The sequence below is a fragment of the bacterium genome (genome assembly GCA_018812485.1).
Lineage (GTDB): Bacteria > JAHJDO01 > JAHJDO01 > JAHJDO01 > JAHJDO01 > JAHJDO01.
Genome location: JAHJDO010000029.1, coordinates 1 through 43046 on the forward strand (window position 1 = coordinate 1; position 43046 = coordinate 43046).

The 43046-nt window shown below is 38.0% G+C and carries 43 protein-coding genes and 1 tRNA gene; 16 read left to right on the forward strand and 28 right to left on the reverse strand.

From position 1 onward, the window contains the following. The coding region (locus tag KKC91_01940) for a DNA gyrase subunit A (GenBank protein MBU0477312.1) at positions 1 to 921 on the reverse strand (921 nt) is incomplete at its 3' end. A 172-nt stretch (positions 922 to 1093) separates the two neighbouring features. Between KKC91_01940 and KKC91_01945 the strand changes: the two genes are divergently transcribed. The 4 genes from KKC91_01945 (at position 1094) to rsmD (ending at position 5635) form a co-directional block, all read left to right on the forward strand. Further along, positions 1094 to 2389, forward strand: a complete 1296-nt coding sequence (locus KKC91_01945; GenBank protein MBU0477313.1) for a sulfatase-like hydrolase/transferase — start codon at positions 1094 to 1096, stop codon at positions 2387 to 2389. Between the two features lie 17 nt (positions 2390 to 2406). Next, complete coding sequence (locus tag KKC91_01950; GenBank protein ID MBU0477314.1) at positions 2407 to 2778, forward strand: DUF1844 domain-containing protein; 372 nt, start codon at positions 2407 to 2409, stop codon at positions 2776 to 2778. 10 nt (positions 2779 to 2788) lie between these two features. Beyond that, on the forward strand, positions 2789 to 4876 hold the full coding sequence (recG, locus tag KKC91_01955) for an ATP-dependent DNA helicase RecG (protein MBU0477315.1): 2088 nt from the start codon (positions 2789 to 2791) through the stop codon (positions 4874 to 4876). A 147-nt stretch (positions 4877 to 5023) separates the two neighbouring features. Further along, positions 5024 to 5635 carry a 16S rRNA (guanine(966)-N(2))-methyltransferase RsmD gene (gene rsmD, locus KKC91_01960; GenBank protein MBU0477316.1) on the forward strand — a complete coding sequence of 204 codons (612 nt, stop codon included), beginning with the start codon at positions 5024 to 5026 and terminating at the stop codon, positions 5633 to 5635. On the opposite strand, the gene KKC91_01965 is transcribed toward rsmD, so the two are convergent. The 24 genes from KKC91_01965 to KKC91_02080 form a co-directional block, all read right to left on the reverse strand. Next, on the reverse strand, positions 5605 to 7038 hold the full coding sequence (locus KKC91_01965) for a hypothetical protein (GenBank protein ID MBU0477317.1): 1434 nt from the start codon (positions 7036 to 7038) through the stop codon (positions 5605 to 5607). The two genes, rsmD and KKC91_01965, sit on opposite strands and share 31 nt — an antisense overlap. Continuing rightward, the gene (locus KKC91_01970) at positions 7035 to 7481 is read right to left on the reverse strand and encodes a hypothetical protein (GenBank protein MBU0477318.1); all 447 of its coding nucleotides are present in this window, start codon (positions 7479 to 7481) and stop codon (positions 7035 to 7037) included. Before KKC91_01970 ends, KKC91_01965 begins: the two co-directional genes overlap by 4 nt. Continuing rightward, a complete protein-coding gene (locus KKC91_01975) occupies positions 7471 to 8022 on the reverse strand; it encodes a sigma-70 family RNA polymerase sigma factor (protein ID MBU0477319.1) in 552 nt (183 codons plus the stop codon). Before KKC91_01975 ends, KKC91_01970 begins: the two co-directional genes overlap by 11 nt. A 58-nt stretch (positions 8023 to 8080) precedes the next feature. Further along, positions 8081 to 8698, reverse strand: a complete 618-nt coding sequence (locus tag KKC91_01980; protein ID MBU0477320.1) for a hypothetical protein — start codon at positions 8696 to 8698, stop codon at positions 8081 to 8083. After that, positions 8695 to 9741, reverse strand: coding sequence for a type IV pilus twitching motility protein PilT (locus KKC91_01985; GenBank protein ID MBU0477321.1), 1047 nt, complete (start codon positions 9739 to 9741; stop codon positions 8695 to 8697). Before KKC91_01985 ends, KKC91_01980 begins: the two co-directional genes overlap by 4 nt. Positions 9742 to 9917: 176 nt before the next feature. Beyond that, the gene (locus KKC91_01990) at positions 9918 to 11009 is read right to left on the reverse strand and encodes a PilT/PilU family type 4a pilus ATPase (GenBank protein MBU0477322.1); all 1092 of its coding nucleotides are present in this window, start codon (positions 11007 to 11009) and stop codon (positions 9918 to 9920) included. Positions 11010 to 11018: 9 nt separating this feature from the next. Next, positions 11019 to 12383 (reverse strand): sigma-54 dependent transcriptional regulator, encoded by a 1365-nt coding sequence (locus tag KKC91_01995; GenBank protein MBU0477323.1) that lies wholly within the window; start codon positions 12381 to 12383, stop codon positions 11019 to 11021. Next, the gene (locus KKC91_02000) at positions 12376 to 13974 is read right to left on the reverse strand and encodes a PAS domain S-box protein (protein ID MBU0477324.1); all 1599 of its coding nucleotides are present in this window, start codon (positions 13972 to 13974) and stop codon (positions 12376 to 12378) included. Before KKC91_02000 ends, KKC91_01995 begins: the two co-directional genes overlap by 8 nt. A 4-nt stretch (positions 13975 to 13978) precedes the next feature. After that, positions 13979 to 15190, reverse strand: a complete 1212-nt coding sequence (locus tag KKC91_02005; GenBank protein MBU0477325.1) for a type II secretion system F family protein — start codon at positions 15188 to 15190, stop codon at positions 13979 to 13981. Positions 15191 to 15194: 4 nt separating this feature from the next. Beyond that, positions 15195 to 16895, reverse strand: coding sequence for a type IV-A pilus assembly ATPase PilB (pilB, locus tag KKC91_02010; GenBank protein ID MBU0477326.1), 1701 nt, complete (start codon positions 16893 to 16895; stop codon positions 15195 to 15197). Positions 16896 to 16897: 2 nt separating this feature from the next. Beyond that, positions 16898 to 17431 carry a hypothetical protein gene (locus KKC91_02015; protein MBU0477327.1) on the reverse strand — a complete coding sequence of 178 codons (534 nt, stop codon included), beginning with the start codon at positions 17429 to 17431 and terminating at the stop codon, positions 16898 to 16900. Positions 17432 to 17460: 29 nt separating this feature from the next. After that, a complete protein-coding gene (locus tag KKC91_02020; protein ID MBU0477328.1) occupies positions 17461 to 18381 on the reverse strand; it encodes a diguanylate cyclase in 921 nt (306 codons plus the stop codon). A gap of 25 nt (positions 18382 to 18406) precedes the next feature. Then, the gene (locus tag KKC91_02025; GenBank protein MBU0477329.1) at positions 18407 to 19324 is read right to left on the reverse strand and encodes a diguanylate cyclase; all 918 of its coding nucleotides are present in this window, start codon (positions 19322 to 19324) and stop codon (positions 18407 to 18409) included. A gap of 15 nt (positions 19325 to 19339) precedes the next feature. Beyond that, positions 19340 to 20758 (reverse strand): type IV pilus secretin PilQ, encoded by a 1419-nt coding sequence (gene pilQ, locus KKC91_02030; GenBank protein MBU0477330.1) that lies wholly within the window; start codon positions 20756 to 20758, stop codon positions 19340 to 19342. Beyond that, positions 20755 to 21120 carry a pilus assembly protein PilP gene (locus tag KKC91_02035; protein MBU0477331.1) on the reverse strand — a complete coding sequence of 122 codons (366 nt, stop codon included), beginning with the start codon at positions 21118 to 21120 and terminating at the stop codon, positions 20755 to 20757. Before KKC91_02035 ends, pilQ begins: the two co-directional genes overlap by 4 nt. 86 nt (positions 21121 to 21206) lie before the next feature. Further along, positions 21207 to 21755, reverse strand: a complete 549-nt coding sequence (locus tag KKC91_02040; GenBank protein MBU0477332.1) for a type 4a pilus biogenesis protein PilO — start codon at positions 21753 to 21755, stop codon at positions 21207 to 21209. Beyond that, entirely contained in the window at positions 21752 to 22438 is a 687-nt protein-coding gene (locus KKC91_02045) for a hypothetical protein (protein MBU0477333.1), read from the reverse strand. The genes KKC91_02040 and KKC91_02045 overlap by 4 nt, the downstream gene beginning before the upstream one ends. Continuing rightward, positions 22438 to 23529 carry a pilus assembly protein PilM gene (locus KKC91_02050; GenBank protein ID MBU0477334.1) on the reverse strand — a complete coding sequence of 364 codons (1092 nt, stop codon included), beginning with the start codon at positions 23527 to 23529 and terminating at the stop codon, positions 22438 to 22440. The genes KKC91_02045 and KKC91_02050 overlap by 1 nt, the downstream gene beginning before the upstream one ends. A 2-nt stretch (positions 23530 to 23531) precedes the next feature. Further along, positions 23532 to 24539 carry a hypothetical protein gene (locus KKC91_02055; GenBank protein ID MBU0477335.1) on the reverse strand — a complete coding sequence of 336 codons (1008 nt, stop codon included), beginning with the start codon at positions 24537 to 24539 and terminating at the stop codon, positions 23532 to 23534. Further along, complete coding sequence (locus tag KKC91_02060; protein ID MBU0477336.1) at positions 24539 to 25699, reverse strand: hypothetical protein; 1161 nt, start codon at positions 25697 to 25699, stop codon at positions 24539 to 24541. The genes KKC91_02055 and KKC91_02060 overlap by 1 nt, the downstream gene beginning before the upstream one ends. A gap of 15 nt (positions 25700 to 25714) precedes the next feature. Continuing rightward, positions 25715 to 26269 (reverse strand): hypothetical protein, encoded by a 555-nt coding sequence (locus tag KKC91_02065; GenBank protein ID MBU0477337.1) that lies wholly within the window; start codon positions 26267 to 26269, stop codon positions 25715 to 25717. 1 nt (position 26270) lies between these two features. Further along, entirely contained in the window at positions 26271 to 26711 is a 441-nt protein-coding gene (locus tag KKC91_02070) for a prepilin-type N-terminal cleavage/methylation domain-containing protein (GenBank protein ID MBU0477338.1), read from the reverse strand. Between the two features lie 24 nt (positions 26712 to 26735). Continuing rightward, a complete protein-coding gene (locus KKC91_02075) occupies positions 26736 to 27185 on the reverse strand; it encodes a prepilin-type N-terminal cleavage/methylation domain-containing protein (protein ID MBU0477339.1) in 450 nt (149 codons plus the stop codon). An 85-nt stretch (positions 27186 to 27270) separates the two neighbouring features. Then, positions 27271 to 27696, reverse strand: a complete 426-nt coding sequence (locus tag KKC91_02080) for a type II secretion system GspH family protein (GenBank protein ID MBU0477340.1) — start codon at positions 27694 to 27696, stop codon at positions 27271 to 27273. A 301-nt stretch (positions 27697 to 27997) separates the two neighbouring features. Here KKC91_02080 and KKC91_02085 point away from each other — a divergent pair, with 301 nt between their 5' ends. After that, the gene (locus tag KKC91_02085; protein ID MBU0477341.1) at positions 27998 to 29575 is read left to right on the forward strand and encodes an FHA domain-containing protein; all 1578 of its coding nucleotides are present in this window, start codon (positions 27998 to 28000) and stop codon (positions 29573 to 29575) included. Between the two features lie 15 nt (positions 29576 to 29590). Here the strand turns inward: KKC91_02085 and KKC91_02090 are convergent, their stop codons facing one another. Further along, a complete protein-coding gene (locus tag KKC91_02090) occupies positions 29591 to 29974 on the reverse strand; it encodes a response regulator (protein ID MBU0477342.1) in 384 nt (127 codons plus the stop codon). 84 nt (positions 29975 to 30058) lie between these two features. Beyond that, complete coding sequence (locus KKC91_02095) at positions 30059 to 31972, reverse strand: protein kinase (GenBank protein MBU0477343.1); 1914 nt, start codon at positions 31970 to 31972, stop codon at positions 30059 to 30061. Positions 31973 to 32146: 174 nt separating this feature from the next. Here KKC91_02095 and KKC91_02100 point away from each other — a divergent pair, with 174 nt between their 5' ends. From KKC91_02100 to KKC91_02110, 3 genes are read left to right on the forward strand one after another with little or no spacing between them, the layout of a single operon-like run. Further along, positions 32147 to 32893: an ABC transporter ATP-binding protein gene (locus KKC91_02100; protein ID MBU0477344.1), complete on the forward strand. Its 747-nt coding sequence runs from the start codon at positions 32147 to 32149 to the stop codon at positions 32891 to 32893. Then, positions 32890 to 33657, forward strand: a complete 768-nt coding sequence (locus KKC91_02105) for an ABC transporter permease (GenBank protein ID MBU0477345.1) — start codon at positions 32890 to 32892, stop codon at positions 33655 to 33657. The genes KKC91_02100 and KKC91_02105 overlap by 4 nt, the downstream gene beginning before the upstream one ends. Continuing rightward, positions 33654 to 34508, forward strand: coding sequence for a tetratricopeptide repeat protein (locus KKC91_02110; GenBank protein MBU0477346.1), 855 nt, complete (start codon positions 33654 to 33656; stop codon positions 34506 to 34508). Before KKC91_02105 ends, KKC91_02110 begins: the two co-directional genes overlap by 4 nt. Positions 34509 to 34524: 16 nt before the next feature. Here the strand turns inward: KKC91_02110 and KKC91_02115 are convergent. Continuing rightward, positions 34525 to 34615, reverse strand: a tRNA-Ser gene (locus KKC91_02115). A 150-nt stretch (positions 34616 to 34765) separates the two neighbouring features. Here KKC91_02115 and KKC91_02120 point away from each other — a divergent pair. From KKC91_02120 to KKC91_02155, 8 genes are all read left to right on the forward strand, one after another. Then, positions 34766 to 35182 carry a low molecular weight protein arginine phosphatase gene (locus tag KKC91_02120; protein ID MBU0477347.1) on the forward strand — a complete coding sequence of 139 codons (417 nt, stop codon included), beginning with the start codon at positions 34766 to 34768 and terminating at the stop codon, positions 35180 to 35182. Continuing rightward, complete coding sequence (rpiB, locus tag KKC91_02125) at positions 35175 to 35657, forward strand: ribose 5-phosphate isomerase B (GenBank protein MBU0477348.1); 483 nt, start codon at positions 35175 to 35177, stop codon at positions 35655 to 35657. Before KKC91_02120 ends, rpiB begins: the two co-directional genes overlap by 8 nt. Next, entirely contained in the window at positions 35654 to 36898 is a 1245-nt protein-coding gene (locus KKC91_02130) for a serine hydroxymethyltransferase (GenBank protein MBU0477349.1), read from the forward strand. The genes rpiB and KKC91_02130 overlap by 4 nt, the downstream gene beginning before the upstream one ends. 49 nt (positions 36899 to 36947) lie before the next feature. Next, complete coding sequence (locus KKC91_02135) at positions 36948 to 38396, forward strand: hypothetical protein (protein ID MBU0477350.1); 1449 nt, start codon at positions 36948 to 36950, stop codon at positions 38394 to 38396. 46 nt (positions 38397 to 38442) lie between these two features. Next, positions 38443 to 39354 (forward strand): AraC family transcriptional regulator, encoded by a 912-nt coding sequence (locus KKC91_02140; protein MBU0477351.1) that lies wholly within the window; start codon positions 38443 to 38445, stop codon positions 39352 to 39354. A 77-nt stretch (positions 39355 to 39431) separates the two neighbouring features. Continuing rightward, a complete protein-coding gene (locus KKC91_02145; protein ID MBU0477352.1) occupies positions 39432 to 40325 on the forward strand; it encodes an amidohydrolase family protein in 894 nt (297 codons plus the stop codon). Between the two features lies 1 nt (position 40326). Continuing rightward, positions 40327 to 41544 (forward strand): DegT/DnrJ/EryC1/StrS family aminotransferase, encoded by a 1218-nt coding sequence (locus KKC91_02150; protein MBU0477353.1) that lies wholly within the window; start codon positions 40327 to 40329, stop codon positions 41542 to 41544. Between the two features lie 12 nt (positions 41545 to 41556). Continuing rightward, complete coding sequence (locus KKC91_02155; protein ID MBU0477354.1) at positions 41557 to 42879, forward strand: DegT/DnrJ/EryC1/StrS family aminotransferase; 1323 nt, start codon at positions 41557 to 41559, stop codon at positions 42877 to 42879. Positions 42880 to 43046 lie beyond the last annotated feature (167 nt).

Sequence of the window (43046 nt, forward strand, 5' to 3'; positions counted from 1 at the left end):
TAATTCAACAACAACCCTTAATCCATCTTTATCGGATTCATCTCTCAGGTCGGATATTCCTTCTATCTTATGATCTCTCACAAGATTCGCTATTGTTGTAATTAGATTTGCTTTATTCACCTGATATGGAATTTCTGTTATGACTATTTGTTCCCTATCAGTTCCTTTTATATTCTCAATTTCTACTTTTGCCCGAACCTGAATTAGTCCTCTTCCTGTATGATAGGCATCTCTAATAGCTTTCCTTCCATATATAGTGGCACCTGTTGGAAAATCAGGACCTTTAATGATAAGCATAAGTTCATCAATTGTGACGTCTGGATTATCAATTACGTTTACAACCCCATCTATAATCTCTCCAAGGTTATGTGGAGGAATATCTGTGGCCATACCAACAGCAATGCCTTGTGAGCCATTTACCAGCAAATTTGGCACATTAGCAGGAAGTACTACAGGTTCCTGAAGGGATTCATCGAAATTCGGCACAAAATCCACCGTTTCTTTTTCAATATCCGTAAGAAGCTCCTCGCTTATTCGGGACATTCTTACTTCTGTATATCTCATAGCAGCCGCTGAATCACCATCTATGGAGCCGAAATTACCCTGTCCATCTATTAATGGTTCTCTGGATGAGAAAACCTGCGCCATTCTGGTTATTGTGTCATACACAGCTGTATCACCGTGCGGATGGTATTTTCCTAGAACTTCACCAACAATTCTGGCAGACTTTTTATAGGATTTATTACTTGAAATACCCAGATCATGCATTGCGTATAGAATTCTTCTATGAACAGGTTTTAGTCCATCCCTGATATCAGGTAAAGCGCGTCCGATAATGACACTCATAGCGTAGTCTATATAAGACCTTTGCATTTCATCTTCTATATGTACTAAGTCTATCTTCCCTTCTGTTGTATCCATTGCTTCTCCTCTAGTTCAATATTCAGACTCGGAGTATAACATGTTTAGTCGCCTTACTCCAAATAATTTTTTTTGCCAAAGTGGAACTTGACAAGACTAAAGAAAAGTATAATAATTTATACGGTAAAATTAAATTCTTTTGCATGTACATAGTTAAATCATAGGACGAAAGATGAATGTATTAATGATAATACCCGACGCTTTGAAGGCTGATAATTTGCATTGTTATGGCTATCCGAAGGAAACAAGTCCTTTTCTTGACAAGCTGGCCAGCGAAGGAGTGCTTTTCAAAAACACAATAAGCACTTCCTCTCATACTCTACCTGGTATAGCTTCTATTCTTACAGGATTGACTCCTTTTACTCATGGGCTTGATGGACCACCAACCTGGGAGAGATGGAGAGAGCTGTGGAAACCGTGGAAGACGCCTTTTAATATTCTTGGAGAAAAAGGATATAAAATAGCTGGATACGACGCATGGTTCTATAATAGATTAGGATATACTGAAGAAGTAAAAGATTTAAATAAAGCCATTGAAGACCACAAGGATGATGAGAAGTTCTTTCTGTGGTATATACCTTACAAGACTCATCTTCCATACAATCCAAAGATACCTTACGATACTATGTTTATGCCGGGTGATTACCAGATAAGTGAATCCACAAAACAAAAACTTAAAGTTGTCAAGTCAACAATGATTATACATAAACCTGGCCTTTTAAGCAGGCATGAACGGGAACAATCAGTTTCAGGAAAGGACAAGGCAACTCATGGGAGGAGTGCAGGGGTGTTGACTCTCTCAGAAGAGGATATCCCTGCTATTATAGCTTTATATGATGGAGAAATAAGATCTCAGGATGAGGAAATAGAGGGTTATGTGAAGAAACTGGAGGATTTGAATCTTCTGGATGATACAATAGTTGTTGTAACCTCGGATCATGGAGAAGAAATAGGTGAGAGAGGCTCCGTAGGACATGCATCCTGTTCGCTTACTGGTACTCTATATGATGAAGTTGTAAGAGTTCCTCTAATAATAAGATATCCTAAAGCACTTCCAAAAGGGAAGGTGATTGACAGCCAGGTTTCTTTGATTGATGTCATGCCGACACTGTTTGATATTATGGGACTTGAGATGCCCAAAGAGACAGAAGGACATTCACTTATGCCTTTTATAAAAGGCGAACAGGTGGATTTTAAGGAAGAGGCATATCTGGAAACACGGCCATGTGGCTGGCAGATCCTGAAAGGTGATGAAAGAAAGGTATACGCTATAAGAACGCCTGAGTGGAAATTTATATATAATTATGATCCAAACAATAAAGATAAATGCTGCTATGAATTGTATAATTTGAAGGATGATCCTGGCGAAAAGCATAACCTGGTCAGCGAAGCAAAAGATACAACAGACCAGTTTAAGAAAAAACTGCATAACCTGATGGACAAGCCATCGTTTCTTTTAAATAAATAATATAATTGGAGGATGCTATGGGCAAAGAAAAGAAAAAGAAAGATATAAAATTCAATATCAAAAAGGAAGATAAAGATTGGAAGGAAAAGGTAGTAGAGGATAAAAAGAAAGAAGAATTTAAGATGCCTCCATTAGAGGTAAATTTTATGATGTTTATAACCAGTCTCAGCATGCAGGCAATGATGAGTCTGGGGCTCTATCCAAATCCCATTACAAAGAAAGAAGAAAAGAATTTAGATGCAGCTAAGTACACAATAGATACTATAACAATGATCCAAGAAAAGACAAAAGGCAATCTTACCAGTGAGGAATCCAGATTAATAGACAATATTCTATACGACTTACGAATGAAGTATGTAGAATCAAATAAAGAATCCGCCAAAACATGATTGTATCTTAATGCTTAAACTGGATACTTCTATCCAATATATGAAAGGCGTTGGTCCGAAAAGAGTTGCGCTTTTTGAACGTCTTGGTATCCAAACAGTCAAAGACCTTCTTTATTATATCCCTCGGAGATATGAAGATAGGCGTAATTTTTCTCCTATTGCAAAGCTCGGTATTGGAGCGCAACACACAGTTAGTGGAAAAGTTCTGACAAGCGGAGTTCAGAAATTAAAGAAAAATCTAAGCATACTCAAGGTAGCTATTGATGATGGCACAGGCATAATATACGCTGCATGGTTTAATCAGCCATTTTTAGAAGAACAGTTCAAGATCGGTACAAAGGTTGTTGTAAGCGGTAAGGTTCAGCTATACGGCAGAGAATTACAAATATCCAGCCAGTCTTATGAAATTTTACGTTCCGAAGACAAAGAAAGCGAAACAGAAGAACTAATTCATACAGGAATAGTTGTCCCTTTTTATCCGTTGACCCAAAACATATCCCAGCGCAGAATAAGAAGAATGATTAAAAATGCTCTGGATAACTGCCTTGATCAGATAAATGACATGCTTCCGCAGGACGTTAAAGCTAGACACAAGCTGATAAATACTAGGCATGCTCTTTTAAATATCCATTTTCCTAAGATGTGGAAGGATAAGGACTTGGCTTATAGAAGAATTGTTTTTGATGAATTTCTGTTATTGCAATTAGGAATTCTTTTAAAAAGGGCCTCCATTTCAGAGCCTCAGCTTGGTATAAAACATCAAAATAAAGGAAGACTGCTGGAGCAATTTCTCAAGACCTTGCCATTCAAGCTGACTGATGCGCAGCATAGAGTTATAGATGAAATAAATCGGGATATGACATCTGAAAAACAGATGAACAGATTAATCCAGGGCGAAGTTGGATCAGGAAAAACTATTGTTGCAATTGCTGCGTTGCTGATTAGTATTGAAAATGGTTATCAAGGAGCCATAATGGTGCCGACAGAAATACTGGCAGAACAACATTACATTTATATGGCAGAGGCGTTGGCTCCAATCGGTATAAAAATTAATTTACTGATTGGCAGCACCACTCAGAAATCACGTACGGAGATTACAGAAAATATACGCAATGGAATTAATGATATTATTATTGGAACACATACATTAGTTCAAGAGAACATTGAATTCAAAAGGCTTGGACTTGTGGTAATTGATGAACAACATCGTTTTGGCGTGCTGCAACGTAACATATTGAGAAAGAAGGGACTTAATCCTGATGTTCTGGTGATGACTGCTACGCCTATACCCAGAACTCTTGCACTTACTGTATATGGAGATTTGGATATTTCTACGATCAGGGAACTTCCCCCTGGGAGAGGCACTGTATCAACATACTGGGTATCAAAGTCACAGCTTCAGGGAGTGCATGAGTTTATTGAGGAAGAGATAAAAAGAGGGCGGCAGGCATATGTTGTCTCTCCACTAATCGAGGAGTCGCATATAATAGAGGCTGTTGCGGCTACTCAGCTTTTTGAACATTTTAAGAAGGAAGTATTTTCGAATCTAAGAATAGGGCTTTTGCATGGGCAAATGAAAAGCGAAGATAAAGAAAAGGTAATGCAGGAGTTTCGCGAAAACAAGATTAATATACTGGTGTCTACAACGGTTATTGAAGTTGGTATAGATATTCCTAATTCAACTATAATGTTGATAGAGAATGCTGAGCGGTTTGGTCTGTCACAGCTTCATCAGCTTAGGGGCAGAATTGGCAGGGGCAAAGACCAATCATATTGCATATTGTATGGCATACCAAAAACTCCTGAAGCGCTGAAGCGCTTGACAGTTATGACACAAACACAGGATGGTTTTAGGATTGCGCAGGAGGATCTGGAACTTAGAGGTCCTGGAGAATTTTTTGGAACAAAACAACATGGTCTGCCTGAATTAAAAATCGGCAATATAATTTTAGATCTAGATATAATGGAGATTGCTAGAAAAGAGGCAGTAAATATAATTAAGTCTGATCCTGAACTCTCAGCCAAAGAGAATTATCTTATTAAGAGAAATTTTCTGCAGAGCTTCAAACACAGGATTGATCTGGCAAAAGTAGGATAATGGTTAAATTCGAAGCACGAAGCACTAAATACGAAACAATATCAAATGACCAAAATACAAATGATCAAAACAATGTTTAGAATTTTGAAAATTAGGATTTTGGATTTGTTTAGGATTTCGATATTCGGATTTCGGATTTAGAAAAAGATGCGTATAATTGCAGGAAATAATAAGGGGTCCATATTAAAAACAATACCTGACAGAAAAACACGTCCTACGTTAGGCAGAGTCAGAGAAGCTTTGTTTAGTATACTGGGTGATCAGGTTATTGATGCAGAAGTACTTGATCTTTTTGCTGGCTCAGGCAGTCTTGGAATAGAGGCGCTCAGCAGAGGAGCAAAGAACGTTGTGTTTATAGATAACAATCCAGAATGTGTACGCGTTATCCGTAAAAATTTGAATAAGTTTGGGTTGAACGTCAAAGGTTCTGCGTATGTGAGAGATGCATGCAAAACTATAAACTTTCTTGCCAATAAGAATAAGAAATTTGACATTGTTTTAATGGATCCTCCATATAACACAGAAGAGATTGAGAAGATTATGAACAATACGCATCTTAAAGATATACTGAATAGCGAAGCTGTCTTAGTTATTGAACATTCCAAAAGAAACACACCGCCTTGCCCGAACATTAAAGAATTATGCCATGTTAAATCAAGAAGATACGGCGATACAGTTTTGGCTATTTACAAATTCAAACAAACAGATTCCTGGAAGATACTCCTGCATTACTTCTCACATTTCCAGACAATATCATAGTTCTTTTCTGTTATTCTTTCAGCGTCAGTTTTTGCCTTGCCTCTGAATCTTGGTGTTCCTCCATCATCTTTCATATTAGGTCCGAGGCTGTAAAGTATAAATCCATCTTCTAATTTTCGATAAACAAGCTTTTTCTCTGTAAATGGATCTTTGGGGATTTCTTTTAGAATATCAGGAGCGAGTTTAGATAATGACTCTGGATATGTCCCATATTTCGCTTTATAAATCTTGAGGCCAAGCCCTATTCTGCATACCTGAATTTCTGCTTCGTGAAGTGACATCCATTCTCTGACTTCAGTTAATGCTGGAACAAGCATTCTTGTCAGCGCGCAGTATTTAAGGATACCTGTTCTTAGCTTAATTTCTAGATTTCTGCCTGTAATTAGACTTTCAGAATATGACATGTCATATAATAGCTCTTTCATCTCAGAGAGCAAAGTCATATAGCAGGCAAAATCTTTTTTGAGAAGCGGTTTAAAGGGAGGTGCTGCTTCTAGATAAGCTAATTTGAGGGGAAATTCATCGCTGCCAAAAAGAACTTTCAATTCTTTTATAGAATGTTTTCCGTTAAGCAGCTTATTAAATTCTACTCCTCCTAAGCAGACTCTTTCTCCATCCATGCCCTTCTTAAATGGCTCTGATCCAATATGATTTTCTAGCTCAATAATGAGATTTCTCATTTTTTCTTGAGAGACACTATATTCCTCTGATAACGACTCTATACAGTTTATCATAATCATATCACATGCTATTCTTACGAGCTGAGAGACTAAAACAGGTTCATCTTTCAGATGATTAGATATTCTTAATCCCGTGAGAATTGTTTCAAAAGCTTTGTCTGCTTTTCCTGCGTCGGCTTCAATTAACGCCTTTATACATAACAATCTTGCCCCATCTCTCATTCTTGATAGATGGGGAAGAAGTGTGCTAGCTCCATCTTCATACCTCAAATTAAAATTGCATTCAGGCCTTTTTGAAGCTTGTTCAACAAGAGCGTAGATGTATTGCATATCAGAAGAATTAACCAGTTTAGGGATTTCCTGCCTTTGTTTCTCTGTCCATTTGGAAATGTCTGAAAAAGATTTGACATCTTCAATAACTGCAATTGTTTTGTTAAGTTTGCCGCCTTCTTTATTTGGGATATAAGGAATCCCCCCTTCTCCAGACGTCATAAGCATAAACACTTTATTATAGAGCACAGCTGCATTCTCTTTATCAGGCACTGGAGCAGGTCTGATCTCTGCAATGGTTATTGGCTCACCCTTTGCCTTTAGCTCTGCGAATTTGGCGCGAAGCTCTCGCCCCCACACAATGTTTAGAACAGTATTAACAATAATACTCAGTATTAATAATCCGCCTATGACAATTCCTGCCCATTTCAGTATTTTCTTCAGTATTCTCATGACAATCCTCCATTTGTTAAGTTTAATTCTTTCATTATCTGTTTTTTCTGTTCAAAAATATTTGTTTGTATTTCATAATCCTGTTCTTTAGGGATTAATTTTGCCAGTAATATGTAGTGTTTGCAGTCAATTCCTAACTCTGCGTATAGCTTTTCCATATCCTTATTATTTACTTCAACATGTTTTGCGACTGTGATCCTGCCGTTAAGCAGATTATCAGTTAAAGAACTGTCAATTTTTGCGCTGATGATACTTACAATTAAAACCAATATGAGAGCATAAGCATAGCCCTTAGCAAACAGGCTTAAGCTGAATCCGAAAGAAAATTCTTTCTTCTTTGCACATGCTGATTTTGATTGAAGGAGAACTTTATCTCTTAGCTCCCTTTTAGGCTCCTTAATTTTGAAGTTTGAAAGGTATTTTTCTATATCGTCATATTTCATTTTTAAATACCCTGAGCTTATTTTTTAGCTTTTCTATCCCATAGCGGTAGCGGCTTGCTGCCGTATTCTGAGAAATTTTCAAAGCTCTTGAAATTTCTTCAAATGTCATCTCCTGAAAAATTTTCATGCTTATTACTTCTCTTTGCCTCTGAGGCATAGTTCCCAATGATTTGGATATCTCCTTTATTTCTTCTTCATCAACTCTATTTTTATGTTCTTCTTTTAAGCAGAGAATATTTTCGTATCTGGATATGTTCTCATGACGCTTGGGCTGTCTTCTAAAATAATCCATAGCTTCATTTCGCGCTATTTTGAAGATATATCCCGTTATGTTATTTGCGTTTGCAATTCTATCCCTCTTTTCTGCAATCTTTACAAATACGTTCTGCATCACATCCTCTGCCTTTTCTTCCGAACACAATATAGTGAGTAGATATCCATAAAGCTTTCTCCCCAGATAGTCGTAGATAATTTCAAGCGCTTTTGGATTATCATCTCTTAGTAGTTCCTTTATCTCTTTCTCAACACGGCCAGATGTCATGCTCTTTTTTGTCCTTCATATATAGAGACGGAATCCTTCGGAAATTTGTCTAAAAAAATTACAGGTTTTTTATTCTATCACTTGCTTGCTGGGCGTGTTTGGTATCATGGAGTTTTGTAATTATATCATTTAATACAATAGCAGCTTTATCTTTACTATTCAGATTATTGATATAGATATCAGCTAACCTGTTTTTTACAAATACCCATGTATTGCTATCCGTAATGAAATCCAATGCTTTATTATAGTATTCAACAGCTAAATCGAAACTTTTAAGATTTTCGTGATATATCTGAGCAATCTCAAGCATCAGGTTGTGATTCATAGGGTCATTATCAAGCTCTTTCTTATATTCCTCTACTGCTCTGTCATAATATCCCTGAGCAGTTAACGCTTTTATACGGCTGTATTCCTTTAATACCTTACCTTTATTTTTGGGGAAAATGAGTTCAAAGAATTTGTCAGCCAGCCAGCCGGAGAAATCAGGAGCCAATAGAAATCCAAGACACAGAGCCCAAAAAACCATTATGAGCAGATTGCCAATTGCGCCGCCAACATCTCCTGATTGCTTTGCAATACTTAATAATTTAAGACTTTTCTGCCCAAACCATAAAACAACAAGTACGGCGAGAATATGGATGGATTTTTTTAAGACGTCCTGATACTTTTCTCTCACAGCTTCTTGAATTCGGACTGATTCTTGACTTTTGCAATAGCTGATTCGTAAGAAATAGCACCTCGTTGATACAATTCCTTAATGGATTTATCCATGGTATGCATACCGAATTTGCCGCCAGTTTGAAGTATTGTAGAAATCTGTTCTGTCTTTTGTTCTCTTATTACATTTCTCACAGCAGGAGTTGCAACAAGAATTTCTGTTGCGACTATTCTTCCGGTTCTATCTGTCCTGGGAAAAAGCTGCTGAGAAACTATTCCCTGAATACTTCCCGCAAGCTGGATTCTGACCTGTTGCTGCTGATGAGGAGGAAAAACATCTATAATCCTATCTACTGTTTGCTCAACATCCGGCGTGTGCAAGGTTGTTAAAACCAAATGACCTGTCTCTGCGGCTGTTAGAGCTGTAGATATGGTTTCTAAATCACGCATCTCACCTACACATATTATATCCGGATCCTGGCGCAAAACATGTCTCAATGCATTTGCAAAAGACTTGGTGTCAGAATGCACTTCACGTTGTTTTACTATGCTTTTTTTATGCTTATGAAGATACTCAATAGGATCCTCAACTGTAATAATCAAAGAAGCCCTCTCGCTATTTATCAAATCAATCATTGCTGCAAGCGTTGTGGTTTTTCCAACGCCAGTCGGCCCAGTAATCAAAACCAGCCCGTTTGGTTTGCGTGAAAGCTCTGTAACAACATAAGGCATCTCAAGGTCTTTGAGTGTTCTAATATTTAATGATATACTTCTAAAGGCTGCCTCAACATTCCCTTTTTCAAGATGAACATTTACCCTGAAACGGCCTAAGTCAGGTATGGCAAAAGAAAAATCAAGTTCCCAGTTTTCCTCAAATTCAACCTTCTGCTCATCTGTTAGTATATTATATATCATGTTCTTAGTGTCATCCCCGCTCAAAGGACTGTAGTCCGTAAAAACAAGTTTGCCGTCTGTACGCAAGATAGGAGGAGCGCCTTCTGTTATGTGTAAATCTGATGCTCCTTTATCCATTGTCAATTTCAATAAATCTTGAATATCCATAGTAATCTCCTTTTAAGTATTAAAAAAATCCGAAATTCTAAATCCGAAACTCGAACCAAATTCTAAATTCAAATTTTTAAAATTCAAAACAATGTTTTGAACATTTGTATTTTTGTTATTTAATATTGTTTCGTATTTCGTGCTTCGTGCTTCGAATTTAATCTTCTCTGTCATTTTCATACATCTTTAAGCGTTCTACTAGTAGAAAATATGCCTTTTGTTCTTAATCTGAATTCTGCCTGGCTATCTGAGGCAGAAAGCGCATCTTCATATGATACTAACCTATCCTTGTAAAACTTTTCAACACACTGATTAAATGTCTGCATACCGAAATCCTTACTGTTTTTTATTGTGTCATAGATTTTTCCTGTTTGTCCTTCCAGCACGAGTTTTCTGATAGTAGGACTTGCAAGCATTATTTCCAGAGCTGGTATTCTTCCCTCTCCAGAAGCTAATGGCAAAAGCCGCATAGATATAACTCCTTTAAGTATAAATGAAAGCTGCATTCTAATCTGGCTGTGCTGGTGTGGAGGAAAGAAATTTATAATCCTTTCCACTGTCTGAATTGCATCAATAGTGTGAAGTGTGCTTAAAACAAGATGTCCTGTCTCAGCAGCCATTATTGCAGTCTCCACAGTTTCAGTGTCCCTCATCTCACCTATTAATATGACATCAGGACTCTGCCTGACAACGTATCTCAAGGCACTCTTAAACCCTTTTGTATCAATGCCTACTTCACGTTGTTCAATTATGCTCTTATTATCCTCATGAATAAACTCTATAGGATCTTCAATTGTTATAATATGGGCTCTTCTATTAGTATTCATATACTCAATCATTGCTGCAAGTGTGGTTGATTTCCCGCTACCGGCATTACCTGTAACAAGGATCAACCCACGTTTTTCCATTGATAATTTTTGCATGATGTCGACAGGTAAATTTAGCTCCTTAAAACCCAGAATCTCTGTCTTTAATGAACGAATCACGATACCAGTATATCCTCTCTGAGTGAAGATATTAACTCTAAATCTTCCTAATTCAGGCACAGTATAACTAGTATCTATCTCATCCTTCTCAGCAATGCCTGCCCTTTTTTGGCTTGCAAGAATGATATTGGCAGCTTCATCCATGTCTTTAGACGAAATAGACTCCTTTCCAGCAGGCTGGAGTTCTCCATTAACTCTTATATATGGAACATTCCCCACCTTAAAATAAAGGTCAGAAGCTTTCTTCTTCATCATAATCTTAAGAAACTTGTTAATATCCATAGCTTGATTCTACTCAATTATTCTATATTTTTTCAGCTTATATTGCAGGTTTTGTCTGGAGACTTTCAATTTTTTTGCTGTTTGATACTGATTTCCTGCACATTTTTGGAACGCTTTAAGTATTATATTCCTTTCTGTTTGTTCAACAGTGTTTTTTAATCCTTCTGCAATAAGACGATCTTCGTCTATTTCTATTTCCTGCTCTAGCAGTTTATCAGGAAGACTTTCTATAGAAATGGTATCTCTCTCTTCGAGAATAACAGCTCTTTCTATTACATTTTCCAGTTCCCTTATGTTTCCAGGCCAGTTATATTTCATTAAGATCTGCACAACTTCTGGTAATATCTTTTTGCTTTTACTACCAGCTTTCCGGGCATATTTTTTTAAGAAGTGGCTTACCAGCAAAGGAATATCGTCTCTTCTTTCACGTAGCGTAGGTAGTACTATTGGAATAACACTCAGCCTGTAAAACAAGTCTTCTCTAAATTTACCATCCTTTATCTGTTGTTCTAAATCTGTATTAGTAGCTGCTACTACCCTTACATCCACTTTAATACTTTTGTTTCCTCCAACCCGCTTTATTTCGTGTTCCTGCAAAACTCTCAGAAGCTTGGTCTGTATCTGTGGAGAAGCCACTCCAACTTCATCAAGAAAAATCGTTCCTCCGTCTGCCGCCTCAAATAATCCCTTTTTATGTTCTATAGCTCCTGTAAATGCTCCCTTTACATGCCCGAAGAGTTCAGACTCAAGTAATGTTTCAGTTAATGCTCCGCAATCAATTGATATAAAAGGGCTGCTTTTTCTAAGACTGTTATAATGTATTGCTCTGGCAAAAAGCTCTTTCCCAGCGCCAGTTTCTCCATAAAGAAGAACTGTTGCATCTGTGTGCGAGATTTTTTTCACCTTATCAAAAACATCTCTAATAGGAAGGCTGTTGCCTATTATATTTTTAAAATCATACTCAGATTTTAACTGTTTTTTTAGATTTATGTTTTCATCAAGCAATTCCCTCTGCTGAAGAGCTTTTCTAATAACAACCCTGATCCTTTCTATCTTAAATGGCTTTGCAATATAATCAAAAGCGCCTAGTTTCATCGCTTCAATCGCTGTATCTACTGAAGCATACGCAGTAATCATCAGAACAACAGCGCTAGTGTCATAACTTCTTATAGATTTCAATACATCTATACCGCTAACTTCCGGCATTTTTATATCAACGATTACAAGGTCAAAATGAGTTTTTTTAAACATGTTTATGCCTTCTTGCCCCTTGTCTGAAACAGCAACACTAAAACCGTCTTTTGTAAGCATTATTGAAAGAAACTCAAGCATGCTCTTCTCATCGTCAATTACAAGTATTTTATTCTTAGGCATTGTCCTTATTCTCAACTACAGGAAGTTTAACTATAAAACTACTCCCTTTCCCTTTTTTACTAATAACCTCTATTTGTCCGTTATGAGCGTCTATTATTTCTCTGACAATACTTAACCCCAGGCCTGTCCCCTTCTCACTTGTTGTTGAAAATGGGTCAAAAAGACTTTTCTTCTCATCAGCGGATAGTCCTTTGCCAGTATCAGTAAATCTAACCTCTATCATTTCATCTCTCGTATCTGCCTCTATTGCGAGAGTTCCACCTTCAGGCATTGCCTGGAGTGCATTAAGACATAGATTCAAAAACATCTGTTCTATTTGTTCTGCATCTACAAGAGAAAATAGCTTATTGCTATTTACATTATATTCTATATTGATTTCAGGATTAACATCACCCCGACTTCTTAGTAAAACCAAAACATTTTTAATTATTGCATGTATGTTGCATCTTTTTAACTTGGGTTTTGCTGGTTTTGACAGATTAAGAAAGCCTGTAACTCTTTCATTGATCTTATCAGATTCACGGATAATTAGTTCCAGTAACTTTCTGCTGCTATGACTAATTTTATCATCTTCCTTCAGCATCTCAGCAGAACCTCTCAAGGAAGCGAGAGGATTCCTGACTTCGTGCGCTATTTTTGCTGACATCTTTCCCATAAGGGCTAATCTGTCATTCTGGCTTAATTTGCGTTCTAGTTCTTTGATCACGCTTAAATCTCTAAAAATAAATATTGTCCCTTCAAGCTCTCCATCATCAGTTTTTAGTGGCGAAACGCTGAAACCGATTAACAACAGATCGCCATTTTTTCTCTGAATGTTGGCTCCAAACTGTAAGAAAGAATGTCTCTCTAAATCAAAATTCTTATTGATATAATTCTCTATCTTAATCCTGCCATCAGGAAACAGCTCTTTCCATGCAGTTCCCACGGCTTCTTCTCTTTGATATCCGAGGATGTCTGAGGCAGCTTGATTAAAATATGATATCATTCCATTGGAGTCAACAGTTATGAGCCCGCTAGCCATGTTTTGCAATATGTTATCTGTAAAGTTCTGTAATTCTCTCAGCTGTTTGGTCTTATGCTTAAGGGTTTTTGCAAGTGTCCCGCTTAATATTGATACAAGGTAAAATATTATTGCCCGAAAACAGGTAACGTATATAACCACGCTTTTAGGCAAAAATTCAGGATTATACTGCAGAATGATAATTGCAAAATAAGTTATCACTGCAAACGAAGTTAACACCAATCCCTCTCCAAGAGGGATTAACAGACTGCCTGCAATTATAGAAATAACATATAAAAATGTAAAGATACTGTCTATTCCGCCGGAGTAGTAGACCAATATACCAATCCATATCATATCCGCAATAATTTGAATACGTATTAGGGTATCTAGGTATGTTCTTTTTATTAAAAGAATGCTGTATGCTATGGTCAAAAGAAACATTACAGATATTAACCAGTAAAAGGGGATATTCTCTGCCCGAAACACAAAAGTTCCTATACCAAGCATAGCTGTTACTATGAGAAGTCTTGCGATCATTAATGCTTTAAGCCGGGAGACTTTTTCCTGGATGGATTCAGTGAGTTGCATCTTCTTAGAAACCCTCTGTTACCAGAGTACTCATCTTGAGTATTGGCAGGAACATGGCAATAACAATACCACCTATTATTATGCCCAAAAAACAGATTAAAACAGGTTCTATCACAGAGGTTAATCCGTCTACTGCAGCATCAACTTCGGATTCATAAAAATCAGCAATCTTTGTCAACATATCTTCCAGGGCGCCTGTTGCTTCACCAACCGATATCATCCTGACAACCATTGCTGGGAAAAATTTACTTTTACTAAGCGGCTCTGCAATGCTTTTCCCCTCTTTAACACCTATTCCAACACTGCTAAGAGTTTTCTCTAATACCTTATTCCCTGAAGTAGCTCCAACTATTTCAAGCGCCTTAAGAATAGGAACACTGCTCTTTATCAGTGTACACAGTGTTCTTGCAAACTTTGCCAGAGCTACCTTCTTCATGAGAGCGCCGAAAATAATTATACGAAGTTTCAATCCGTCAAACTGAAGTCTTCCTTTTTCAGTCCGCACATATTTACGTAATAAGAAGAAAGCAACAGCTAAGATTCCTGCTACAATCAGAAAATAATCTTTGAGAATTTCGCTCGTTCCTATAAGTACTCTTGTCGGAAGAGGAAGAGTTCCGCCAAAAGCATCAAAAATATTTTTAAACGTTGGAACTACTTTCAATATTAAAACCATAACTATAAGGATAGACATACCAGTAACCACTGCTGGATACACAAGAGCAGATTTTACCTTTCTGGCAAGTTTGGCGGAATTCTCAAGATATGTTGCAAGACGGTTAAGGATTTCATCCAATGTACCACTTTCTTCCCCTGCCCTTACCATGCTTACATAAAATTCCGAGAACACTTTTTGGTGTTTTAAGAGAGCCTGAGAAAAACTTTCTCCTCCCTCCACATCATCTTCCAGTTTTCTAATAAGTGTTTTTAAAGAAGGATTTTCTATTTGGTCAGCAAGTGTATCCAGCCCCTGAACCAGAGGCAGTCCTGCATTAACCATTGTAGCCAACTGTCTGCTAAAGAGAATTAAATCATAGGACTTTACTTTAGTACTTTTCTTAAATATAGATGCTCTTTTTTTTTGTTCAGTTATAGAGACTATTGTTAATTGGTTAGCTCTGAGAGTGCTAACGAGATTTTTTTCGCTTTCAGCAGAATGAAGAGCTTCTATTCTCTTTCCATCTTTATCAATCGCAATATACTTATATGTCGGCATGCTTTCATTCCGCTGTTACGCGCAAAACTTCTTCTATAGTAGTTGTGCCATTTTTAATCAGACTTATACCACCTTCCTGCAATGTTCTCATTCCGCCTTTTACAGCAGTTTCCTTAATCTCACCTGAAGTGGCCTTGTTCATAATTAGTTGCTTGATCTCATCATCTATCTTTAGTATTTCAACAACAGCAACTCTGCCTTTGTATCCAGTGTCATTACAAAGCTCGCAGCCCTTTCCTTTATATATTGTTAAATCTGATATTTTGGAAATTGGCTGTTGTAGAATATGGGCAAAATTCTCTTTTGCCTTTTCCTGCAGATCAATTTTTTCTTTGCAGTTTTCGCATATTTTTCGCATGAGTCTCTGCGCAGCAACCATTATTACAGAAGATGAGAGAAGAAACGGCTCAATCCCCATATCTATTAACCTTGTAATTGCTCCGGGAGCATCGTTGGTGTGCAAAGTGCTGAAGACCAAATGACCTGTCAGAGCGGATTTTATCGCAATATCAGCAGTTTCAAAATCCCTTATCTCTCCAACCATTATAATATCAGGATCCTGCCTTAATATAGATCGTAAGCCGCCGGCAAATGTCAGACCTATATCTGAGTGAGCTTGCACCTGATTGATTCCCTTTAGCTGATATTCTACAGGATCCTCAACTGTAATAATATTCTTAGTTGGTGTATTTATTTTGCTTAACGCAGAATAAAGCGTTGTGGTTTTACCACTACCTGTCGGTCCGGTTAGAAGGATCATTCCATGCGGTCTGGAAATAGATTCTGTAAATATTTCCAGCTCTTTTTTCCCAAATCCTAATTTCTCCAGATTCAGTGTTAAACTGCTCTTATCCAGAATACGCAATACCACCTTTTCCCCAAAAATTATTGGCAGAATTGATACGCGAAAGTCTATTTCCTTATTATTCAATACAATCCTCATACGGCCATCCTGCGGAAGCCTTCGTTCTGCTATATCCAGATTGGACATAATCTTTATTCTAGAGATTAGCGCAGCCTGAAGTTTTTTAGGTGGAGACAACCTCTCGTAAAGAACACCGTCAACGCGATAGCGGATGCGCAATGCCTTATCCTCCGGTTCAATATGAATATCGCTTGCTTTCTCCTTAATTGCTTGAGCGAGAATAAAATTAACCATTTTTACAACTGGAGCTTCCTCAGTTTCCCTTAAGAGTTTTTCTAAATCTAGTTCTTCCCTTTTCTCAGCAGGTTCCTTAATATCAATGTCCCTTAAAATCTCTTTCATATCAAAAGATACTTCATAATACTGGTCAATAGCATTGAGAATATCCTTTTCTGTGGCTATTACAGGATCTATCTCGTATCCAGTAGTGCTTTTTAAATCGTCTAGAGCAAACACATTAAGAGGATCCAGCATGGCAATCGTAAGGGTTTTTCCTATCTTAGAGATTGGAACAATGGAATACTTTTTGGCAATTGTCTTCGGTATTGTTTCTATAACCTCTTTTGAAATTTTAAATTTTGAAAGATTTATCGGAGGGATATTTAATTGCTCGCTTAAGCACGCCATAAGGGTCTTCTCATCAGCAAAGCCTTTTTTATAAATAATCCGGCTTAAACTGCCGCCTTTTTCCCTCTGATCATGGAGTGCCTCTTTTAACTGTTCCTCTGTAATTATTCCTCCATCAAGTAGAATTCTTGATAGGTTGTCCTTTAAAGACATAATCATAATTTTTCTTTATTTCCCTTCTCTCTTACCAACTGTTTAAAGTCAACATCTGTCATATATTCTTCTGTTGTTCTGGTGATTTTTTTACGTTTCCCCGGTCCAAAATAACGAGTAATAATATCTTCAATATCCTCTCCTCCACTGACAAAGATTCTCACATTGGAGTTAGTGGCAATCTTTACATCCTCAATTGCAGCATCGTTTAGCGGGTCAGCCATGGCTAATACTATGATATTATCCATTTTATCTATAGGAATTAGGTGATAATGCCTTATGATTGATTCCGGAATTAACTTGAGTATATCCTGATCAATCTCATAGTTTTTCAAAGGGAGATATGGGAATCCAAACTGAGAAGTAAGGGCGTTAACCACCTGTTCCTCAGTCGCAGATCCCAGACTAACTAAAATCTGACCCAGAAAACCACCCTTTAGTTCCTGAATTCTTAATGCTTCATCCAGTTGGTGTCCAGTAATAATGTTTCTCTCTATAAGTATTCTCCCAAGCTGTTTTCTAATAGTCCTTGGCATAAGATTTTTCCCGAATAGTGTTTTTAATATTAGCTCAGAAATATTGTTACTTTGTTTCTGCCATCTTTCTTAGCCTGTCCTATTGCGCGATATAATTTGTCATTTAATTCCTTTACAGTATCACCATCAATCGGGTTTGCAACTACTCCTCCGCTTACTGTGATTTTTGTGTCTTTTATTATACTTTTTGTATCTGGTATAGATTTACTGGCAATTGCTTTTCTTATTTTCTCAGCAAAGGTATAAGCGTCTTTCTTATTAACTTCAGGGAGAATAATACAGAATGCGGTATCCTTGCAACGTGCAACCTTATCAATTTCTCTGACATTTTCCTTTAAGATAGTCGCAATTTTTTTCAAAATTTTATTTTTAATATTCTCACCAAATTGCTTTAAATATATATCCAGATTGTCAACATCAAACCCAATTAATGAACAGGGATGTTCATACATAGCTGCTCGTCTAAGCTCTTCGGTCAGATATTCTTCATAATATTTTAAATTATATAAACCCGTCAGATTATCTGTGATGACCAAGGCTTTGGTTTTTTCGAGTAATCTACCAATTTCATAATTGAGATTACCTATTTTTGCCTCCATTTTATAAAAATCGAACATATCTCCTTTAAGCTTTCCTGTGATTTTATCTAATGAACTCGTTAATCCATTTAGGTCTCCCTCTTCTAAGTCCTTATCAGTTGCCATCTTGGTCTTTGCCATTAATCTCAATATATCAGCATTGATCTTTCTAATTAAAAACATCAAGGATATTATGATAACACACAGAATAACTACACTAATATTATTTAGAATCTTATCCCATGAGAATGCATATGTAGCTAAAAGACCTATAACTACTAAAATAGGAACCGTAGCCACAAGTAGAAAGACAATAGAAAATCTATAGCTAGCACGTTCCTCTATTGTTGATTTACCCGTATTTTTTTTCATGATAACATCTCCTTAGATACGCTTTTTATTCTGAGCGGGTTGGAAACATTGTCACTCTGTTTCCGCCCTCTTCCTTACTTTGCTTAATTGTGCGATATAATTTATTATTTAATTCTTCTGCAATATCGCCATCAACGGGGTTGGCAACTATCCCTGCGCTTACAGTAATCTTTGTATCTTTTATTATGCTTTTTGCATCTGGTATAGATTCATTGGCAACCGCTTTTCTTATTTTTTCAGCAAGAGCATAAGCTTCCTTTTTATTGATCTCAGGGAAAATAATGCAGAATATGGTATCCTTGCAACGAGCTATCTTGTCAATATCTCTTGCATTCTCCCTCAGGATACCTGCAATCTTCTTTAGAACCTTATTCTTAATATTTCCGCCAAGTTTTTTCAAATATACATCTAGATTGTCAACATCAAACCCAATTATAGAACATGGACGCTCATACATGGCTGCCCGTTTCAACTCTTCGTTCAAATATTCTTCATAATATTTCAAGTTATATAAGCCCGTTAATTTGTCTGTAATGGTTAAGGAATTGGTTTTTTCAAGCAATCTATTGATTTCATAGCTGAGACCGCTTATTTTTGCCTCAGTTTGATAAAGATCAGACATATCCCCTCTAAGCTTTTTTGTAATTTTATCCAATGAGACGCCCAATTCGTCTATTCCAATTTCTTTTAATTCCGGATCATCTGCCATTTTAGCTTTTGCCATCATCTTCACTACGTTCGTATTAATTTTTTTAATCAGAAACATTAAAAGTGCTATAACAACAAGCAGAATAGCTATGCTGACATAAAGCACAACCTGATCCCATGGTAACGCGTATGCGCCTAAAAAAACACACGCACCTATCAATATCAGCATAATAATTACAAGAGCGATGTTTATAAAAATATTACGACGAGCATGCAGCTTTGCACTTCTATTCATAATGGCAACTCCTTATTATCTTGATATTTTATCAATATTCAGATTTATATCAGTTCCTCTCCATATTTTTGTCGGTAGTTTTTTATCAGGATTTGTTTTCTCCCATGTTTCATCCATTTGCTTAACCCTTGTTTTTTCCTCTTCGGTCAATTCAGTCTTCTCTGTTACAATAGTGGGAGTTATAAGCACAATTAATTCCATCCTTGTTTTCTCAGTCGTATTCTTCTTAAAAAGATAACCAAGCAACGGAATATCTCCGAGTATTGGCACTTTGTACACGGTAATCGTGGTATAGTTTCGTCTGAGCCCACCAACTATGACCATGCGACCATCCTTGGTCAATAGACTCGTCTCTAATGAGCGCGCGTCTATTATAGGTTCAGAACTATATTCACCTACTGAAAAACTATGTTTTGGCTTAACAAGCATGGAGACAAACCCGTCATTTGTTATGTGGGGCTTTACGGTAAGATATGTTCCCACCTCTTTAAAGTCAATTGTTGTCATCTGTGTTCCATCGGGATTAACTGTAATTTTTGTATATGGGATACTCTCTGTTATTTCTATATTCGCCTCCTGATTATCAAGAACTAAGAGCCTGGGTCGGGCAAGTATTTCCACATCTGCGTTATATCTTAACCACTCAAGAGTTGCTCCGATATTCCACTGGTCAACACCGAAGCCAGTAATGACATGCTGCAATCCTGTAGTCAGCGACTGAGAAAAATTACCATCAGTTACCGATGTTCCGCTTTTCGTAGCGCTTGTCGCTGACACTCCCTTTGCAGTTTTTGTTGAGGTCCAATCAATGCCATATTTAGTCTGTCCTGTTATTTTTACATCTACAATAGCTGCTTCAATAAGAACTTGAGGAGTTCTAATATCCAATCTTTGCGCAATTTCTGCTATTTGGTCAATATTCTCCTGAATATCAGTGACTATCAGGGTATTTGTGCGTGAATCGCTCTCAATTTTCCCTCTTGATGAAAGCATTTTTGTAACTGATTTCTGGAGCTTTTCAACGTCTGCAAAATTTAGAGAGAAAATTCTTGTTACTAACTCTGCCTCTGCCTTTGTAGTCTCCTTAATGGCAAGCTGTTCCCCTTTTATTTTTTTCATCTTCTCTGCGGTCATAACCTTTATCAAATTTCCCTCTCGCTCGTAAGCATACCCGCTGACATCAAGAATTGTCTGTAACGCTTGTTCCCAACCTACATCTTGCAAAAGAAGCGAGACCGTTCCTTTTACCTCTTCCCCTGCAACTATATTGACATTTCCCTTATGGGAAAGCATTCTTATAACATTGCGTATATCAGCGTCTTTAAGGTCTAATGTGATCTTTTCGCCTTCTAGCTGATTACCCGCATATGAGACAGAACTAAAAACCAGACCAACACACATTGCAAGTACTAAAAAAACATGTAATCTCCTCATAATTTATCTCCACTCATTTTTACACTATATTCCTTATCCATATATCTGATCACTATTTCTTCTCTGGTTATTGATACAATTTTGCAGTTGCTGATATTATCTCCTGCCGCAACAATCTTATCGTTTATAATGGCAAGAGGTTTAGTATTATCAAATAGAACTCCTTCTATTTTCATCTCGGGCAATTTTGAACTTATAAAACTCCAGCCAGTCGGAGCCATGACGGTCTTATTCTCTGATATAAGGGGAATAAATGGGTCTCTTCTTCCATGAGTGTTATACACAAAAACAGGTTCTCTATTCTTAGGTTCTGAAATTTTTTCCGTTGAAACATTAACCTTCTTTTGTGTTGATAAACTCACATTATTCTGCTCGGGCTTTGAACAGCCGGAAGACAAGAGGAGGCACAAAGTGGCAAAACAAAGAAAAATTCGAAACATTGTTTTGGTCATTTGGATTTTGTCTCCTGAAAAATAAATATACTCAGATAGATATCAGCAGTATGTTTTAACTCATCCTTTTTATCTGAGGTAATATTTATATGATTTATCTTAACGAACCTCTCCAGATTCTCCAGTTTGTTCACGAATCTGGCTATTTGGTGATAGCCACCTTTAATACCGAGCGCCATCGGGTATTCAGTATATATACTGGCTTTACCTGATGTCTTTAACTTGCCTGGATCAATAGACATTAATTTAACTTTATATTCATTAGCAATATCTGTCAGCGAGGATAGAAAGTCAGGAATTTCATCCTCTCCAGGCATGCGTTTCTGGTATTCTTTTATTAGTTTTTGCACTGTCTGAAATTCACGTTCTAATTGAGGTTTTTTAGAAACCATAATCTTTGCTTTTTGTATTTCAGCTTTTTTCTGTGTTATGTTTTTTCTCAAGAGGGAAATCCGTGCAATCTGGGGTGTTAATAAATAATAATAACCTATAAGAATTCCCAAAGCTGCAATAACAAATAAGATAATTCGTTCATTCTTTTTCATTGCTTAAACCCCATTGGGGCAAACCTGCATCCTATTTTAAATGACATAATATCTACATCTGCCACACTAACCCGACAGGTAGATACAAGGCTGACACTGGAGAAGTCGCTTGAAAAAATACTATCCTCCCTGACTTTTTTAATTAAGTCTCCAATGCGTCTTGTCATATCTTCATTTTCTCTTGACAGAGCCATGCCCTCCAGAATAAAGACATTGTAGCTATTCTTAACCTGTTTACCTGCGTCAGGACTCGCTTTCGTTGAGATATCTGCCTTTCCATGACCATCAGGCGTTACAGAAACCATTTCGGTCATTTTTTCAACAGCCATCTTTGTGAGCCACGTTTGAGTAGGCAGTATATCGCTTAACTGGTTTAATCTCTTTGCCCATATAATTCGGGAATGAATAAGTCCTCCAAGAAGAGCAATTTTCTTATCAATAGATTTTTTTGCGCCTTCCAACTTCTCTGCTTCACGCATTATTGGTTCTAATTTAGAATATTCAGCTACCAGTTTGTTATGGGTCCATCCCATGAACTTTGCGCTTGAAAAGCTGATGAGATAAATAATAACCATTACAACACCCAATATTATGCCGCATGTTATGAATATTTCCATCCCGGGCAATTTTAGACTTCTTCTAGCTTTTCTTAACTCAGTGGGGAGCAGGTTTATCGTAATCATTATTTATTTAGCCTCCTCAGAGCAAGCCCAACAGCAACTGTTAGAAATGGATAAAGTCTTTTTATTCTCTCTGCACTGATTTCGTCTGATATTTTCAGGTTATTGGTTGTATTCCAAATGTGCGTTTCTACTCCAATTTTTTCATGCATGATATCGCCTATTATGGAAATCTGTGAACTGCCTCCGCTTAAGTATATATCTGCGATACTCTTATCAGGAACTTGGCTTTCATAGTAATCAAACGACATGTGTATCTCATTAACGAGATTACTCGTAATATGTTTTATCGTCTCTGTTACTTCCTTGGATCTGCTTTTTGCTTTTTTTGTCTCTTCAGCTTTTTTAATATTAATACCTAGATCCTCACTAATAGCCCTGCTATAATCTGCTCCCGCAATATTTACATCCCTTGTGAGCCTTGAAGTGCCATTATCAAGTATGCTTATATTCGTCATCTGAGCGCCAATATTTATAAGCGAAATTACATTATCATTTTTCTTAAAGACAGAGCTGAGCGCATGTTCAAAGGCATTTATAGTGGCAAAAGAATCAACATCAATAACAACCGGCTCCAGATCACAGGCTTTTAACAGCTCCAACCGTTGATTGATTAAGTCTTTCTTAACAGCGACAAGCATTACTTCTATCATGTTTGTCTCGCTTGCTACGTTATCCAAAACCTGGAAGTCAAATTCCACTTCATTCATATCAAAAGGAATGTGTTTTGCAGCTTCATACTTCAAAGAAGCGCTTAAGTCTTCTTCTGACATCTTTGGAACACGAATATATCTTACAATTACTGATTGTCCGGAAACTCCGACAGCAACTTTATGGGTTTCGATATGCGCTTCTGCGAAAGCCTTCTTAATGGCAGTAACTACACTGTCCTTATTATCTCCAATTATTTCAGCTACACCAACTTTACTCAAGCATAAAGTATCTCCATTTCCAGTAAGCTCAACAATCTTGACAGCGCTGCTTCCTATATCTAATCCTAAACTGGTTCTGGATTTAGGTTTTGTGCTGAAAAGTTTTGTAATTGATTTAGGTATCATAAGTCTGATTCTACTATTATGAAATGCTGCTGTCAAATTTAATACTCCTGCCAGGAACCGCTTACTATACGCCACGGCAGGTTGTTGGCAAAAGCATTTGCTACATTGACGGAATTATAGACCACTAATGGCCTTCCCGTAGATATTGTTGCAGATGTATCAGCTTGAGTCTGCACAAGGACTGATCCGGAAATCTCGGGGTTTCCGGTTATTGTTAGATTTCCAAGTACATATATTATACCCTCAAATGTGCCACCTGCTATATCAATATCTCCGTCTACTATAAGGATACCACTTCCATACCATCCTGTCGTTGTAATCTTAAACGATGAATTATCCTGAAATTTAACCCAGGTGATTCCATCTACGTCCGAGTTGTTCGGAGGGTCAGTATAGTTTCTGGTTGATATACCTTCCATTTCTTCTTTCGTCAGGCCAAATATATCTTCAATTGATGGAAAAGCAGCATTACTTACCGGCGGACTGCCTGTTATTTCCCCAGAGCCAGCTGTAGTGGCTGTAAAACCCGCCGGAATTGTTACGCCCGTACTGGTATCTCCGTCTATCAGTCCGTTTCCACTAACCAGAACATTACCTCCTGCCTGAAGCGCAGAATTAACAACTCCCGGATTTCCAATTCGTTCTGCATCAACTTTCACTGTCCTTTCTACCTTGTCTATATTTGTCATGTTCGGAGCATATCCGGTTGCTGAGATAGTTGCACTTGCTGATGTTAAGTTTGATACGCTTATTATATAATCGCCTATAACCTTTCCGCCCTGAGTCTGAAAGGAGAGAATAGTCTTTGTGTAAACTGCTCCTGAAGTGTCCCAGCCAACCCACGAACCCTGGCCAAATCCCAACTCCCATAACGCTGTTTGAATCCCTGATTCTGCAAGATTCCTTGCTGCAGATAGACGATAGGACCTGATTGTAAGCTTTTTTTGGAAAACGACCGTGGAAAGATATGCTCCTGCTATAATGGCAACAATAAGCATCACTATAGCTGAAATAACCAATACGCTTCCGCGTCTGTTTCTATACATCAATCATACCATTGAGTAACCGTAACAGTTCCTGAAAAGCCGCCAGGATTTACATTCGCCAGGGCTTCATCATAATGAATGTTACCATTTCCTGAGATTTTTACTGTATCCCCTACAAATGCGCCGAAGAGGTCTCCATTACCTGTAACCTTCAACTCAGCTTCTGGGGCGTATATCGCTCCTGCAAAATCCCCATTACCCGTAAATTTCACACTTGTGCAGGTATCTGTTCCATAAAGTAGACAATCAGATGGGGTGCCAGGATTTGAGATACCATTACCAGTTACATGACAAGTTCCCGAAACGTAAATAGTAACCTGTCCGCTAATTACTAATGTTGCATTTCCTGTAATCTGTATTGATGTAAACCAATATGTTCCGGATGTAAGGGTCTGGGTATTATTTCCTGATATTGATAAACCACCACTACTACTTACACCAGCTGGGACAGTGACTGACGGCATTGGAAACAGAGTGGATGCAGCTGTTTTTTGCCCATTCAATACAGCGTTTCCAGAGGTGGTTATTGCAGTATTTACATCCCCACCCGGACCAATCTGAGCATTTCCATTAACTATAGCATTTCCACTTAAAGCTACTGCTCCGGATGATGTTGCATTAGTTCCCACAGAACCGTTGCTGCCGGGTGACTGACTGGCATATGTTCCATTGTCAGAGTTATAGCTATCGGACGCACCGTTACCTGAAAGAGTCACGCCTTGATCTCCAAATATTCCTTGTGTAAATGGTGAACCACTTACCTGAAGATTAGCATTTATTAACTTGGAAAACCTGTTTATGTCAGTTACATTGGGAGCTGTTCCTGTAGCTGTAACTGTAGGAGTACCTGTAGCTGAGTTGGTAACTGTAACCGTAACACTTCCTATTGTTTTGCCGCCTGCGTCTGATAGAGTAATGGTTTGAGCAGGATCTCCGTTTGCATCAACTGCCCAGGTGGTAATATCGCCATATGCATACTCATAAATTGCTCTTTCTATGCCTGCTTCTGCAAGATTGACCGCAGCTGTATGCCGATATGATCTATTTGTCATTCTATTCTCAAAAACAATTCTCGAGAGGTAGGTGCCCGCTATGACAAACAAGGATACAGAAACCAAAGCAGCCAGGACCAGGATGCTACCTTTTCTGTTCAGTTTCAAATAACATTACCTCCATTATTTATTTCTTAATTTTACAGATGTATTTAAAGTTCTTGTGTGTGTTTTATTCATAACAGTTGCTGTGCTTGTAATTGATATTGTTATGCGAGTAGCGCCAGCAAGAGTTGGAAGATAGCCAAATACCAGGTTAGATATATTTGAACTTATATTTTGAGTCCCTGAGGTTCTTGTGCTTCCGACTGCTGCCCAGGTTGTTTTTTCTAAAGTGGTGCTATTTAATGTATACCTAAAATAATCATTGGATCCGGTTATGGGATTTCCACTGGCATCAATTGAAGATACCTCCAGGACCAACTGCTGGGACGTACTTGCGGGCACACTTCCTATTGCAGTATTCACTACATCTCCCGCACGCCTTGTGTCCTGACTTATATTGTCCAGAACTAATCTCGCATTTTTTTGTGTATCAAGATAACGAGAGTCAAAAACAAACATTTGATTGCCTCTTATGAATAAGAATAAAACAGCGCCCAAAACTGTTATTCCGATTGAAGCGGCAATAAGAACTTCCATGATCGTAAACCCGCCTGAAAGCCGCTTCTTTTTCATTCTAGATGCCCCCATTAGTCACAAGCGTAGTAATGCTTCTACTGAACGCTTGCCCCCGCGCCCCTATCCACTGAACTGTTATACTGACCTGTTTTATATTGCTGTCAATAAAATCAGAAATTGAAAGCAATACTACTCCGTTACTAAGATTTGCAAGTCCCTGTGTAACATTTCCTGTGATAGTAGTAAAATCCTGATTGCTGAATGTTCCCCAACCAGTTATTGTTGCAAATGAACTGTCGCGTACTATTTCCATTGCGTCCTGCGCTATCTTTGTAGCGGTAGAGATTTCAGCTGTTCTTCTAATCACTGCAGGTCCATTGGAAAACGCAGTAAAAAGGCCAATTAAACCAACACTCAGAATCAAAATGGCTATCATGGTTTCTATTAACGTAAACCCACGATTTAATTTAACTGTACGTACATCTTTATGCTTTTCCATTTGTCATCTCCAAAACTAGTCCTATCATAGTGAGAATGGCTGTGCTGCAACAAAAGCTGCCCCATGTCCTCTGCCAGCCGCTCCGTTCGGACACGTAATCTGGATTTTCCCAACTGATGTTGAACCTGCCATATATCCAGCACCGGCTCCTATTGGACAGGTGGGGACGGTCTTTAGGTATCCTGTGGCAGCCGCTAGTCCCCAGGTTCCTGTTGCAGGAACTGCATTCCACAAAATTGCCCCAGCTGCAAATCCAGCGCCACCATTAGTCGCATCAAGATTTTCCTCTATACACACCTGTTCAAGCCCGGATGCAATCTGTCTCATGTTGTTCGTACATACAACATCTCTGGATATCGTTCTATTCTTTAGAAAATTAGGTACAGCTATAGTCAATAAAAGCGCTATGATCGCAACAACAATCATAATCTCAACAAGCGTAAAACCTCTGCCCCTTCTCCGACTAACTACCATCCAATACCCCTTTCTAAATACAACAGCGGCGGGAGAAAACTCCCGCCACTATTATACATCTTTTCAAGCCTTTCAGCAAGTAGCTTTATTGCAGTGTATATGGATTATTAGTAGCCTGAAAATTTGGTCCATGGCTTGTCAGACTTGGACAAGTAATCTGAAATACCCCAACTGTTGATGAAGCCGCTGTATAAGCACCAGATGCTATAGGACACGTAGGAGCTGTCTTTAGGTATGCTGTACTGCCTACTATTCCCCATGTTCCTGTTGCAGGAGCTGCGTTCCATGTAATTGAAGCAATTCCAGCACCAGCACCAGTAGCATCAAGATCTTCCTCCATGCACACCTGTTCAAGGGCTGATGCGATCTGTTTCATGCCATTTACGCATACAGCATCTCTGGATCTACTTCTGGACTTGATGAAGTTAGGAATAGCTATAGCTGCTAAAAGCCCTATGATCGCAACAACGATCATAATCTCAACCAGCGTGAAACCCTTTTTGCTTTTCAGTAATTTAATCATTTTCTTATTCACCTCCTCTTCAATAAATTTTTTCTTCCACCTCATGTATAGAGCATTTTTCGTGCCAATATATGGATATTATATGCAACATCCATATTGCATTGCGGTTTTTACATGGACAGATTTTAAGTCTACACTTGTATACATCGCTTATTGGACAAAATATTTTGACGTATTTGGAAAATAAGCAAAAAAAATTGCCTATTTCACAATGGAATATAAAGCTTCTTGCAAATTCCCTGAAAAAGTTCTAACATCATTCATGATGGAGAATCAAAAGGAAACCAAAATGACCGTTTTGACAATTTTTGATGAAGAATGTGGAGCCCGGGAGTTTCCTTTGGAGAAAAAGCTTATTACTATTGGAAGGCTGAAAGGTAATGATATTATAATTTCGGACAAGAGCATATCAGGGAAACATCTCAAACTCACTTTTTTGCATAATGACTGGATACTGGAAGATCTGCATTCTACAAATGGCACCTCTGTGAATGGGAATTTCGTTGAAGAAAAGAAGTTGGACGACGGCGACGAGATAGTTATAGGCAAAACAAGAATTCTCTTCGGGGAAACATCTTCTTTCCCGCATCCAGAAGAGAGATCTTTTACTATTATAAAGGCTGTAATGCCCAGTGCCGTTATTCCCACCTCTTATGAAACTGCAAGTAACGAAGAGTTAAAGAGAACTCATAAAATATTAGCTACCCTTTATAAAGCCAGCGAACTTCTTAGTTCTGCGCTTAAATTAGAAGACGTCCTGAATAAAATTCTGGATTTGATTTTTCAACACATTAGTGCTGACCGAGTTCTTATTATACTCCATGAGGAATCAACAGGTAAACTTGTTCCTAAAGCAGTGAGGAAAAGAGACGAAAAAGATAGGGCAGAATTAACCGTAAGCCACAGCATTATGAGTAAGGTTTTAGATGAAGGTAAATCGGTAATCTGTTCAGATGCTTTAGAAGACAAAAGGTTTAAAGAACAAATGAGTATTATCCAGCATCAAATTCATTCAGCAATGTGTGTCCCTCTAAAAACAAAAGACAGAGCCTTGGGCGTAATTTATGCTGATACACTCATGATTAAAGGGGCTTTTAACACCGAAGATTTAAACTTGCTTACTGCATTAGGCAACGAAGCTGCGCTAGCTATAGATAATGTGCGTTTATATGAAAAAAATCTTGAGGCAGAACGATTAGCTGGTATAGGACAGGCCATAACCGGCATGGCACACTACGTCAAGAATATTCTTGTGGGGATGGATGGCGGTGGCATCTTAGTAGATATGGGAATAAAACAAAAAAACAGTACATTAATGAATAAAGGATGGAAGTTAGTTAAGGCCTCTATAAATAAAGTAAGGGATGTGGTTATGGATATGCTTACCTATTCTAAGGAAAGAAAGCCACAGCTGCAGCCATGCAATCTAAATGATGTTGTAGATGAAGTTATAGAGTTAATGAGCAAAAGAGCTGAAGATGTGGGTATTAAACTGCATGCTCATCTTGAGGAAAATATTGGACAGTTCTTATTAGATCCTCAAGTCATCCATCGTTCCCTGCTTAACTTGATAAATAATGCTTTTGATGCGATGGAGAAAGATGGAAAAATTACAATTGCTACAGAGTATATAGTTGAGGGGGATCAGCTTAAATTGTCTGTGTCTGATACAGGATCTGGAATACCTGAAGATATATTAACAACTCTTTTTACACCTTTTTATTCAAGCAAGGGATTGAAGGGGACAGGTCTCGGATTGGCAGTGACACATAAGATAATTAAAGAACATGGCGGAAAAATATATGTGAATTCCGAGGTCGGGAAAGGGACTACCTTTAATATATTTTTACCTGCAAGAAAAGAGTAATTTCACAGAATAGCTTTAATCTAAGAATTCTTTCAGAAGTTCTACGATTTTTGCAATACTTCCGGTTTGCTTACCAAACTCTTTGTGAACATAATGTGCGCCTTCAAGAATTTTATTATCAAACTGTTCCTTTGTAAGACCGGTATGAAAAATTATTGGTATTTGTTCATATTGAGGATTTTCCTTAAGATAGTCTCTTACAGTGCCACCATGCCCTACCATAACCATATCCAGTATGGCAGCATCAATATGTGGCTTCTTGGTGCTAAGCAGGTCTATGGCATTTTTACCATTGGGAGAGTCAAACACCTCATAACTACAGCCAGCTTCCAGTATTGTCTTTAATGCTTCCCTCAGCTCATTATCGTCCTCTACTATCAAAATAGTTTTCTTGCCCATCGTCTCGTCCCTCCTATCGCTCTTCTATCTCTTTCTCTTAATAAAATTCTACTACATTATCTTGCGTGCTGTCAAACTCGTGTCCTAAGGTCTTCTGCGGTAGTCCTCTCTGGGCCGGGGTGGACCACGTCTGTCAGAAGGCCTCATACACATCTCTTTAGCCAGGTGGGCGGCAAATTCCTGTGCTCCTAAACCCATCATTTTGCCAATTCTTTTCATATCGTTATAACGATTTTTCAGAAGATAATTCTCTAATAGTCTGCGATCGCCTTTCATAGCTAACCCCATTAGCTTCATATCCGCTTCCATTAATTTCTCTATTTCTCCTTTAATTCTTTTTCCGGCTTTAAACATTGGCCCTTCTTCAATTACATCAGGACGCCTTCCGTCTCTACTCGGAGGAGGTCCAAACTCATCCATCATTATTCTAGCGCATATACCAGTAAACTCCCTCGCTTCTAAACCTACGATTTTGCCAATTCTATTCATCTCTTCATAATGATTTTGCAGAAGATAGTTTTCCAAAAGCAGGGGGTCGCCAGTCATAGTCAGGCCCATCAACTTCATATCCTTCTCTATCAATTTCTCCAGTTCCTTTACAATCTTCTTCTCCGGACCGGTAAGAGGCTCCTCTCTTATTTCCCTTACCCCTTTCCCTGTCTTCTCAAACTCTTCAATCCTCTTGATAGCCTCCTTAGCCAGTTTTGCACATTTAGTATCAGGATACTTAATCACAATCTCCTGATAGCTTGATATGGCCTTTATTATTTCACCCTTGTTCTCCATGTCCTGCGCGCGGTTAAATAAGGTTTCTATTTTCTCTTCATCAATTTTCTTTTTAATATATGTAATCTTTGTCCTGGCATTATCTGCGGCAAGAGTTACAGGATAGTTATCGATAATCTTCTGATAATACATCATGGCCTGGCTGTATTGTTTCTCTTTAGCTGATCCATCACCCTTAGAGAAGAGCTGTTCAATTTCATCCTGTTCTTTGGCCTGATAGCTTGAGGCAGAAGAGGGAGGAATGGAAGGTTTTAATGTCTGCCTTGAAAACCTTTTGCCTAAGACAACACCAACTATAGCAATTATTATCACCGAAAATACAATGATAAGTAATTTACGTCTTCCTTTTTTCTGAGGCGACACTTCAGAGGAAGTACTAATAGGGCTGGGATGAAAAGCGCCCGCTCGATATTTGTTTATATCTTCAAGTATTTCAGTTGCTGTTTGATATCTGTAGCTTAGATCCTTTATCAGGCATTTTCTAACAATAAATTCTACTTCCCATTGGAGATCAGGATTTACCTCTGGGACAGGCTTAGCCTCTACATTTATATGCTGCTGCATAACTCCGTACGGGGTCTCCGCCTTAAAAGGAACTTCTCCTGTTAACATCTCGTAAAGAACTATGCCAAGAGAGTAAATATCGGAGCGGGAATCTGTTTTCTCTCCTTTAGCCTGCTCCGGAGACATATACTCCGGCGTACCCATAATGGTTCCTGTAAGTGTGATGCCCTCAGATTCCACAGCTTTGGCTATGCCAAAATCAGTTACTTTCACATGACCATTGTTATCTATCATTATATTCCCCGATTTTATATCGCGATGAACTATCCCCTCTTTGTGAGCACATTCCAAAGCCTCAGCAACCTGAAAAGTGATGCTTAAAGCATCCTCACAGGAAAGCGCTCCCCGCTGTTTTATAATCTCGGTCAAAGTCTGTCCCTTGATAAGTTCCATGGCAAAGTAATACATTCCCTCGTGCTCACCAATGTCGTAGATTTGAACAATCCGGGCATGATTTAATTTTGCTACTGCTTTAGCCTCGCGCCGGAACCTCTCCACAAGGTCTTTGTCTTTAGACAAATGAAATGGAAGAATTTTTATAGCTACATGCCTGTTGAGAGACTCTTGATAGGCTTCATAGACGGTACCCATCCCTCCGCTTCCTAATTCTCTAATTATCTTATATTGTCCGATCTTTTGCCCGATCATACTACCAGTCTCCCCGTCAAAAAGAATTCTTTACTTTTCCAAGCTGTCTACATTTCAATTCCTGAGATATAATAGATTGTCTCTCACTAAAAATCAAGTATTACGGACTCATACAGGATATTGACAATACTATAGGATGTTAGTATATTTATTTTGCATTAAAGGGCAAAAAATATGGAACCAGTAATAGAAATTAAAAATCTTCATGCAGAATATGGAAGAGGCAGGGAAAAAACTGTTGCTTTAGGAGGCATAAGTTTACGCGCTTATAAAGGGGAAATATTTGGATTCATAGGTCCTAATGGAGCAGGAAAAACAACAACTATCAATATCTTATTGGGTTTCATGCATCCTACTAATGGCGAGGCAGTTGTATTCGGGGAAAAATCTTCCTCATTAAAAAACAGGTTTAGAATTGGATATTTACCAGAGATAGCTTATTATTATCCATTTCTTACGCCTTTCAAGATTCTTACAATGTACGGGGAATTATTCCGTATAGACAAAACCGTTTTAAACAACAGAATGGATTCTGTTCTGGCAACTGTTGGATTAACAGAGAAAAAGAATACTCCTATCCGAAATCTGTCAAAAGGCATGAACCAGCGTCTTGGACTTGCACAGGCTATTATAAATGATCCTGAAGTTCTGATACTGGATGAACCTAATTCGGGTCTCGATCCAATTGGTAAAAGAGAAATACGCAATATTATCTTAGAACTCAAGAATAGAGGTAAAACCATATTTTTTAGTTCACATCAGCTTTCAGAAGTAGAACTGATTTGTGACAGAGTAGGAATAATTGACAGAGGACAAATTCTAAAGACTGAGAAGCTAGATCAAATTGTTGGTAAAATTGATACAAAGCAAACTGTATTGGAAGATATTTTCATCCGGATGATAAAGGATAAAAGAGCATGAGAGCTGCCTGGATTATTGCGAAAAACGTAATTGAGGAATCCATTAGAAAGAAAGAAATATATGTTTTATTTATTCTATCTGTTGCAATGATGTCCGTAGTTGCAATGGCAAGTTTTTTCTCTCTAACAGGGTTAGTAAAGTATTTTATAGAATTATCCTTTCTTATCGTTATTTATATAACTGTAATTATTGCTGTTGTTGTTGGAGCAAGACAGCTACCCACTGAGCTAAATAGCCGGACAATTTATCCGTTGATGGCAAAACCTCTGAGAAGATCTGAATTTATTATAGGAAAATGGCTTGGAACCTCTATTATTTCTGTATTTTGTTTTTTGGTTTTTGAGGGAATATTTATTATTCTCCTGTTTTCTAAAGGGAGTAGTGTTTCGGGTATTTTAATGCAGGGGATATTCCTGCATATTCTTCAGTTAATGCTTATATCCTCTATTGTTATATGTCTTTCAGCTTTTATGACAAATGCCGCAAATGTTACAGTTTCTATCCTTTATTTTATTCTGGGACATTGGATTGGCAAAGCTATCTCAGATGTGCTTGATAAGTGCGGAGCATTCCTTGCATGGATTCTCAAGTCTATTAATTACATCCTGCCTCATCTCGATTATTTTGACCTATCAAAAAAGATAGTTCACCAATGGCCACCAATACCAGCATGGGTAATAATAACAGTGACGATATACGCTCTTGTTTATATATCTATCTTTCTACTAATAGGCACATTGAAGTTTCAGAAAAGACAGTTGTGAGAAATACCCAAATTTGTTTCGGATTTCGGATTTCTGATTTACTCAAACTCTTTACTTTACTTCTTATCGCTATCCTTCTTCAAATTCCTCTTCAGACCTATCATTATGCTGTGATTAGCAGTGTTTCTGTTATTCCTGGCGGAGAAATTGTAAGTAAAATTTTAGGTGGCGTCTTTACTGGTTCTGCAGATTTGTTATGGCTGAAAGCAGACGAATATCTTCATAAGGGAGTGACTGAACATGGACATTGCCATATTTTAGAAGAGGCAGATATGGGAGAACATACACAACACAAGCATGAACATAATCACAAAGAAATTGAGCACAGACATAAATTGGAATATAACAGATTAGACAAATTATTTGCTAAGCTTGAATACAATCTCAAGCCGAATATTACAGAGCATTTGCACAGCAAAAGAGAGAATGAGCTTATGCCATGGTTCAAGCTCGCAACTATATTCAATCCCCATCATGTGAGAGCGTACGCTGTTGGAGGATACTGGCTTGCGTTCAGGCTTGGGAAATTAGACGAAGCGATTAAATTTATGGCAGAGGGAATAAAAAACAATCCGGACAGCTATCAAATAGCTGAGGAAATGGGCATAGTCTATTTTTCGAAATTAAAGGATTATAAAAAAGCTCAATACTATTTTGAGAGGGCTCTCAAATCACAGGCTAAAATGGATGAATATGATAAAGCAGGTATACTCAGATTTCTTGCTTTCTCACATAAATTTCAAGGACATACACAAAAGGCAATAGATTGTTACAAACAAGTCCTCAGATTATTTCCAGAAAATAAGAAAGCTAAGAATTTTATAGATAAATGGGAACGGGGAAAAGAATAGTATATCCGGCGCAAGGCGGAGAGGGAGGGATTCGAACCCCCGGTCCCGAAAAATCAGGACAACAGATTTCGAGTCTGCCGCTTTCAACCGGACTCAGCCACCTCTCCTCTTGAATTATGACACAACTTTATTAAAAATAGCCATTAAAAAATTTCTTATTTGGGATTTCTTGACTTAACTCTATACCTCATGTTAAGATTTGGCACATGCAAAAGACTATTCTTTTCATTTGTACAGGGAACAGCTGCCGTAGTATTATGGCTGAGGGACTACTTAAAAAGATGCTTTCTGAAAAAGGAGTTGAAGAATACAGTAAGTATAAAATTATCTCTGCTGGAACTCATACAGTTGAAGGATTCCCTCCAGTTCACCTGACACAGAAGATTATGACTGAGCGAGGTATAGATGTATCTTCATACAGGTCAAATAGACTAACTGAGGAAACAGTAAATAAAGCTGACCTTGTTCTGGTAATGACTCAGAAACATAAAGACGAGGTATTTCATACCTATTCAGAAAAGACAGGGAAGATATTTCTGCTTAAAGAATTTGCAGAAATAGAGGATAAGAATCCAGATATAGCAGATCCTATCGGATTATCCTACGATGCATATAAGTACTGTATGGAGGAAATAGAGAAATGTTTAATAAAGGTTATAAAAAAGATTGAATAACAAGGATAAGGTCGCAATAGCTGCTGATCACGGTGGATGGCACTTAAAAGAAATTCTCAAGCCCTTTTTGAAAGGTTTGGGTTATAAGTATGCTGATTTTGGCGCATCATCTGAGGAAGCCGTTGACTATCCGGATTTTGCGTTAGTGCTGGCTGAAGCTGTGAGAGCGGGTAAATATAAAAAAGGAATATTGCTATGCGGAACTGGGCTGGGTATGTCTATGTCAGCTAATAAGATTCCGGGAATCAGGGCAGCTCTATGTAATGATACATTTACTGCAAGGATGAGCAGGGAGCATAATGACGCAAACATTTTAACAATTGGGGGACGAGTGGTTAAAGAAAATTTAGCAAAAGAAATAGTTAAAGTATGGCTCCAGACAAAATTCAGTAATGCGCCTCGTCATAAGCAAAGAATAAAAAAAATTGAAAAAATTGAAAGTAAATACATGAGGACTTCAAAAAAGGTAATATGAGTAATTTAAAAATAACTGATCCAGAAGTAGCAAAAGCAATCTATGATGAAACAAAAAGAGAATCTTCAAACCTTGAGCTTATTGCCTCAGAGAATTTCGTGAGCAATGCTGTTCTTGAAGCTCAAGGTTCAATAATGACCAATAAATACGCTGAAGGCTATCCTCATAAAAGATACTATGGCGGATGCGAATTTGTTGATGTTGTTGAGAATTTGGCTATAAAAAGAGCAAAAGAGATTTTTGGAGCTGACCATGCAAACGTGCAGCCGCATTCCGGTTCACAGGCAAATATGGCGGTTTATTTTTCTATGTTGGATATGGGAGATACAATTCTAGGTATGGACTTAAGCCATGGCGGACATTTAACACACGGCAGTCCGGTAAACTTTTCGGGGAAATATTTTAATATTGTCTCTTACGGAGTGAGTAAGAAAACAGAAACAATAGACTATGAATATGTAGAAAAATTAGCACTTGAAGAGAAACCTAAATTGATAATTGCAGGCGCTAGCGCTTATCCTCGCATAATAGATTTCGCAGCATTCAGAAAGATTGCAGATAAAGTAAATGCGTATCTTATGGTAGATATGGCTCATTTTGCAGGACTTGTTGCAGCAAAAATTTATCCAAGCCCTATTCCATACGCTGATTTTGTTACTACCACTACACATAAAACCTTAAGAGGTCCACGCGGAGGCATGATTCTCTGCAAGGGGAAATATGCAAAACAGATAGATAAAATGATTTTTCCTGGTATTCAGGGAGGGCCACTGATGCATGTTATAGCTGCTAAAGCTGTTGCATTCAAGGAAGCTATGGCAGAAGGATTTAATGATTATCAGAAACAGATCGTAAGAAATGCCAAGGCACTTGCCTCAGAACTGAATAAAAGGGACTTTCGACTTGTTTCCGGTGGAACAGATACTCATCTTATACTACTGGATTTAACTAATAGATGTATCTCAGGCAAGGACGCAGAGAAGGCATTAGATGTTGCCGGAATAACAGTAAATAAAAATGCTATTCCATTTGATAAGCAAAGCCCATTTATTACGAGTGGAATAAGAATAGGAACTCCTGCTGTAACTACAAGAGGTATGAAAGAGCCCGAAATGAAGTTCATTGCAGAAATGATAACAAAGGTGCTTACGAATATTAATGATATAGATAATCTTAAACAGACCTTATCAATAGTGACCAGTCTCTGCAATCAATTTCCTTTGTATGCCAACAAACTCTAAAAAGAAGCCAAAATTTCTGATCTTTACCTCAGCAATTAGCATTATATTCGTGGTTCTTGTAATTTTAAATGTTTTTCCGTTAGGTATTAAGCACGAATGGGCTTGGAAATATTCACATCCAGAGAATTTTGACGGACTCTGGTTTCCAGTGCTTATTTCCTTTATTTTTCTTCTGCTGTCTTATAAGTCAATTGCTTATAAAAAATTAGCAGGTTTAAACCCCCCACTAAAATTTCTCTCTATAGTCCTTATATGCTTTATTGGCTACCTTTTTAACATTGCTATTTGTTACTTAAGTCCAGCAGGCTTCTATAATCTAATTCTGACTATTATAAGTCCTTGGGCAACCAGCTATTTCAATGTTGCTGTCGAGATTAAAGACATTAGTTTCTGGTTAAATAGCTTTCACACTTTTATCAAATATGCTCCTTTACATGCCAGAGTACATCCTCCAGGAAATATATTGTTTTTCTGGTGGATAATTCACATATTTAATAGTTTACCTACCCTAACAGATTCTTTACTAAGTATGGTAAAGAGCACCACTCTAGACCCATTACCTGTGTTTTCAATTATTGGGAATACGTTCCGTCATTCCTTCAGCAATGCTGAAAAAGCCGCATCAGTATTTCTATCGTTATTTTTGCCATTTCTTAAATGTGTTGTGATTCTTCCTATGTATTATTTAGGGAAACTTATATATGATAAAAAAACATCTTTAATTGCAGTATGTTTTTATGCAGCTATTCCTGCACTTAATTTATTTACACCTGGAATGGACCAGACATATACTCTGGTTTCTGTCTTATCTTTTTATTTATTTTGTTTCTCTATTAAAAAAAACAATATTTGGTTTGCTCTTCTTTCTGGACTGGTTTTATCAATAGGCATTATGCTGAGTTTCTGTTTTCTGGTTATCTTGGGTTTGATAATTTGTTATGGGCTAATATGGCTTTGGATAAATAAAACACATTTAAATTACATATTAAAGAGTTTTTCAGTATTGTTTGTAGCTTTGACAGCTCTCCCTTTATTGTTTTATCTTTTATATGACTTTAATATTATAAATTTTTTTGTGAGTATTAATGTGTTTTCAGAAAATGCGCGATTAGACATCGTTGGCAGTGAGGTTGCACGCCGAACATATTGGAAATGGCTATTGTATAATCCACTGGACTTTTTTATGTTTACTGGTATCCCAATTTCAATGCTTTCATTCAGAAGTATTTATAATGTTATAAGGTCAAGAAAAATAAGAGCAGCCAATGTCTTCTCCGTGTCTTTTTTTATCATACTATTCTTACTTCTAGTCTCTGGAATAAATCGCTCTGAGGTGGCAAGATTATGGATGTTCCTCATGCCCTTTCCTGCATTAATAGCAGCCTCGCAAATCGCACAAATAAAGATGAAAACCAGTTCTGCCTTCTTAATACTACTTTCCCTGCAGATCCTTCAAACAATAGTCTTTAAGTTATTCATAAATGTATATGGTAATTAGCTAAATATTTGTTTCTTCTACTCAATATGTGTATATTGTGGGCATCATGAAAAAATCAAAATCTAACACTGCCAAAAAACAAATAATGCGTTTTATCGAGAAACAATTCCCTTTCACAACATCAATAACCAGGGATAAATCATCTAAGAAGTCAGGAGAGTCACATTATCACATTCTTGAGATTGAGTTACAATATATCAGGTCAGGAAGTGGAGCATACTTCATAAAAGACAGGAAATACCATCTTAAGGAAAACTCCATTTTAATAATTCATAAAGGTGAAGTTCATAATTACATTAAGGGAAATTCATCGATCCCTGTGGATAGAGTATATCTGGCCTTTAATCCGTCTATATTATTTAGGAACACGCAATACACATATAAAAAACTAATCTCTCATATTGCTGAATGCAAAAAAAACTTCTCTCATCAAATATCATTCCCTCCTGAGGAAAGCCAGAGAGCAGATTTGATCATTTCCAATATGACATATGAATGGGAAAACAAAAAACTGCATTACAGAGAAGCAATAGTAAGCCTGCTCCTTGAGCTTTTTATAATCATACACAGATCATCTTCTTCCGGTACCGGTACAGATGAAAGAATCAAATCAACTGCACAGGACAGGATTATAAGTAAAGTCATTTCTTATATAGATAAAAATTATCAAAAACCGTTGGACCTGGCAACTCTGGGTGAGCATGTCTTCCGTTCTCCATATCATCTTAGCCATATTTTTAAGGATGTTACAGGATTTAATTTTAAAGAATATCTAATAAATAAACGTATTATGAAAGCCAAGAATCTTCTTGAGTCAGAATCAGATATAAAAGTAATATCTGTAGCCGAGGATGTTGGATTCTTAAATCTCAGCACATTTAACAGGGATTTTAAACGCCTGACCGGAATCAGTCCATCAGAATACCGCAAGTTTTGCACACATTTCCACAAGAAATGAGTAGAAAAGATTCTTTTTTTTCGTAGACTGAATAAGAAAATAAATCTAAAACGAGTTTATAATTGGAAGGAGTTGAAATGTTAATTGATGTACACACGCATATAACCTACCACAGGTTTCCTGAATTTGTTCAGAAACTCGGCAGGAAAGAATTCACTGCTGAAATTCTACTTAAAAGGATGGATATGGAGAAGATTGACAAGTCTGTTATTCTTCCATTAAGTAATCCTGAAAACGCAAACTACATTGGGGTTTCAGGAAACATGGAAGCTATTGAAGCAGCTAGGAAATATCCTGATAGGCTAGTCGCCTTTTGCAATGTTGATCCCAGAGCAATGAGAAATTCTCCTGAAGCCGATTTATCAAAGGTTTTAAAAGTTTACAAAGAAATGGGATGTAAAGGAGTCGGAGAAGTCTGTTCTAATATTTATTTTGATGATGAGCTAGCAAAGAATTTTTTCTATCATTGTGGGGAGTGTGAAATGCCTGTTCTTTTTCATGTTGCAGAACGGATAGGAGGTGTTTACGGACTGGTGGATGATGCGCATCTGCCAAGACTGGAAAAAGTGCTCAAGAAATTTTCCAAAACTATCTTTATAGGTCATGGCCCTGCTTTCTGGTCAGAAATAGGCGAATACGTGAATGAAAAAGAACGTGGCCACTATCCAAAAGGTAAAATAGAAAAACCCGGCAGTATTCCTAAACTGCTGGAGAGATATCCCAATCTTTACGGCGATCTTTCTGCCGGAAGCGGGTATAATGCTATCTCGAGAGATCCTGATTTTGGCTATAAATTTCTTGAGGAGTTTAATGAAAAACTTCTTTTTGGTACAGACAGGTTCACATCTGCTGATGAACCAATACCTCCTCAAATTGATTTCCTAAAAAATGCTCTTAAAGAAAAAAAGATTTCAGATCAAGCCTATGAAAATATAACTCATAAAAATGTTCAACAACTTATAGGAGAATAAGATGGACAAGTTAGCAATTAATGGTGGAAAACCAGTTCGTACAGATCCTATGCCAAACCGCTCTCTTTTTGGAGAAGAAGAAAAGCAGGCTGCTATAAGAGTGTTTGACGAGGCGATTGCCTCAGGAGAAGCATTCGGCTATAACGGACCTCATGAACAGGAGTACGAGAAAGCGTTTTGTGAGTTTTTCGGAGACGGTTTTGCAGATGGTGTTAACTCAGGTACATCAGCTGTCTTTGTTGCACTTGGAGCGCTACAGCTTGACGCGGGAAGTGAGGTAATTATTCCCCCTATTACAGATCCGGGAGGAGCAATGCCCGTAGTTATGGTAAACTGCATCCCCGTTGTTGCAGACTCGGATCCTCGTTCATACAATACAGGGTCAGAACAGATTTCCGATGTCCTGACAGAACATACCCGGGCCATTATTGTCGCGCATATTGGCGGGGACCCTGTTGATATGGATCCTGTAATGGAGATAGCACGCTCCAGAAATATCCCTGTTATAGAAGACTGTGCTCAGGCACACAGTGCAAAATACAAGGGGAGATTTGTCGGTACAATCGGCGACATTGGAGCTTTCTCAACCATGAAAGGCAAGCACCACGCAACAGGAGGTCAGGGCGGAGTAGTATATACCAGAAATGAAGAGCTTTTCTGGAAAGCTAAACGGTTTGCTGACAGAGGAAAGCCGTTTAATCTACCAGATGCTAAAGGCAATGTTACAGCAGGCTTGAATCTTAACCTTAATGAGCTTTCAGCAGCTATTGGCGTAACTCAAATTAAAAAGTTAAACTCCATAATATCCAGACGTAGAAAAGTTGCTGAAGCTATAAAAGAAAGGCTAAATAAGGAGTCGGAGATTGTATCTATCGGATGGCAGGTCCCAGGGACAAAATCCTCTTACTGGTTCATGCGCATACATGTTAAAACAGACATGCTTAAAGTCGATAAAATGGCTTTTGCTGAGGCTGTAAAGGAAGAGGGAATCCCTGTAGCCAAGTCATACCGTAATATACCTTCGGAAGCTCCATGGTGGAAAAATAGTGGGCCGTGGGAATTTTCAAAAGAGAAATATAGTAAGGATTCTACATGCCCTAATGCAATATCTGTTACTAGCTGTCATTTCAATATCTCCATAAACGAGAACTACGGCGAGAAAGAAGTCAAAGATATAGTTAATGTACTCAAAAAAGTAGAACAGGCTTATAAAAAATAGGAGAACGCAAAAATGGAAAAACTGGCGCTTTTAGGAGGACCAAAAGCAGTTAAAAACGACTCAGGCGATATCTTTAAATGGCCCATTATTACCAAAGAAATTGAGAATGCTGTTCTGGAGGTACTCTGGGAAGGAAAGATGTCAGGTAATGACGTTACCAAGGAATTTGAAAAGGAGTATGCAGAATGGTTTGGCATAAAATATGCGCTTGGCCATTCTACAGGAACAGGGGCTCTGCACGGGGCAATGTTCGGATTAGGTATAGGACATGGGGACGAGATAATCTGTCCGAGTGTAACATACTGGGCATCAGCTCTGCCTGTATATTCCCTTGGAGGAACTGTGGTTTTTGCTGATATAGACCCTGAAACACTCTGTATTGATCCTAACGATATCGAAGAGAGAATTTCAGAGCGAACAAAAGCCATTGTAGTTGTTCACTATGCAGGGAGACCTGCTGACATGGATCCTATTAAGGAGATCGCGCGCAAACACAATATCAAGGTAATTGAGGATGTTTCTCATGCACATGGAGCACTGTATAAAGGAAAACTCACAGGAACATTCGGGGATGTCTCAGCTATGTCCCTTATGAGCGGAAAATCCTTTGCAGTAGGCGAAGCAGGTATTATGCTCACAAATGACCAGAGAGTTCACGAACGTGCAATTCTTTTTGGTCATTATGCACGACATAAAGAAATTCAGCTGGAGGATCTTAAGGCTGGTGCTGAACTCCCTTGGGGCGGTTACAAATACAGAATGCATCAGCTCTCCTCAGCCGTGGGACGCGTACAGCTGAAAAACTACCCTGGACAAATGAAGGAAATCGATAAGGCAATGAATTACTTCTGGGATCTTCTAGAGGGAACTCCCGGAGTCAAAGCACACCGTCCTCCAAAGGATTCGGGAACTACAATGGGTGGCTGGTATGCAGCCAGAGGACTATACAGGCCTGAAGAATTGGAGGGACTTTCCGTTAAAAGATTCTGCGAAGCAATAAAGGCCGAAGGGGGACGATGCAGTCCTGGAGGCAATAAACCATTGCATTTACATCCTGTTTTTAATGATGCAGACATATATAATCAGGGAAAACCCACCCGAATTGCAAATTCTCCTGAAGGCGTGGACGTAAGACAACCGCTCGGGAGTCTGCCGGTTTCCGAAAATATACACAAGCGCATGTTTGCTATCCCGTGGTTCAAGCACTACAGACCTAACATAATAGAAGAACATGCAAATGCAATTAAGAAAGTAATTAAAAATTACAGGGAACTCCTGCCCGGAGATACGAAAGAAGAGGATGCTGGAGGATTCGGTTTAACTGCAAGACAGTAAGCAGTATAAGCCCTCAATATCAACTGAGTGGTAATGTAAAATATTTTATGCAAAAGTAATTGAGATAGGAAAAAGAAAGGGCTATCCTCTCTCCTAAGAAAAAAACAGAATCCCGAGAAAGTATCGGGAAAAAGGAGAAGAGAGAATGCGCCCAGGAAAATATGATA

Excerpts from the sequence above, each read along its gene's own strand:
- KKC91_01945 (MBU0477313.1), top strand. The coding sequence starts at position 1,094 with ATGAATGTATTAATGATAATACCCGACGCTTTGAAGGCTGATAATTTG.
- KKC91_01950 (MBU0477314.1), top strand. The coding sequence starts at position 2,407 with ATGGGCAAAGAAAAGAAAAAGAAAGATATAAAATTCAATATCAAAAAG.
- recG (MBU0477315.1), top strand. The coding sequence starts at position 2,789 with ATGCTTAAACTGGATACTTCTATCCAATATATGAAAGGCGTTGGTCCG.
- rsmD (MBU0477316.1), top strand. The coding sequence starts at position 5,024 with ATGCGTATAATTGCAGGAAATAATAAGGGGTCCATATTAAAAACAATA.
- KKC91_01965 (MBU0477317.1), bottom strand. The coding sequence starts at position 7,038 with ATGAGAATACTGAAGAAAATACTGAAATGGGCAGGAATTGTCATAGGC.
- KKC91_01970 (MBU0477318.1), bottom strand. The coding sequence starts at position 7,481 with ATGAAATATGACGATATAGAAAAATACCTTTCAAACTTCAAAATTAAG.
- KKC91_01975 (MBU0477319.1), bottom strand. The coding sequence starts at position 8,022 with ATGACATCTGGCCGTGTTGAGAAAGAGATAAAGGAACTACTAAGAGAT.
- KKC91_01985 (MBU0477321.1), bottom strand. The coding sequence starts at position 9,741 with ATGGATATTCAAGATTTATTGAAATTGACAATGGATAAAGGAGCATCA.
- KKC91_01990 (MBU0477322.1), bottom strand. The coding sequence starts at position 11,009 with ATGGATATTAACAAGTTTCTTAAGATTATGATGAAGAAGAAAGCTTCT.
- KKC91_01995 (MBU0477323.1), bottom strand. The coding sequence starts at position 12,383 with ATGCCTAAGAATAAAATACTTGTAATTGACGATGAGAAGAGCATGCTT.
- KKC91_02000 (MBU0477324.1), bottom strand. The coding sequence starts at position 13,974 with ATGCAACTCACTGAATCCATCCAGGAAAAAGTCTCCCGGCTTAAAGCA.
- KKC91_02005 (MBU0477325.1), bottom strand. The coding sequence starts at position 15,190 with ATGCCGACATATAAGTATATTGCGATTGATAAAGATGGAAAGAGAATA.
- pilB (MBU0477326.1), bottom strand. The coding sequence starts at position 16,895 with ATGTCTTTAAAGGACAACCTATCAAGAATTCTACTTGATGGAGGAATA.
- KKC91_02015 (MBU0477327.1), bottom strand. The coding sequence starts at position 17,431 with ATGCCAAGGACTATTAGAAAACAGCTTGGGAGAATACTTATAGAGAGA.
- KKC91_02020 (MBU0477328.1), bottom strand. The coding sequence starts at position 18,381 with ATGAAAAAAAATACGGGTAAATCAACAATAGAGGAACGTGCTAGCTAT.
- KKC91_02025 (MBU0477329.1), bottom strand. The coding sequence starts at position 19,324 with ATGAATAGAAGTGCAAAGCTGCATGCTCGTCGTAATATTTTTATAAAC.
- pilQ (MBU0477330.1), bottom strand. The coding sequence starts at position 20,758 with ATGAGGAGATTACATGTTTTTTTAGTACTTGCAATGTGTGTTGGTCTG.
- KKC91_02040 (MBU0477332.1), bottom strand. The coding sequence starts at position 21,755 with ATGAAAAAGAATGAACGAATTATCTTATTTGTTATTGCAGCTTTGGGA.
- KKC91_02045 (MBU0477333.1), bottom strand. The coding sequence starts at position 22,438 with ATGATTACGATAAACCTGCTCCCCACTGAGTTAAGAAAAGCTAGAAGA.
- KKC91_02055 (MBU0477335.1), bottom strand. The coding sequence starts at position 24,539 with ATGTATAGAAACAGACGCGGAAGCGTATTGGTTATTTCAGCTATAGTG.
- KKC91_02065 (MBU0477337.1), bottom strand. The coding sequence starts at position 26,269 with ATGAAAAAGAAGCGGCTTTCAGGCGGGTTTACGATCATGGAAGTTCTT.
- KKC91_02070 (MBU0477338.1), bottom strand. The coding sequence starts at position 26,711 with ATGGAAAAGCATAAAGATGTACGTACAGTTAAATTAAATCGTGGGTTT.
- KKC91_02075 (MBU0477339.1), bottom strand. The coding sequence starts at position 27,185 with ATGGTAGTTAGTCGGAGAAGGGGCAGAGGTTTTACGCTTGTTGAGATT.
- KKC91_02085 (MBU0477341.1), top strand. The coding sequence starts at position 27,998 with ATGACCGTTTTGACAATTTTTGATGAAGAATGTGGAGCCCGGGAGTTT.
- KKC91_02090 (MBU0477342.1), bottom strand. The coding sequence starts at position 29,974 with ATGGGCAAGAAAACTATTTTGATAGTAGAGGACGATAATGAGCTGAGG.
- KKC91_02095 (MBU0477343.1), bottom strand. The coding sequence starts at position 31,972 with ATGATCGGGCAAAAGATCGGACAATATAAGATAATTAGAGAATTAGGA.
- KKC91_02100 (MBU0477344.1), top strand. The coding sequence starts at position 32,147 with ATGGAACCAGTAATAGAAATTAAAAATCTTCATGCAGAATATGGAAGA.
- KKC91_02105 (MBU0477345.1), top strand. The coding sequence starts at position 32,890 with ATGAGAGCTGCCTGGATTATTGCGAAAAACGTAATTGAGGAATCCATT.
- KKC91_02120 (MBU0477347.1), top strand. The coding sequence starts at position 34,766 with ATGGCTGAGGGACTACTTAAAAAGATGCTTTCTGAAAAAGGAGTTGAA.
- KKC91_02130 (MBU0477349.1), top strand. The coding sequence starts at position 35,654 with ATGAGTAATTTAAAAATAACTGATCCAGAAGTAGCAAAAGCAATCTAT.
- KKC91_02140 (MBU0477351.1), top strand. The coding sequence starts at position 38,443 with ATGAAAAAATCAAAATCTAACACTGCCAAAAAACAAATAATGCGTTTT.
- KKC91_02145 (MBU0477352.1), top strand. The coding sequence starts at position 39,432 with ATGTTAATTGATGTACACACGCATATAACCTACCACAGGTTTCCTGAA.
- KKC91_02150 (MBU0477353.1), top strand. The coding sequence starts at position 40,327 with ATGGACAAGTTAGCAATTAATGGTGGAAAACCAGTTCGTACAGATCCT.
- KKC91_02155 (MBU0477354.1), top strand. The coding sequence starts at position 41,557 with ATGGAAAAACTGGCGCTTTTAGGAGGACCAAAAGCAGTTAAAAACGAC.